The sequence below is a fragment of the Pseudoxanthomonas sp. genome (genome assembly GCF_035999195.1).
In the GTDB taxonomy this organism is placed as follows: domain Bacteria; phylum Pseudomonadota; class Gammaproteobacteria; order Xanthomonadales; family Xanthomonadaceae; genus Pseudoxanthomonas_A.
The window spans coordinates 222,614-279,664 of record NZ_DASYGY010000004.1; the positions used below are offsets into that span (position 1 = coordinate 222,614).

General features: G+C 69.0%; 50 protein-coding genes, 1 tRNA gene and 2 pseudogenes (1 of these 53 running past the window's edge). 28 read left to right on the top strand and 25 right to left on the bottom strand.

The window, feature by feature from the left end; genetic code table 11:
• Positions 1 to 126, top strand: partial view of an ABC transporter ATP-binding protein gene (locus VGN58_RS01700; protein WP_327481003.1) — the 3' end only. It extends 876 nt beyond the left edge of the window; only the last 126 of its 1,002 coding nucleotides appear in the window; the start codon falls outside the window, past its left edge; the stop codon is at positions 124 to 126.
• Positions 127 to 175: 49 nt separating this feature from the next.
• On the opposite strand, the gene wrbA is transcribed toward VGN58_RS01700, so the two are convergent.
• Both wrbA and VGN58_RS01710 read right to left on the bottom strand, forming a co-directional pair.
• Complete coding sequence (wrbA, locus tag VGN58_RS01705) at positions 176 to 775, bottom strand: NAD(P)H:quinone oxidoreductase (protein WP_327481004.1); 600 nt, start codon at positions 773 to 775, stop codon at positions 176 to 178.
• Between the two features lie 12 nt (positions 776 to 787).
• Positions 788 to 1,234, bottom strand: coding sequence for a helix-turn-helix transcriptional regulator (locus tag VGN58_RS01710; protein WP_327481005.1), 447 nt, complete (start codon positions 1,232 to 1,234; stop codon positions 788 to 790).
• A gap of 305 nt (positions 1,235 to 1,539) precedes the next feature.
• On the opposite strand from VGN58_RS01710, the gene VGN58_RS01715 reads away from it, so the two are divergent.
• From VGN58_RS01715 to VGN58_RS01735, 5 genes are all read left to right on the top strand, one after another.
• Positions 1,540 to 2,154: a response regulator transcription factor gene (locus VGN58_RS01715; protein ID WP_327482018.1), complete on the top strand. Its 615-nt coding sequence runs from the start codon at positions 1,540 to 1,542 to the stop codon at positions 2,152 to 2,154.
• Between the two features lie 95 nt (positions 2,155 to 2,249).
• Positions 2,250 to 3,224: an alpha/beta fold hydrolase gene (locus VGN58_RS01720; RefSeq protein ID WP_414710728.1), complete on the top strand. Its 975-nt coding sequence runs from the start codon at positions 2,250 to 2,252 to the stop codon at positions 3,222 to 3,224.
• Between the two features lie 197 nt (positions 3,225 to 3,421).
• The gene (locus VGN58_RS01725; protein ID WP_327481007.1) at positions 3,422 to 6,478 is read left to right on the top strand and encodes a sensor histidine kinase; all 3,057 of its coding nucleotides are present in this window, start codon (positions 3,422 to 3,424) and stop codon (positions 6,476 to 6,478) included.
• Between the two features lie 215 nt (positions 6,479 to 6,693).
• Positions 6,694 to 7,749, top strand: coding sequence for a bifunctional nicotinamide-nucleotide adenylyltransferase/Nudix hydroxylase (locus tag VGN58_RS01730; RefSeq protein ID WP_327482022.1), 1,056 nt, complete (start codon positions 6,694 to 6,696; stop codon positions 7,747 to 7,749).
• Positions 7,750 to 7,811: 62 nt separating this feature from the next.
• On the top strand, positions 7,812 to 9,236 hold the full coding sequence (locus tag VGN58_RS01735) for a nicotinate phosphoribosyltransferase (protein WP_327481009.1): 1,425 nt from the start codon (positions 7,812 to 7,814) through the stop codon (positions 9,234 to 9,236).
• 61 nt (positions 9,237 to 9,297) lie between these two features.
• Here VGN58_RS01735 and VGN58_RS01740 read toward each other — a convergent pair whose 3' ends face one another.
• The 3 genes from VGN58_RS01740 to VGN58_RS01750 all read right to left on the bottom strand — a co-directional run bounded on the left by VGN58_RS01740 (position 9,298) and on the right by VGN58_RS01750 (position 13,122).
• Positions 9,298 to 10,680: an aldehyde dehydrogenase family protein gene (locus VGN58_RS01740; protein ID WP_327481011.1), complete on the bottom strand. Its 1,383-nt coding sequence runs from the start codon at positions 10,678 to 10,680 to the stop codon at positions 9,298 to 9,300.
• Between the two features lie 47 nt (positions 10,681 to 10,727).
• The gene (locus tag VGN58_RS01745; RefSeq protein WP_327481013.1) at positions 10,728 to 12,383 is read right to left on the bottom strand and encodes an acetolactate synthase large subunit; all 1,656 of its coding nucleotides are present in this window, start codon (positions 12,381 to 12,383) and stop codon (positions 10,728 to 10,730) included.
• A gap of 662 nt (positions 12,384 to 13,045) precedes the next feature.
• Positions 13,046 to 13,122, bottom strand: a tRNA-Met gene (locus tag VGN58_RS01750).
• Positions 13,123 to 13,238: 116 nt separating this feature from the next.
• Here VGN58_RS01750 and VGN58_RS01755 point away from each other — a divergent pair.
• From VGN58_RS01755 to bfr, 3 genes and pseudogenes are all read left to right on the top strand, one after another.
• Positions 13,239 to 13,719: pseudogene (locus VGN58_RS01755) on the top strand (RNA pyrophosphohydrolase); the annotation flags it as partial.
• A 184-nt stretch (positions 13,720 to 13,903) separates the two neighbouring features.
• A complete protein-coding gene (locus VGN58_RS01760) occupies positions 13,904 to 14,116 on the top strand; it encodes a bacterioferritin-associated ferredoxin (RefSeq protein WP_327482024.1) in 213 nt (70 codons plus the stop codon).
• A gap of 119 nt (positions 14,117 to 14,235) precedes the next feature.
• Positions 14,236 to 14,712, top strand: a complete 477-nt coding sequence (gene bfr, locus VGN58_RS01765; RefSeq protein WP_327481017.1) for a bacterioferritin — start codon at positions 14,236 to 14,238, stop codon at positions 14,710 to 14,712.
• On the opposite strand, the gene VGN58_RS01770 is transcribed toward bfr, so the two are convergent.
• The 3 genes from VGN58_RS01770 to VGN58_RS01780 form a co-directional block, all read right to left on the bottom strand.
• Positions 14,679 to 17,147 (bottom strand): hybrid sensor histidine kinase/response regulator, encoded by a 2,469-nt coding sequence (locus VGN58_RS01770; protein WP_327482026.1) that lies wholly within the window; start codon positions 17,145 to 17,147, stop codon positions 14,679 to 14,681. The two genes, bfr and VGN58_RS01770, sit on opposite strands and share 34 nt — an antisense overlap.
• Before the next feature lie 38 nt (positions 17,148 to 17,185).
• The gene (locus tag VGN58_RS01775; protein ID WP_327481019.1) at positions 17,186 to 19,081 is read right to left on the bottom strand and encodes an EAL domain-containing protein; all 1,896 of its coding nucleotides are present in this window, start codon (positions 19,079 to 19,081) and stop codon (positions 17,186 to 17,188) included.
• A gap of 82 nt (positions 19,082 to 19,163) precedes the next feature.
• Complete coding sequence (locus VGN58_RS01780) at positions 19,164 to 19,784, bottom strand: DUF4126 domain-containing protein (protein WP_327481021.1); 621 nt, start codon at positions 19,782 to 19,784, stop codon at positions 19,164 to 19,166.
• Positions 19,785 to 19,882: 98 nt separating this feature from the next.
• Here VGN58_RS01780 and VGN58_RS01785 point away from each other — a divergent pair, with 98 nt between their 5' ends.
• The 6 genes and pseudogenes from VGN58_RS01785 (at position 19,883) to VGN58_RS01810 (ending at position 24,129) form a co-directional block, all read left to right on the top strand.
• Positions 19,883 to 20,617, top strand: coding sequence for a DUF6776 family protein (locus tag VGN58_RS01785; RefSeq protein ID WP_327481023.1), 735 nt, complete (start codon positions 19,883 to 19,885; stop codon positions 20,615 to 20,617).
• Between the two features lies 1 nt (position 20,618).
• Positions 20,619 to 20,990 (top strand): annotated as a pseudogene (locus VGN58_RS01790) (bactofilin family protein); the annotation flags it as partial.
• 105 nt (positions 20,991 to 21,095) lie between these two features.
• Positions 21,096 to 21,824, top strand: a complete 729-nt coding sequence (locus VGN58_RS01795) for a DUF6776 family protein (protein ID WP_327481025.1) — start codon at positions 21,096 to 21,098, stop codon at positions 21,822 to 21,824.
• 37 nt (positions 21,825 to 21,861) lie between these two features.
• Positions 21,862 to 22,248 carry an iron-sulfur cluster insertion protein ErpA gene (gene erpA / locus VGN58_RS01800; protein WP_213604616.1) on the top strand — a complete coding sequence of 129 codons (387 nt, stop codon included), beginning with the start codon at positions 21,862 to 21,864 and terminating at the stop codon, positions 22,246 to 22,248.
• A gap of 20 nt (positions 22,249 to 22,268) precedes the next feature.
• Entirely contained in the window at positions 22,269 to 23,213 is a 945-nt protein-coding gene (nudC, locus tag VGN58_RS01805; protein WP_327481031.1) for an NAD(+) diphosphatase, read from the top strand.
• Between the two features lie 37 nt (positions 23,214 to 23,250).
• Positions 23,251 to 24,129: a cobalamin biosynthesis protein gene (locus VGN58_RS01810; protein WP_327481033.1), complete on the top strand. Its 879-nt coding sequence runs from the start codon at positions 23,251 to 23,253 to the stop codon at positions 24,127 to 24,129.
• 108 nt (positions 24,130 to 24,237) lie between these two features.
• On the opposite strand, the gene VGN58_RS01815 is transcribed toward VGN58_RS01810, so the two are convergent.
• From VGN58_RS01815 to VGN58_RS01830, 4 genes are all read right to left on the bottom strand, one after another.
• Positions 24,238 to 24,648: a DUF2752 domain-containing protein gene (locus VGN58_RS01815; RefSeq protein ID WP_327482028.1), complete on the bottom strand. Its 411-nt coding sequence runs from the start codon at positions 24,646 to 24,648 to the stop codon at positions 24,238 to 24,240.
• The gene (locus VGN58_RS01820) at positions 24,648 to 24,986 is read right to left on the bottom strand and encodes a CD225/dispanin family protein (protein WP_327481035.1); all 339 of its coding nucleotides are present in this window, start codon (positions 24,984 to 24,986) and stop codon (positions 24,648 to 24,650) included. The genes VGN58_RS01815 and VGN58_RS01820 overlap by 1 nt, the downstream gene beginning before the upstream one ends.
• 43 nt (positions 24,987 to 25,029) lie before the next feature.
• Positions 25,030 to 25,317: a CD225/dispanin family protein gene (locus tag VGN58_RS01825; protein ID WP_327481037.1), complete on the bottom strand. Its 288-nt coding sequence runs from the start codon at positions 25,315 to 25,317 to the stop codon at positions 25,030 to 25,032.
• A gap of 111 nt (positions 25,318 to 25,428) precedes the next feature.
• Positions 25,429 to 27,324, bottom strand: coding sequence for an MFS transporter (locus VGN58_RS01830; RefSeq protein WP_327481039.1), 1,896 nt, complete (start codon positions 27,322 to 27,324; stop codon positions 25,429 to 25,431).
• A 144-nt stretch (positions 27,325 to 27,468) separates the two neighbouring features.
• Between VGN58_RS01830 and VGN58_RS01835 the strand changes: the two genes are divergently transcribed.
• Positions 27,469 to 28,575, top strand: a complete 1,107-nt coding sequence (locus VGN58_RS01835) for an NADH:flavin oxidoreductase/NADH oxidase (RefSeq protein ID WP_327481041.1) — start codon at positions 27,469 to 27,471, stop codon at positions 28,573 to 28,575.
• A gap of 4 nt (positions 28,576 to 28,579) precedes the next feature.
• Here the strand turns inward: VGN58_RS01835 and purD are convergent, their stop codons facing one another.
• The 6 genes from purD to prmA form a co-directional block, all read right to left on the bottom strand.
• Positions 28,580 to 29,872: a phosphoribosylamine--glycine ligase gene (gene purD, locus VGN58_RS01840; RefSeq protein ID WP_327481043.1), complete on the bottom strand. Its 1,293-nt coding sequence runs from the start codon at positions 29,870 to 29,872 to the stop codon at positions 28,580 to 28,582.
• A 10-nt stretch (positions 29,873 to 29,882) separates the two neighbouring features.
• The gene (locus VGN58_RS01845) at positions 29,883 to 30,320 is read right to left on the bottom strand and encodes a hypothetical protein (protein WP_327481045.1); all 438 of its coding nucleotides are present in this window, start codon (positions 30,318 to 30,320) and stop codon (positions 29,883 to 29,885) included.
• A gap of 47 nt (positions 30,321 to 30,367) precedes the next feature.
• Complete coding sequence (gene purH, locus VGN58_RS01850) at positions 30,368 to 31,954, bottom strand: bifunctional phosphoribosylaminoimidazolecarboxamide formyltransferase/IMP cyclohydrolase (protein ID WP_327481047.1); 1,587 nt, start codon at positions 31,952 to 31,954, stop codon at positions 30,368 to 30,370.
• A gap of 64 nt (positions 31,955 to 32,018) precedes the next feature.
• Entirely contained in the window at positions 32,019 to 32,291 is a 273-nt protein-coding gene (gene fis, locus VGN58_RS01855) for a DNA-binding transcriptional regulator Fis (RefSeq protein WP_327481049.1), read from the bottom strand.
• 120 nt (positions 32,292 to 32,411) lie between these two features.
• Positions 32,412 to 33,368 (bottom strand): DUF3426 domain-containing protein, encoded by a 957-nt coding sequence (locus VGN58_RS01860; RefSeq protein WP_327481051.1) that lies wholly within the window; start codon positions 33,366 to 33,368, stop codon positions 32,412 to 32,414.
• Positions 33,369 to 33,416: 48 nt separating this feature from the next.
• Positions 33,417 to 34,331, bottom strand: a complete 915-nt coding sequence (gene prmA / locus VGN58_RS01865) for a 50S ribosomal protein L11 methyltransferase (RefSeq protein WP_327481053.1) — start codon at positions 34,329 to 34,331, stop codon at positions 33,417 to 33,419.
• A 155-nt stretch (positions 34,332 to 34,486) separates the two neighbouring features.
• On the opposite strand from prmA, the gene VGN58_RS01870 reads away from it, so the two are divergent.
• Positions 34,487 to 35,404, top strand: coding sequence for a hypothetical protein (locus VGN58_RS01870; protein WP_414710741.1), 918 nt, complete (start codon positions 34,487 to 34,489; stop codon positions 35,402 to 35,404).
• A complete protein-coding gene (locus tag VGN58_RS01875) occupies positions 35,401 to 35,760 on the top strand; it encodes a hypothetical protein (RefSeq protein ID WP_327481057.1) in 360 nt (119 codons plus the stop codon). The genes VGN58_RS01870 and VGN58_RS01875 overlap by 4 nt, the downstream gene beginning before the upstream one ends.
• Before the next feature lie 88 nt (positions 35,761 to 35,848).
• On the opposite strand, the gene accC is transcribed toward VGN58_RS01875, so the two are convergent.
• The 7 genes from accC to cutA form a co-directional block, all read right to left on the bottom strand.
• Positions 35,849 to 37,216 (bottom strand): acetyl-CoA carboxylase biotin carboxylase subunit, encoded by a 1,368-nt coding sequence (accC, locus tag VGN58_RS01880; protein WP_327481059.1) that lies wholly within the window; start codon positions 37,214 to 37,216, stop codon positions 35,849 to 35,851.
• Entirely contained in the window at positions 37,206 to 37,646 is a 441-nt protein-coding gene (locus VGN58_RS01885) for a four helix bundle protein (protein ID WP_327481061.1), read from the bottom strand. The genes accC and VGN58_RS01885 overlap by 11 nt, the downstream gene beginning before the upstream one ends.
• 27 nt (positions 37,647 to 37,673) lie before the next feature.
• Positions 37,674 to 38,153 carry an acetyl-CoA carboxylase biotin carboxyl carrier protein gene (accB, locus tag VGN58_RS01890; RefSeq protein ID WP_327481063.1) on the bottom strand — a complete coding sequence of 160 codons (480 nt, stop codon included), beginning with the start codon at positions 38,151 to 38,153 and terminating at the stop codon, positions 37,674 to 37,676.
• A gap of 47 nt (positions 38,154 to 38,200) precedes the next feature.
• Entirely contained in the window at positions 38,201 to 38,641 is a 441-nt protein-coding gene (gene aroQ, locus VGN58_RS01895) for a type II 3-dehydroquinate dehydratase (protein ID WP_327481065.1), read from the bottom strand.
• Positions 38,642 to 38,850: 209 nt separating this feature from the next.
• Positions 38,851 to 39,444, bottom strand: a complete 594-nt coding sequence (locus VGN58_RS01900; protein WP_327481067.1) for a TlpA disulfide reductase family protein — start codon at positions 39,442 to 39,444, stop codon at positions 38,851 to 38,853.
• Positions 39,441 to 41,747 carry a protein-disulfide reductase DsbD gene (locus tag VGN58_RS01905; RefSeq protein WP_327481069.1) on the bottom strand — a complete coding sequence of 769 codons (2,307 nt, stop codon included), beginning with the start codon at positions 41,745 to 41,747 and terminating at the stop codon, positions 39,441 to 39,443. Before VGN58_RS01905 ends, VGN58_RS01900 begins: the two co-directional genes overlap by 4 nt.
• A gap of 4 nt (positions 41,748 to 41,751) precedes the next feature.
• On the bottom strand, positions 41,752 to 42,087 hold the full coding sequence (gene cutA, locus VGN58_RS01910; protein ID WP_327481071.1) for a divalent-cation tolerance protein CutA: 336 nt from the start codon (positions 42,085 to 42,087) through the stop codon (positions 41,752 to 41,754).
• 207 nt (positions 42,088 to 42,294) lie between these two features.
• Here cutA and VGN58_RS01915 point away from each other — a divergent pair, with 207 nt between their 5' ends.
• The 10 genes from VGN58_RS01915 to VGN58_RS01960 all read left to right on the top strand — a co-directional run bounded on the left by VGN58_RS01915 (position 42,295) and on the right by VGN58_RS01960 (position 57,026).
• The gene (locus VGN58_RS01915) at positions 42,295 to 42,588 is read left to right on the top strand and encodes a co-chaperone GroES (protein WP_162337521.1); all 294 of its coding nucleotides are present in this window, start codon (positions 42,295 to 42,297) and stop codon (positions 42,586 to 42,588) included.
• Positions 42,589 to 42,726: 138 nt separating this feature from the next.
• Complete coding sequence (gene groL / locus VGN58_RS01920) at positions 42,727 to 44,367, top strand: chaperonin GroEL (protein ID WP_327481076.1); 1,641 nt, start codon at positions 42,727 to 42,729, stop codon at positions 44,365 to 44,367.
• 100 nt (positions 44,368 to 44,467) lie between these two features.
• Positions 44,468 to 45,076 (top strand): DUF6445 family protein, encoded by a 609-nt coding sequence (locus VGN58_RS01925; protein ID WP_327481078.1) that lies wholly within the window; start codon positions 44,468 to 44,470, stop codon positions 45,074 to 45,076.
• A gap of 218 nt (positions 45,077 to 45,294) precedes the next feature.
• Positions 45,295 to 46,359: a 3-deoxy-7-phosphoheptulonate synthase gene (locus VGN58_RS01930; RefSeq protein ID WP_327481080.1), complete on the top strand. Its 1,065-nt coding sequence runs from the start codon at positions 45,295 to 45,297 to the stop codon at positions 46,357 to 46,359.
• A gap of 124 nt (positions 46,360 to 46,483) precedes the next feature.
• Positions 46,484 to 48,859 (top strand): putative bifunctional diguanylate cyclase/phosphodiesterase, encoded by a 2,376-nt coding sequence (locus tag VGN58_RS01935; protein WP_327481082.1) that lies wholly within the window; start codon positions 46,484 to 46,486, stop codon positions 48,857 to 48,859.
• Positions 48,860 to 48,953: 94 nt separating this feature from the next.
• Positions 48,954 to 49,382 carry a DUF2141 domain-containing protein gene (locus VGN58_RS01940; protein ID WP_327481084.1) on the top strand — a complete coding sequence of 143 codons (429 nt, stop codon included), beginning with the start codon at positions 48,954 to 48,956 and terminating at the stop codon, positions 49,380 to 49,382.
• 10 nt (positions 49,383 to 49,392) lie between these two features.
• Positions 49,393 to 50,916: a carotenoid oxygenase family protein gene (locus VGN58_RS01945; RefSeq protein ID WP_327481086.1), complete on the top strand. Its 1,524-nt coding sequence runs from the start codon at positions 49,393 to 49,395 to the stop codon at positions 50,914 to 50,916.
• A 36-nt stretch (positions 50,917 to 50,952) separates the two neighbouring features.
• Entirely contained in the window at positions 50,953 to 53,130 is a 2,178-nt protein-coding gene (locus tag VGN58_RS01950) for a hypothetical protein (protein ID WP_327481088.1), read from the top strand.
• 503 nt (positions 53,131 to 53,633) lie between these two features.
• Positions 53,634 to 54,650 carry a lipoyl synthase gene (gene lipA / locus VGN58_RS01955; protein WP_327481090.1) on the top strand — a complete coding sequence of 339 codons (1,017 nt, stop codon included), beginning with the start codon at positions 53,634 to 53,636 and terminating at the stop codon, positions 54,648 to 54,650.
• A gap of 195 nt (positions 54,651 to 54,845) precedes the next feature.
• The gene (locus VGN58_RS01960) at positions 54,846 to 57,026 is read left to right on the top strand and encodes a carboxy terminal-processing peptidase (RefSeq protein ID WP_327481092.1); all 2,181 of its coding nucleotides are present in this window, start codon (positions 54,846 to 54,848) and stop codon (positions 57,024 to 57,026) included.
• Positions 57,027 to 57,051 lie beyond the last annotated feature (25 nt).

Below are 57,051 nucleotides of genomic sequence, written 5' to 3' on the forward strand. Positions count from 1 at the left end.
GGGCGGGTGACGCTGCCCGGTGGCGAGCGCGTGGACGTGGATTTGGGCGTGGCCGAGCCGCCGGCGGTCGGCACGACCATCACGATGGCGTGGACAGGCCACTCCTCGCCGATCCGGTTGCCATGATCTGCATCTGCCGCACGACGCGCGACGTCGCACGCCGTGCGCGACGCGATCAGCCGTGCAGCTTGATCGCGGTCTCCGCGACGACGCGGCCCTGGTAGCGCGCGCCCTTCAGTTCGTTCTCCGAAGGTTGGCGCGAGCCGTCGCCGCCGGCGATCGTGCTGGCGCCGTACGGCGAGCCGCCGGTGATCTCGTCCAGCGTCATCTGCCCGGCATGGCCGTAATCCAGGCCGACGATCACCATGCCGAAATGCAGCAGGTTGGTGATGATCGAGAACAGTGTGGTCTCCTGGCCGCCGTGCTGGGTGGCGGTGGAGGTGAACGCGGCGCCGACCTTGCCGTGCAGGGCGCCACGCGCCCACAGGCCGCCGGCCTGGTCCAGGAAATTGGCCATCTGCGAACTGATGCGGCCGAAGCGGGTGCCGGTGCCGACGATGATCGCATCGTAGTCGGCCAGTTCGGCGATGGTGGCGATCGGCGCCGGCTGGTCCAGCTTGTAGCGCGAGGCGCGCGCCACGTCCTCGGGCACCAGTTCGGGCACGCGCTTGATGTCGACCTGCGCGCCGGCGTCGCTCGCACCTTCGGCGATCGCCTGCGCCATGGTTTCGATGTGCCCGTAGGCGGAGTAGTACAGCACCAGGATCCTGGCCATCGTGATTGCTCCTCAGGGATGCGCGTGCGCGTAAGAGGGTTGCGGCGGGGCCAGTGTGCGCACCGCCCCCGTGGTGCCGGCGTGATGGTGCTGGCGCGAGAACGCGCGCGGCGACACGCCGGTGGCGCGCCGGAAGGTGCGGGTGAAGTGGCTCTGGTCGTAGAAGCCCAGCGCGGCGGCCGTGTCGGCGATGCGCTGGTCGCCGCGCGCGAGCATTTCCTTCGCGCGTTCCAGGCGCAGCCGCATGACGTAGGCCATCGGGCTGCAGCCGGTCCGCTGGCGGAACTGGCGGGCGAAGTGGAAGCGGCTGACGCATGCGGCCGAGGCGATGTCGGCGAGCGTGAAGGTGCGGCCGAGGTTGTGCAGGATGAAGGCATCCGCACGTCGGAAGGCACGATCGTTCAGGCCGGCGGCAGGGCGTGGATCGGGCGCGTGGAGATCCTGGCGTACGGGCATCATGGTATGTGGTCGCTGTGTGGCGTGCGCGGTGCGCAGCGCGTGGTCCCCTTCGTCCAAGGTGCGCGGATGGGCGCGGCGGCGGAACCCCAATCGGCGTGACCGACGGCTCCCCCGATCGGGGGAGCCCGTGACGCCGCCGATTTCCGCAGCCGGCGGGCAGGCGCAGGCAGGGCGCCTGGCGATGCGGCTCCCCCGTATAGGGGCTTCGCGCCGCACCGGGTGGCGCGCTATGGTGGCGCGCACTCCGGCCTGAGCCCGCACCCGTGGCCTCTCCTTCCTCCGCCAGTCCTTCCGCCTCCGAGGGCATGATCCGGGTGCTGGTCGTGGACGACCATCCGCTGCTGCGCGAGGGCATCGCCGCCGTGCTCGCCACCCAGCCCGACATGCGCGTGCAGGCGGAGGCCACCGAAGGCGCCGAGGCGGTCGCGCTGTATGCGAGGCTGCGGCCGGACGTGGTGCTGATGGACCTGCAGATGCCCGGCATGGACGGGATCAGCGCGATCCGTGCGATCCGCGAACAGGATCCCGCGGCGCGCATCGTGGTGCTGACCACCTACCAGGGTGACGTGCAGGCGCTGCGTGCGCTGCGTGCCGGGGCGCACGGCTATCTGCTCAAGAGCATGCTGCGTCGCGAACTGGTGGACACCATCCGCACCGTGCATGCCGGCGGCCGGCGCGTGCCGGCGGAGATCGCGGACAGCCTGGCGGCGCACGTGGGCGACGACGGTCTGAGCGGACGCGAGATCGACGTGCTGCGGCAGGTCGCCGAAGGCAACGCCAACAAACGCGTGGCGCGCAACCTGGGCATCTCGGAAGAGACGGTCAAGGCGCACATGAAGAGCATCCTGTCCAAGCTGGGCGCCAACGACCGCACCCACGCCGTCACCATCGCGATCAAGCGCGGCATCATGCCGCTGTGACCGGCGCGCGCGTTCGCGCACGGATGTGCAATCGCGTCGTCATGGCGCGCGTGCACCCTGACGGGGTCTCCACACCCGCAAGGCGCACCCTGATCATGCGCGATCACGACTCCACGCCTGCCGACCCGCAACGACGCCGCCTGATGGTCGCCGGTGCGGCGGCCACCACGCTCGCCGCGCTTCCCGCCCTGCCGCTGATGGCAGCGGGCCTACGCTCTCCCACCATCCCCCACGAGGAACGACGCATGGCTACCTTCACCACCAAAGACGGCACGACGATCTGGTACAAGGACTGGGGCAAGGGTCCCGTGGTGTCCTTCAGCCACGGCTGGCCGTTGAGCGCCGACGCCTGGGATCCGCAGATCTTCCACCTGGCCAGCAACGGGTTCCGCTGCATCGCCCACGACCGCCGCGGCCATGGCCGCTCCAGCCAGCCGTGGCAGGGCAACGAGATGGATACCTATGCCGATGACCTGGAGCAGCTGTTCGAGCACCTGGGCGTCAAGGACGTGGTGATGATCGGCCACTCGACCGGCGGTGGCGAAGTCGCGCGCTACATCGGTCGGCATGGCACGAAGCGGGTGAAGAAGGCGGTGCTGATGGGTGCCGTGCCGCCGATCATGCTGAAGACCGATGCCAATCCCGGCGGCCTGCCGATGTCGGTGTTCGACGGCTTCCGCCAGGCGTATCTCGCCGATCGCGCGCAGTTCTTCCTCGATGTCGCCAGCGGTCCGTTCTTCGGCTACAACCGGCCCGGCGCGAAGGTGTCGGAGGGCAACATCCGCGCCTGGTGGACGCAGGGCATGCAGTCGGGCTTCCAGAATGCGTACGACTGCATCAAGGCGTTCTCGGAAACCGACTTCACCGAGGACCTGAAGAAGTTCGACGTGCCCACGCTGATCATCCACGGCGACGACGACCAGATCGTACCGATCGATGCGTCCGCCAAGCTGTCGGCCAAGCTGGTGCCGGGCGCCGAGCTGAAGATCTACAAGGGCGGCTCGCATTCGCTGGGCGACACCAGCCGCGAACAGCTCAACGCCGACCTGCTGGCGTTCGCGGCAGGCTGAGGCCGGCGCGGCCAGGGAGGGCCGCCTGCGGTCGCATGCCGCCGACAGATCGGGTTCCGCCACGGCCCTTCGCGTGGCGGCCACGCGCCGGCACTCCGACGGATCGTTCGCGCTCGGTTAAAGTGAGCTGACACGAGGCGCGCGGTCGGGGCGCGCAACGCGGACACACAACGTCGGCGGTTTACCAAGGGGGCAGGTTGGCCAGCGCTTGCAGCAGGCATGACGGGCGTGCCGGGAGCGGGCGCGGGTCACGCGCGTGGCTGGCCGGGCTATGCCTGCTGCTGTGCGCGCAGCTCGCGCATGCGCTGGATCCGCAGCGCCAGATCGCCCAATTCCACCACACGGCCTGGACCGTCAAGCAGGGTGCGCCGGGGCAGGTGACTGCGCTGGCGCAGACCGCCGACGGTTATCTGTGGCTGGCCACGCAGGTGGGCCTGTTCCGTTTCGATGGCGTGCGCTTCGAGCGCTACGAACCTCAGGGCCAGCAGGCATTCCCCGCCACCAGCATCTCCACGTTGCATGCCACCGCCGATGGCGGCTTGTGGATCGGTTTCCGTTATGGCGCGGTGTCGTTCCTCCGCGACGATCGCCTGATCCACTACGGCGAAGCGCAGGGCTTGCCCACCAGCACCGTGTTCCGCTTCGCGCAAGGGCACGACGGCCGCCTGTGGGCGGCGACCTTCAGCGGGCTGGTGTACCTGCACGAGGGGCGCTGGTATCGCGCCGAGCGCGAATGGCGTGTGCCGGGTACGCAGGCGCGCACGGTGTTCACCGATCGCGACGGCACGCTGTGGGTCGCGACCGACGCCGGCATCGCGCGCCTGCGCAAGGGCATGCAGACGTTCGAGACGCTCGATATCCACGTTGGCCGGATCAGCCAGATCGCGCAGGCGCCCGACGGCGGCCTGTGGATCGCCGAGAACGAAGGCGGCGTCCGTCAACTGCCGCTCGACGGTGCCGTGGCCACGCGCTCGCTGTCGGCGCCATCGGCCGGCCTGCTGTTCGATCGCGATGGCACGCTCTGGGCCACCACGATGGGCGAGGGCGTCCATCGGCTGGCGCAGCCGCTGCGGCGGGTCGTGGCGAACGACGAGGTCGGATTCGAGCGCTTCCGCCAGGACGACGGCCTGAGCGCCGACTACCTGCTGCCGGTGCTGGAAGATCGCGAAGGCACCCTGTGGGTGGGCAGCAGTCGCGGCCTGGACCGCTTCCGGCATACCAACGTCATCCCCGCGATGCTGCCGGACGGCGCGCAGGATTTCGCCCTCGTCGCCGATCCCGACGGCACGTTGCTCGTCGGCAGCCGCAATCGTCCGCTGTTGAGGCTCGAGGGAGCGCACTGGCGCGACGTCGATCTGCCGCCGCCACTGACCGCCGCGCATCGCGACCGCGATGGCACCGTGTGGCTGGGAGGTCCGGGCGGACTCTGGCGCTGGCGCGAAGGACGCGCCACTGCGGTGACGCCGTTGCCGGTATCCGGCTACTCGGGCGTGCAGGCGATCGCCCGCGATGCCGACGGTGTGCTGTGGGTGTCGTTGAACACGCCCGGCATCCACCGTCTGGCGGAGGGACGCTGGCAGCAGGTACGCGGTCGCACGGGGTTGCCGCCGGGCTCCTCGCCCTTGGCGCTGCTGTCGGCCGCCGACGGTGCGCTGTGGATGGGGTATGCCCGTAATCAGATCGCGGTGATGCGGGGCGAGACGGTGCAGGCGATCGGGACTGCGCACGGGTTGCGCGTGGGCAACGTCACCGCGCTGGTGGAAGGGCGCGACGGTATCTGGATCGGCGGCGAGCGCGGCCTGGCCCGCTATGCGACCGGCAGGCTGCATTCCCTGCGTCCGCTGGCCGACAGTCCGTTCCGCGGCATCAGCGGGATCATCGAGACGCGCGCGGGCGACCTGTGGTTGAACGGCGCGCAGGGGGTGCTGCACGTCAGGGCGAGCGACGTTCCGCGGCTGTTCGACGCCGGCGCCGACGCGCCAGCCTACGAGCGCTTCGACTTCCTCGATGGCCTGCCGGGCGTGCCCGCGCAGTTCCGCCCGATCCCGACCGCCGCCGAGGGGCGCGACGGAACACTGTGGTTCGCCACCACCAGCGGCGTGGTCGCGATCGACCCGGCCGCCCTCCGTCGCAATCGCCTTCCTCCACCGGTCGCCGTGCTGTCGCTCACGGCCGACGACCGCGTGCACCGCGCGCAGGGCGAAGCGGTGCAGCTGCCGCCGGGGACGCGCAACCTGCAGGTCGCCTACACCGCGCTCAGCCTGTCCATCCCGGAGCGGGTGCGCTTCCGTTACCGGCTGAAGGGACATGACGATGGCTGGCAGGACGCCGGCACGCGGCGTACCGCGTTCTACAACGATCCGGGCCCCGGGCGTTACGTGTTCCAGGTGATCGCCGCCAACGACGACGGCGTGTGGAACAGCGTCGGTGCGTCGCTCCCCATCGTCATCGCGCCGCGCTACTACCAGACCCCGTGGTTCGTGGTGCTGTGCGTGGCGGGCGGCGTCTCCCTGCTCTGGATCGCCTACCTGTTGCGCCTGCGCCACGTGTCGGTACAGATCCGCGACCGCCTGCAGGAGCGCCATCGCGAACGCGAACGGATCGCGCGCGAACTGCACGATACGCTGCTGCAAAGCGTGCAGGGACTGATCCTGCGCTTCCATGCGGTGGCCGAATCGCTGGGGCGCGACGCACCGACGCACGCGGCGATGGAGCGCGTCCTGCAGCGCGCGGACGATGTGATGGGAGAAGCGCGCGGCCGCGTGCTGGACCTGCGGGCGCACCCGCCCGGAGACCTGCCGGACATGCTGGCCGACCTGGGTGGGGAACTGGCGCCCGACTACGCCGTCGACGTCCGCATGGTCGTCGACGGCAGCGCGCGCACGCTGGATCCACTCGTGTGCGACGAGGTATACCGCATCGCGCGCGAGGCCGTGCTCAATGCCCTGCAGCACGCGCACGCCGGTCATGTCGTTCTGGAGCTTGTCTACGAACCCGGCAGACTGACCGTGCGGATCCGCGACGATGGCGTGGGCCTGCCGCAGGAAGTGCTGCGGTCCGGTGGACGCAGCGGACACTGGGGCCTGTCCGGTATGCGCGAACGCGCCGAGCGCATCGGCGCCACCCTGGATCTGAAGGCCGACCGCGGCAAGGGCACCGACGTCATCCTGCACGTTCCCGCCGACGTCGCGTATCGCGCCGGACCGCCGGTCGCACGCTGGTGGCAGCGATGGGGCTGGAGGCGGCCCTTGTAGTCCGGTGATGATCCGTGGAGCGTGGTCACGCAGGAGGCCGGACGGCGAAGCACGGCGGTGCGATATCGACCGGCCACCGCGCTGAGGGAGTAGATCCGGGCGTGGGAGCCGTCCGTCGAATCCTCGTGCCTGTGGCCGCTTGACTCTCCGGGTCGCAGGCGTAGCATTCCCGTCAGCCGAGGGACAGACCCGAGGCACGCACAACGACATGAGGGATTCTCATGGAATACGACTATCTGGTCTTTATCGGGCGTTTCGAGCCCTTCCACAACGGCCATGCCGCCGTTGCCCGCCTCGCACTGAGCCGGGCCAGCAAGCTGATCTTCCTGGTCGGCTCCGCCGATACCCCCCGCAGCCTCCGCAATCCCTGGACCGTGGCCGAGCGCGCCGTGATGATCCAGGCGGCCCTCGATGGATCGACCGACCGCCTGCTGATCAGGCCGCTGCGCGATCATCTCTACAACGAGGCCCAGTGGATCGCCGGCGTCCAGCGCACCGTGGCCGAGGCGATCCGCACCGACGGCGGCGATGCCGGCGCCAGGGTGGGCCTGGTGGGCATGGACAAGGATGCCTCCAGCTACTACCTGCGCGAGTTTCCGCAGTGGCCGCTGGTGGATGTGCAGCACACGGAAACCCTGTCGGCCACCGAGCTGCGTCGTTACCTGTTCGAGGCGGGCACCATCGATTTCCACGGTGCATTGCTGATGCTGCGGGGGAACGTTCCCGCACCGGTGTACGACATGCTGGAAGCCTTCCGGAAGAGTTCGCCGTCCTACGGCCAGCTGGTGGCCGAGTACCAGTTCATCGAGCAGTACAAGGCGGCATGGAAGGACGCTCCCTACGCGCCCACGTTCGTCACCACCGACGCAGTGGTGGTGCATTCGGGCCACGTGCTGCTCGTGCGTCGTCGCGCCGCGCCCGGCAAGGGCCTGTGGGCGCTGCCGGGTGGCTTCGTGGGCCAGAACGAGGGCCTGCTGGACGCCTGCCTGCGCGAACTGCGCGAGGAGACGCGCCTCAGGATTCCGGTCCCCGTACTCAAAGGATCGTTGAAGGGCCAGCACGTGTTCGACCACCCGGAGCGCAGCCAGCGCGGCCGCACCATCACCCACGCCTTCCACTTCGATTTTCCCGCCGGAGAACTGCCGGAGGTGCGGGGGGGCGACGATGCCGACAGGGCCCGCTGGATCCCGGTCAGCGAAGCGCTGGAGATGGGGCCCAAGCTGTTCGAGGACCATCTGCACATCCTCGAGTTCTTCCTGGGCCGGGGCTGATCCCGACCCTGCCTGCCGGCGGACAGACCGCCGGCTTCACCCGACGCGAAGGAGCTTCCGTCATGCAATGCCTCAACAATCTTCTCCTCAATACCGACAGCTACAAGGCCAGCCACTGGCTGCAGTATCCGCCCGGCACCGACGCCACGTTCTTCTACGTGGAATCGCGCGGCGGCACCTACGACCGCACCGTGTTCTTCGGTTTGCAGGCCATCCTGAAGGAGTATCTGGCCAAACCGATCACCCACGCGGACGTGGATGAAGCGCGCGACCTGTTCGCCGCCCACGGTGAGCCGTTCAACGAGACCGGCTGGCGATACATCGTCGATCGCCACGACGGCCTGATGCCGATCCGCATCCGCGCCGTTCCCGAGGGGACCGTGGTGCCGACGCACAACGCGCTGATGACCATCGAATCCACCGACCCCCGGGCCTACTGGGTGCCGTCCTATCTGGAGACCATGCTGCTGCGCATCTGGTATCCGGTGACCGTGGCGACCATCAGCTGGCATGCCAAGCAGACCCTCCGCCAGTTCCTGGAACGCACCAGCGACGACCCCGAGGGCCAGTTGCCGTTCAAGCTGCACGATTTCGGCAGCCGCGGCGTCTCCAGCGTGGAGTCGGCGGCCATCGGCGGCGCGGCGCATCTGGTCAACTTCCTGGGCACCGATACGGTGTCCGGCCTGCAGCTGGCCAAGGCCCATTACCACGAGCCCATGGCGGGTTATTCCATCCCGGCGGCCGAACACAGCACGATCACCAGCTGGGGCCGGGAGCACGAAGTGCAGGCCTATCGCAACATGCTGACGCAGTTCGCCAAACCCGGCGCCATCGTGGCGGTCGTATCCGACAGCTACGACATCTACCACGCCATCAGGGAGCACTGGGGAAAGACGCTGCGGCAGGACGTGATCGACTCCGGCGCCACCGTGGTGATCCGGCCCGATTCCGGCGATCCGGTGGCCGTGGTCCATCAGTGCCTCGAACTGCTGGACGAGGCGTTCGGCCATACGGTCAACGGCAAGGGTTACAAGGTGCTCAATCACGTCCGGGTGATCCAGAGCGACGGCATCAACCCGACCAGCATCCGCGCCATCCTCGAGCGCATCACCAGTGCCGGCTATGCCACCGACAACGTCGCCTTCGGCATGGGGGGTGCCCTGTTGCAGCGACTGGATCGCGATACCCAGAAGTTCGCGCTGAAATGCTCGGCGGCCCGCGTCGATGGCCGCTGGATCGATGTCTACAAGGACCCGGTGACGGACAAGGGCAAGCAGAGCAAGCGTGGACGCATGACCCTGCTCCGGCATCGCGAGTACGGCACCTTCCGCACGGTGCCGGTAGCGGTCGATGCCGCATCGCTGGCCGAGGTCGAGAAGCCGCAGGGTTTCGATGATGCGATGGTCACGATCTGGGAGGACGGCAGGTTCCTCCACGACGACAGGTTCGCCGACATCCGCGCCCGAGCCGACGCCGCCCGGCTTTGACGCGCGGCGTCGGGAGGCTGGCGGAGGGCATGCGCGTTGACACCGTTCCGGTGCCGCGCGATCAGCTCCGGCGCATCAGGATCATCTTCTCCTGCGTCATGTCGCGCATGGTGTAGGGGATACCGCCGGTGCCGTAGCCGGATTCGCGGCGACCGGCGAACGGCATCCAGTCGGTGCGGAAGGCGGTGGGATCGTTGATCATCACCGCCGATGCGTCCAGGCGGTTGGCCGCGCGCATGGCGATATCGATGTCCTGGGCGAAGATGCTGGCCTGGAACGCGGTCGGCAAGGCGTTGGCGCGGGCGATCGCGTTGTCTAGATCGGCGTAGCGGTACACCACGACCACGGGACCGAACACCTCCAGCCGCGACACGCGCGCATCGGCGGCGGGGTCCAGCAGCACCGTCGGCTGCAGTGTGGTCTCCGACAGGCGGGTGCCGCCGGTGGCGAGCGTGGCGCCGCCGTCGACGGCATCCTCGATCCATTCCGCCACCCGGTCGGCCTCGCGCGGCAGGATCAGTGGGCCGACCTCGGTGTCCTCCCGCGTGGGATCGCCGGTACGCAGGCGTTCGACGCGTTCGATCACCCGCTGGCTGAAGTCGTCGGCGATGTCGCGGTGCACGTAGATGCGCTGCGTCGACACGCAGACCTGGCCGGCATGGTAGTAACCGCCCTTCACGATCGGCTCGATGATCCTGTCGAGATCGGCGCTGCGGTCGACGATGGCCGGCGCCGCGCCGCCATGCTCCAGCGCAGAACGCGCGCCATGCGCGAGCTTGGCATGCAACGACCAGCCGACCCGCGCCGAGCCGATGAAGCTCAGGAAGGCGACGCGCCGGTCGGTGGCCAGCTGTTCGGCCAGTTCGTTGCCTTCCGGCACGAAGCTCTGGCACCAGGGCTCGGGCAGGCCGGCCTCGCGCACCATCGCGACGAACTCGAGGCAGGACAGCGGCGTGGTGCCCGCGGGCTTGACGATGACCGGGCAGCCGACCGCGATGGCGGGCGCGACCTGGTGCACGATGAGGTTCAGCGGATGATTGAACGCCGAGATCGCCGCCACGATGCCGATCGGCTCCTTGGTGGTGAACGCCCAGCGGTTCTCCGCGGCGGCGGACAGGCCCATCGGGATTTCCCGGCCCGCGAAGGTGCGCAGCTCGTCGGCCGCATTGTGCACGCCGTCGATGGCGCGCGTGGTCTCGACGATGGCGTCGGCCAGCGGCTTGCCGCCCTCGCGCGCGATCTGCAGCGCCAGGTGGTCGCGCCTGCCTTCCATCAGCGCGGCCAGCCTGCGGAGGATGGCCACGCGTTGATGCGGCTTGAGCCAGCCGTCGCGATCCCGGAAGACGCGCTCGGCGGCCTGCAACTTGCGCTCGAGCGCGGCGGCATCGTCGACGCCGATCTCGGCGATGGGGGTGCGGTCGAACGCCTGTACGACGGTCAGCATCATCGGTTCCCTGTAGGTGCGGGAAGAACGCGCTTGGCCCGGGCCACTTACGAACATTCCACGTCGGGCGTCCGGTTGCGCAGTTCGTCGACCAGCACGCGGGTGTTCTCGGAGTAGTCGATCGGTACGTCGACCAGATGGACACCGCCGCCGGTGAAGGCGGCTTCGAGTATCGGCACGAGATCTTCGACGGCCGTCACCCGCGATCCCTTCGCACCATAGGCCTGCGCATAGCGCACGAAATCCGGATTGCCGAAGCGCATGCCGAAATCCTCGAAGCCATCCACCGCCTGTTTCCAGCGGATCATGCCGTAGGCGCTGTCGTTGAGGATGACCACCACCAGGTTCAGGCCCAGACGCACGGCGGTTTCCATCTCCTGCGAATTCATCATGAAGCCGCCATCGCCACAGACCGCCATCACGCGGCGTTGCGGATGCAGCATCGCCGCCATCATGGCCGAGGGCAGGCCGGCACCCATCGTGGCCAGCGCGTTGTCCAGCAGCAGTGTGTTGGCCACATGCGTACGGTAGTTGCGGGCGAACCAGATCTTGTACATGCCATTGTCGAGGCAGACGATGCCGTCGTCCGGCATGACCTTGCGCACGTCGTGGACCAGGCGCTGCGGCGTGACCGGGAAGCGGTCTTCCTCCGCGCGGTCGTTGAGGCGGGCGAGGATCTTCTGCCGCAGTTCGATCATGCCCTCGTCGACGATCAGCCGGCCGTCGAGCCGTTCGGCGAGCCCCTCGACGGAGGTGCCGATATCGCCGATGACTTCGATGTCGGGGTGGTAGACCTGTTCGACCGTGGCGGACTGGTAGCCCACATGGATGACCTGCGGTCCGCCGCTGTGCTTCATCAGGAACGGCGGCTTCTCGACCGTGTCGTGGCCGATGGCGATGATCAGGTCGGCGCGCGCGACGGCTTCGTGGACGTAGTCGCCTTCGGAGAGCGCCGCCGTGCCCAGGTAGAGGTTGGAGCCGCCGGTGACCGCGCCCTTGCCCATCTGGGTGTTGAAGAACGGAAGCCGCGTGCGCGCCACGAAGGTCGACAGCGCCCCGGTCAGCCACGGCCGGCTGCCGGCGGCGCCGATCATCACCAGCGGCCGCTTCGCGGCAAGGATCGCCTGCGCCGCGCGGTCGAGTGCGGCAGGCGCGGCGAGCGGGCGCTCGATCGGGTGGACGGGAATCAGCGCCGCGTTGTCGACCTCCTCGGCGGCGATGTCCTCCGGCAGTTCCAGATGCACCGGACCCGGGCGCTCCTCCATGGCCACGCGGAACGCGTCGCGCACGAGGGAAGGGATGGCGGCCGCACTGACGATCTGGCGCGTCATCTTCGTCAGTGGCTTCATCGACGCGACGATGTCGACGATCTGGAAGCGCGCCTGCTTGGCGCTCATCACCGCCTTCTGCCCGGTGATGAGGATCATCGGCATGGCGCCCAGGTGCGCGTACGCGGCGCCGGTCGAGAAATTCAGCGCGCCCGGACCCAGGGTCGCCAGGCAGACGCCGGGCCGGCCGGTGAGCCGCCCATGCGTCGCCGCCATGAAAGCGGCGGCCTGCTCGTGCCGCGTCAGCACCAGTTCGATACGCGAGGTCCGCAGCGCTTCCAGGAAATCGAGGTTCTCCTCGCCCGGCACGCCGAAGATGCGGTCCACGCCCTCGTTCTCCAGCGCGTCGACCAATAATGTGGCGCCATTGCGCATCGTGCGGATCCTCAAGGCGGTGGAAGGGATGGAGCGGCATGTATGCGATGCGTCGAGGAGTCTAGCTAGCGAGACGTTAAAGGCATGGGTGTAGTGTCCCCGGTCGCTGTGAGCAACGATGGTCGCACTGTTCGTCTGGTGTCCAAGTCGCCGCTCGCGAAGAACTCGCGCGGCGTGCATACGTGCCGCCGTCGCCATTCGACGCGTTTCTGGGGTACGCCACGCAAGCGTGCGACGAGCATCGCCGGGCGTGTTGCGCGCGGGACGGTCCGGTCCCGTGTCCCGGGCGATGATCTTGGAGCCGATCTCGCAGGCCTCATGGAGCATCAGGTGCCCAGCAGCTCCAGCGTACGACGCCTTCCGTGTCTCCGATGGCACACCCGGGTCAGGACACTGCGCAGCCGCGTGTTGCTTGGGATCGTCGACGCGATCCTGATGCTGGCTGTCGCGACCACCAGCCTGGCTCTAACCTGCGTGGCAGAGGCAGGGTTCACAGAAGCGGGAAGACGGCCGGAAAGAACGTGGCCATCGTCCGACGCATTGCCTCGCCCCCGAAGTGTCGAGTGAGCCAACGCGCGCTGCTCCAACAGCCCGAATCGCAGCCAACAAAAAACCCGCCTCGCGGCGGGTCTCTTTCAACGCGTTGATTCCGCTCGGGAATCTGGTGGCTATGGGTGGACTCGAACCACCGACCCCAGCATTATGAGTGCTGTGCTCTAACCGGCTGAGCTACATAGCCGCGTGAACCGCGTATTCTTCATTTCGACCCCCTGCCTGTCAAGCCATGGCCCCGCGCTTGTCGCATCCGGCGGGGCGTGGCAGAGTCCGGGACAGTAGATTTATGGAGTCCGCATCGTGATCGATCCGGACGGCTACCGACCCAATGTCGGTATCGTGTTGATGCGGCCGGATGGCCGGGTGTTCTGGGCGCGACGGGTGCGCCGGGACGGCTGGCAGTTTCCGCAGGGCGGCATGAACACGGACGAGACCCCGGTCGAGGCCATGTACCGCGAGTTGCGCGAAGAAACCGGCCTGTTGCCCGAACATGTCGAAGTGTTGGGCGTCACGCCCGGTTGGCTGCGCTACCGCCTGCCGCCGCGTGCGATCCGGCGCAACGAGCGCCAGGTGTGCATCGGCCAGAAGCAGGTGTGGTTCCTGCTGCGCTTGGTGGGCGACGAAGCCCACCTGCGCCTCGACATGACCGAGAGTCCCGAGTTCGACCACTGGCGCTGGGTCGACTTCTGGTACCCGCTCGACCATGTCGTGATCTTCAAGCGCCGCGTGTACGCCAGCGCGCTGGCGCACCTTGCCACCTTCGCGCGTACCGCCGCCGGTCCCCAGGCGGTCCCCCCGCAGATGCCGGCGTCGCGACCGAGCGACGTGGCGCGCCGTCGTGGCCGCGATCAACCGCCGCGTAAACGGGGCGGGGCCGGCGAATCCGCCAAGAATTGACAATCATTCTCATTCCGGGTGAAATGTCCCCCGGGCCGTTCCGCGCCCGCCGCATCTCCCTCGCTTCCGTGTACGTCTGCATCTGCAACGGTATCACCGACCACCAGATCCGCGAAGCGGCCGCCGCCGGCTGCTCGAGCATGGCCGAGCTGACGATGCGCACCGGTGCCGGCGCGAATTGCGGCAGCTGCCTGGAGATGGCGATGGACGTGCTGCAGGCGGCGCAACCCGCGCCCCGCGAGTCACTGTTTCCGATCGTCACGCTGTCGCACGCGGCCTGACCTCGCACTCGCCGCCTGTCCACGGCGGCCCCTCCCGCAGAATGATCACGATTCGCGTTCCGGCACGGTGCGTGCGCGCCGGCTAACCTTTGCCATCCTTCCGCCCACGGAGCATGGCCATGAAAGGCGACGCCAAGGTCATCGAGTACCTCAACAAGGCGCTCTACAACGAGCTCACCGCGATCAACCAGTACTTCCTGCACGCCAAGATGCTGAAGAACTGGGGGTTCAAGGAACTGGCCGAGCACGAGTACAAGGAGTCCATCGACGAGATGAAGCATGCCGACACGCTGTCGGAGCGCATCCTGTTCCTCGATGGCCTGCCCAACTTCCAGGCACTGGGCAAGCTGCGCATCGGCGAAACGCCGCGCGAGATCCTCGAATGCGACCTGGCGCTGGAACAGGAGGCGCTGCCCCTGCTGCGCGAGGCGATCGCCCACTGCGAATCGGTGGCCGACTACGTCAGCCGCCAGCTGTTCGCCAACATCCTGGATTCCGAAGAAGAACACATCGACTGGCTGGAAACGCAGCTGTCGGTGATCGACCGCATCGGCGAGCCGAACTACCTGCTGACCAAACTCGACGGCGACGACTGAGTCGTCGTCGCGGCCGAGGGCTGCGCCAGCAGGGGGCGGCCCAGCTGTTGCGCCGCGTAGCCCTGCAGCGCCATGCGTGCCCGCGCGTACTCGGCGATGACCAGCGCGACGGCGACCGCCGGACGTTCCAGCTTGCGCGCGCGTGCGCCCAGTTCCACCCGCTTGGCGGCGGCCGACAAGGCCATGGCGCCGACGTTGGCGCTGGACGACTTGAGCGTGTGCGCGGCGTCGCGCATCGCGTCGAGTTCCGGCACGGCGGCCGCCTTTTCCAGCGTGCCGATCAGGCGCGGGGCGTCTTCCAGGAAGATGCTGATGATGCGCGTGGTTTCGTCGCCGGCGATTTCCCGCAGTTCCTCCAGCATGGTCTGGTCCAGTACCGGGAAACTGGGCGCGGGCGCGCGGGCGGTCGCCACGGGAGGCGGGGGCGGTGCCGGCTCCGCCGGTGCGACGAGGGCGGCGTTGCGCAGCACGAAGTTCATGCGATCCGGCAGCCAACGGTGCAGGCAGCTCTCCAGCTGCTCGCGCGACACCGGCTTGGCCAGGTAATCGTCCATGCCCGCATCGAGGCAGCGCTGGCGGTCGCCGGCCATGGCGTTGGCGGTCATCGCTACGATCGGCAGGCGGCCGGCATCGGCGCGCTGCGCTTCCCGCTCGCGCCAGCGCCGGGTCGCCGCGTAGCCGTCCAGCACCGGCATCTGGCAGTCCATCAGGATCAGGTCGAAGTGCTCCGTCTGCATGCGCTTGAGCGCGATGTCGCCGTTGGCGGCGGTCTCGCAGGTGAAGCCGAGCGCCGACAGCAGCTTCTGCGCCACCAGCAGGTTGACCGGATTGTCTTCCACCAGCAGCAGGCGAGGCTCGGTGCGCATGGCGCTGACCACGGCCGGTTCCGGTGCTGTCGGGGCAGGCTCCTCGCTCGCGACCGGCGGCGTCACGATGGGCAGGTCCTGGAGGTCGCCCGTTGCAGCGGAAACGCCGTCGGCGGCGGCCGGCATCGCGGTTGCCTCGGGAAAGATCTCTTCCAGGACGGCCGTGGCGTCGGCGGCATCCGGTTCGGGTACCGCGCCGGTCAGTGCGGCGCGCAGGTCCGCATCCGGCGATTGCCGCGACAGCAGCGTGCTGCGCGGATGCAGCTCGGTAGGCACGGTCTCGTCGCCGTACAGCCACACCAGGCGCAGGGCATCGGGATTCGGCCGTCGCGTGATCGCACGATGCAGCGCCAGGGCGGTGCTGCGGATGCTGCCGATGTCGGCCAGCACGGCCAGGTAGTCCTGATGTCCCTGCTCGCCGACCAGGCGCAGGCGATCGAGCGCTTCCTGCGTGGTCTCGACGGCGGTCGGCTGCATGCCCCAGTTGGTGGCCAGCAGGGTGAGGCGCTGGCGCAGGCGTCCGTCGGGCGACACGATCAGCACGCGCCCGTGGTCCAGGGCGCCGTTGTCGCGCTGGCGCAGGTCGCCGATGACCTTCATCAGCGGCACCTCGAACCAGAAGGTCGAGCCGCGCCCGACCTCCGACACCACGTCGATCCGGCCGCCCATCAAATCGACGATACGCCGGCAGATCGCCAGGCCCAGGCCGGTGCCGCCGTACAGGCGCGTGGTGGAGGCGTCGGCCTGGCTGAAGGAATGGAACAGGCGGTGGCGCGCGTCCTCCTCGATGCCGATGCCGGTATCGCGCACCTCGAACCGCAGCAGGTGCTGTGCGGCGGTTTCGCCCAGCCGGCGCACCACCAGCGTGACCGAGCCGCGTTCGGTGAACTTGATCGCGTTGCCGACCAGGTTGGTGAGCACCTGCCGCAGCCGGACCGGATCGCCGCGCACGGGCAGGCGGACGGCGGGGTCGAGCTGCAGGCTCAGGCGCAGTCCCTTGTTCTCGGCCGGGCGGTACATCAGCTGCAGCACGCCATCGAGCAGCTCGCGCAGGTTGAAGCCGGTGATCTCCAGGTCCAGCTTGTTGGCCTCGAGCTTGGAGTAGTCGAGGATGTCGTCGACGATCCGCAGCAGCTGGTGCGACGACGCGGTCGCGGTGGTCAGCATCTCGCGCTGGTCCGGCGCCAGCGGCGCGCGCGACAGCATCTCCAGCATCGGCACGATGCCGTTCAGCGGCGTGCGGATCTCGTGGCTCATGGTGGCCAGGAACTCGCCCTTGGCCATCGCGGCCGATTCGGCGGCCTGCTTGGCGCGCACCAGTTCCTGTTCGAGGCGGTCATGGCGCTGCAGGTCGCGCTGCAGGCTGTCGCGCTCGGACTCGGCCATGGCGGCGCGCGCCTGGATGCCCGCGTGACGATGGACGGCGGCGCGGATCTGCAGGGCGGAGGCGATGGCCGCGACCAGGGCCGCGCCGCCGCTGCCCGCGCACACCGGCAGCCAGGGGCCCGGCACCCCCGCCCAGTGCAGGCCCAGCGACGCCGCCGACGCGGCGGCGCACGCCACCGTCACCCAGGGCGTCACCGGCATGCGACCGGCCGTGGGCATCGTTACAGCACCGCGTTGTGGAAGTCGAAGCCGAGTTCGCTGCCGACGGCCTGCACCAGGTTGCCCTGGATGAAGTCGACGCCCCCCATCCACATGGCGGCGGCGGCCTGCGGGTCCTCGATCTGCTGTCCGATCACCTGCAGTCCCTGGCGATGGGCGTTGTCGATGATGCCGCGCAGCTGGTCGCGCAGCACCGGGTCGGCATGCGCGCTGGCGTACTTGCTGGACACGCGAACGAAACCCAGCGGCAACTGGGTGAGCAGCGCGTCGGCCTCGGCACCCGGCTCGAACTGGCTCAGGCAGAACTGCACGCCGGCCGGCATCAGCTGCTGGCAGAACTGCCGCAGCGTGACGGTGTGGATCAGCGCGTCGGCCAGGCGCAGGTCGATGACCAGCGACGTGCCTTCGATGCCGCGCGCGCGCAGCGCATCGAGCAGCCACTGCGCATGCGACTCGCGCGCCAGCGAGCGCGGCGACTGCGACACGAACAGGCGCAGCGACGGCCCCGCCGCCTGGCGTTCGGCCAGCACGAACAGCGCGTGCTCCAGCACCCAGTGGTCGATCTGCGCGATGCCGCCGGCCAACTCGGCCGCCGGGATCACCTGCGAGGCGGGCAGCAACGAGCCGTCGGGCTGGCGCATGCGCAGCAGCACCTGGTACTGCGCCTGGTCGCTGCCGGCGACGGCGACGATCGGCTGGTAGGCCAGCTCGAACTGGCCATCCTCCAGCGAGATGCGCGGCGCATCGTCGTCGATCTCGGCGGGGACGTATTCGGCCAGGCTGTCGGGCTTCAGGCGGGCCTGCAGCACCGCACGTTCGATCGCTTCCAGCGCGCTGCCGGCATCGGCGAAGCCCTGCGACATGGCGGTATAGCCGACCGAGCCGCGCAGCTTCAGCACCTCGTTCGGTCGCGTCTGGAAATCGTGGCCCGCCAGCCCGTCGCGCAACTGCTGCGCAAGCGCGGCCAGGGTGGCTTCGTCGACGCTGTCGGCCAGCATCAGGAAGCTGTTGTCGTTCAGCCGCGCCACCGGGTGTGGCGAGGCCGCCGCGGCCAGTTGCCGGCCGGCCTGGCTCATCAGGTGCTCGAACACCGCATAGCCATAGCGTTCGCGCAGGCTCAGCGCACTGTTGACCTCGACGAAGAACACGCCGCCGCGCGATTGCCGCTGCAGCGAATCGGCCAGCTGCTGCAGCACGAAGGTGCGCGTCGGCAGGCCGGTGTCGGTATTCATAGAGGGGCGCGGCGACTGCAGCGCCTGGTTGCGCTGGCGCGCACGCTGGATGCGGTTGGACACCGCCGCGATCAGGTGGCGGGGCCGGATGGGTTTGTTGAGGAAGTCGTCGGCGCCGCTTTCCAGTACCTCGAACTGACGCTCCGGGTCCGGGTCGCCGGTCAGGAACACGATCGGCAGGTGTAGGTATTCGGGTTGCTGCCGCAGCAGCATGGTCAGCGACATGCCGTCCTTGCCGGGCATGTGCAGGTCCATCAGCACCAGGTCGGGACGGAAGCGGCGCATGGTGTCGAGCAGGCCGTCGGACTGCATCTGCACCTCGGCCTGCATGCCGGCACCGTGCAGCACGCTCTGCGCGAACAGCGCCTGGCCGCGGTCGTCCTCGACGATCAGCACGCGGTAAGGGGATTCCGGATCGACCGGCTCCGGCGGCGCGGCCGGTGTCGCGGCGACTGGTGCGGGCGGCGGCGGATCTGCCGGCGGCGCGGGGGACGGGGGCGGTGGGGTCATGTCGGTGGACTCTCCGGCGCCGGGCGCATCCGCCGCATCCTCGGGGGCGGCATCGCCCACCCAGCGGCGCCAGTAATGCGCCGGCGGTGTTTCGGCACGCAGGCGCGAGCGTGAAGGCTCATCCTGCGGGCGGGATGTGGGATCGAGCGTGGACATCAGGCTTCCCCAAGCTGAGCCCCATTATGCGATGAAGTTCACGGCCGAGGCAGACCCATGATCCCCGATGCGTCGGCGCCTGTCACGGTCCGGATGCCGGGGGCGTGACAGGTGCGGGTGCCGTCGCCTGCAGCAGGCGTTTCAGGCCGCGCGTCACCTTGCGCCAGACCCACCACACCGCCACGGCGATCAGCAAAGACGCACCGACCACCAGGAACAACGCAATCCAGGGGTGCGCAAAGGCCAACGCCAGGCCGCCGACCACCACCGCGTCCTCGGTGACCGAGGCGGCCCAGTTGCTGACCGGCTCCGGCGAGGTGTTCATCAGTGCGCGCGAGCCGCTCTTCAGCACGTGGCTGGTCAATGCCACGCCCGCGCCGGCGGCCAGCACGCCACCGCTGAGCTGGCCATCCGGCGAGAGGGTAGCCGCGGCGAGGAAGGCGCCCGCCGGCACGCGTGCCAGCGTCTGCAGCAGGTCCCAGCCGGAGTCCACGCCGGGAATCTTGTCGGCGAAGAACTCGGTCAGCGCCAGCGCGCCGGAGGTACCCAGCACCCACCAGGATTCAGTGGCCTGCAGCGCGGGCGGCAGGTCCAGCCAGCCCAGTGCGCCGGCCAGGCCCACGCCGAAGACGGTGAGGTAGACGCGTATCCCCGCCATCCATGCCAACAGGATCCCAATTACGAAAAGATGCGCTTCGGACATCCCCGCCACTCCCGTTAGACTCCAGGGCTCGCGCCACTGCGGCGAGTATAGGGGTCCCGTCTGGCTGTCGGCTGAGCGCCGCCCGCCGCTTGTCCGTCATGGCTGCGCCTGTTCCTTCTCGCTTCCGGATCGTGCCGCGCGATGCGGCGGTCCGCCGTCGCGGCACCTCGTGGTTGCTGGCGCTGGCCTGGATCCTCAGCGTGGCGGGCACCTGGTGGGCCGCCAGCCACACGGCGGCGCCGCGACTGGCGCACGCCGAGGCGGCGCGGGCGAAGGCCGAGCGCGAGGCCTCGGCCGCGCAGTCCGAACTGGTCGCGCTGCGCCAGCGCGAGTCGACCCTGGCGCGCTCGGACCAGATCAGTCGCGCCGCCAATGCCGAAGTGCAGGACGCCCTGGCCGACCGCGACGAGGAGATCGCCGCGTTGCGCGCCGACATCGCGTTCTACGAGCGGCTGGTCGGTTCGACCGGCCAGCGCAAGGGCCTGACCGTGCACGTGGCCGAGTTCGTGCCCGAGGCCGGCGGCACCTGGCGTTACCAGATCATGCTGACGCAGACGGTGAACCGGGGCGCGATCAGCCAGGGCCAGATGCGTTTCACCGTGGAAGGCGTGCGCGCCGGCAAGCTGGCCGCCGTGCAGTGGGACGAACTGCACCAGCAGCGCGGCGCGCCGGCCCAGCCCTATTCCTTCCGGTATTTCCAGCAGCTGGATGGCAACGTGATGCTGCCGCCCGACTTCACGCCGCAGCGGGTCAAGGTATCGCTGCATGGCGAGGATGCCGCCGTGGAGCAGGCCCTCGACTGGAAGACCGCCACAGCCGCAGGAGGCAAGTGACATGTTCAAGACCAAGCCCATCCGCCCCGACGTGGGCGCCATCGACACCCTGATCGGCCCGCAGGTCACCATCCGCGGCGACGTGGTGTTCAGTGGCGGCCTGTACGTGGAAGGCCATATCCAGGGCAAGGTGATTGCCGACGCCGGCGAGCGCGCCGTGCTGACCCTGGCCGAGCAGGGCAGCATCGAGGGCGAGGTGCAGGCGCCCGTGGTGGTGATCAACGGCCGCATGACCGGCGATGTGCATGCGCTGGAGCGGATCGAACTGGCCCCGAAGGCCCGCGTGCAGGGCAACCTGCACTACAAGGTCGTCGAGATGAGCGCCGGTGCGCAGCTGACCGGCCGCCTGGTGCATGCGGAAGCGGCGTCGGCAGCGCAGGGTGAACATCAGGCTGCGGCGACGGACGCCTGGGCCACCGCCGACGCCTGAGGGCGTCATTCAGAGCCGGCTGGGAAGCGCCGCGCTATCCTGCGGCCCATGAACGCCAGGCCGCTTCCGCCGACCGTGCCGCCGCCCCGCTTCAAGCGTGGGCCGGTCATCGCCATCGTGGCGCTGGTCGTGGTGCTCGTGGCCGGTGGCTGGGGCCTGTGGCGCGCCTTGGCGGGAAGCGCGGGCGAGGGTCCCACGCCGGCGCAGGTGCGTCGCCAACAGCAACGCATCGAATCGCTGGAACAGCAGGTCGCCACGCTGTCGCGGTCGGACCAGATCAGTCGCGATGCCAACCGCGACCTGCAGGCGGCGCTGTCGGAGCGCGATGAGGAAATCGCCGGTCTGCGTGCGGACGTCGCCTTCTACGAGCGCTTCGTCGGCGCCACCGCGCAGCGTCGCGGCCTGTCGGTGCATGAGCTCACCCTGCAGCCGCAGGACGAGCAGGCCTGGCACTTCACCGCCACCCTGACGCAAAACCTCAATCGCGGCGCGGTCAATGCCGGTCGCCTGCTGGTGTCCGTGGAAGGCACCGAGGCCGGCAAGCTGCGTCGCCTTGCCTGGGCCGACCTGCGCCAGCAACCGAACGCCCCCGGCGTGCCGTACTCGTTCAAGTATTTCCAGCAGGTCGAAGGCGACCTGCTGCTGCCGCCGGGTTTCAAGCCGGTCCGCGTCATCGCCCGCGTGGTGCCGCAGAACGGCGCCGCCGTGGAACAGTCGTTCCCCTGGGCCCAGGCCGCGGCCAAGGAAGGGGCCGGCGAGGGCGCGGCGACGCGTTGAGCTTGAACTGCCCTGCGCCAGCCCCCATCCTTGCCGCATGACCACCGTCGTTTCCCTGCCCACTGCGGCGGCCGCACCCGACTACCAGTCCATCGACCGCCCGCTGAACTTCACGCCGGCCGCGGCGGCGAAGGTGCGCGAGCTGATCCAGGAAGAAGGCAGCGACAGCCTTGCGCTGCGGGTCTATATCCAGGGCGGTGGCTGTTCCGGCTTCCAGTACGGCTTCGAGTTCGACGAGAACCGCGCCGAAGACGATGTCGCGGTCGACACCGATGGCGTGTCGCTGCTGGTCGACCCTTTGAGCCTGCAGTACCTGATGGGGGCGGAAGTCGACTACAGCGAAAGCCTGCAGGGCGCCCAGTTCGTCATCCGCAATCCGAACGCCAAGACCACCTGCGGCTGCGGCAGCAGTTTCAGCATGTAATGCCCGGCCTGCCGCGTTCCGTGACAGGTCCCGATTCCCTCTCCGCGCCATTGTCCGGCTTCGCCTTCGCGGGCGATACGCTGGATCGCGCCGATGCGCTGCGCGACGACGCCAGGCGACTGGCGGATCTGTGGCCGTCCGCGCGGGTGATGGTGCTGGACGACGAAGGGCGTGCGATGACGCATGCGGACGGTTCACCGCTGGCGGTCGAAGGCGACTCGCTGGGCGGCGGTCCGGGCGCCAGCCTGTTCCTGGGCATGCGGGACGGTGTGGCGTGGTTCGCCGCGCATGCCCGTCACCATGCGGTGGACGCGCCCGCATGGCGCGATCTGCGCCGCGCCGCCGCCAGCTGGCCCGCATTCGAGTCGGGTGTGTTCGCGATGGCGCGCGCGCTGCTGCACTGGCAGTCGTCCACGCGCTTCTGCAGCGCCTGCGGCGGCGACATCACCTTCCGGCGCGCCGGCTATACCGCGCATTGCACGCAATGCGGCAAGGACCACTATCCCCGCGTCGATCCCGCCGTGATCGTCGCTGTCAGCGATGGCGACCGCCTGCTGCTGGGCCGGCAGGCCTCCTGGCCCGCGCGCCGGTATTCGGTGGTCGCCGGTTTCGTGGAGCCGGGCGAGGCGCTGGAGCAGACGGTCGTGCGCGAAGTGCTCGAGGAGACGCAGGTACGCGTGCGCGCGTGCCGCTACCTCGGCTCGCAGCCGTGGCCGTTCCCCGGTGCGTTGATGCTGGGGTTCTCTGCGGAGGCCGAACCGGACGCGCCGCAGGTCGATGGCGAACTGGAGGACGCACGCTGGTTCACGTTCGAGGACATCGATGCCGCACTCGCACGCGAAGGCGACGATGACGGCGAAGGGTTGCTGCTGTCGCCGTCCATCTCGATCGCGCGCGCCCTGATCGAACACTGGCATGCCGGTATGCGCATGCGGCGCGACGTGGCGGCCGGGACCGGGCGTTAACGGGCGCCGGCGCTAGAATCCGGACCGGAGGAGCCGCATGTCGATCACGCTCGTTGCCGTCGTGCTTGCCCTGGTGCTGGGCCATGTCGCGCCCACGCTGGTCGCCGCGTGGCGCCGCTACCCGTGGTACACCGCGTGGCTGCACTGGCTGGGCGAGGGCGCGGGCGAGGTCTGGCGGGGACGCTACGGCATCCTGCTGGCCCTCGTGCCGGTGCTACTGGTGGTCGCGCTGCTGCAATGGCTGCTCGACGGCCCGGTGTACGGGCTGCTCGGCCTGTTGTTCGATATCGCGGTCCTCGTCTACGCCTGGGGGCCGCGCGATCTCGATGTCGATGTCGAAGCCGTCATCGATGCGCACGACGCGCCCGGCCGCCGGGCCGCGATCGCGCGGCTCGGGCTGACGGGGGAGACCGCGGCACTGGACGGCCCCGCGCTGGTGGAAGCCGTGTTCGCCAACGCCCTGCAGCGCTGGTTCGGCGTGCTGTTCTGGTTCCTGCTGCTCGGCCCGGTCGGCGCGATCCTCTACCGGCTCGTCGCACACAGCGCCGCCACGCCGGACCTGCCCGAGCAGAACCTCAGCGGCGCGCGCCTCCTGAAGACCGCGCTGGACTGGCCGGTCGCGCAGCTGATGACGCTGGCGATGGCGCTGGTCGGCAACTTCGACACCGTGTTCTCCACCTGGCGCGAGGCCGGCGGCACGCGCTTCCGGCTGGAGACCGGGTTCCTCGGCCAGGTTGCCCGCGCCAGCGTGCGCGGCGAGCTGGCGGAAGAAGCCGAGGAGTACGCGGAAGAGGGCATGGTGCAGGCCATGCGCGACCTGCCCGAACTGCGCGATGCGATGAGCCTGGTCTGGCGCATCCTGCTGCTATGGCTGGCGGTACTGGCGGTGTTCGTGATCGGAGGCTGGGTGAGCTGACGTGCCCGCGCGTCAGCGTCGGCCGCGCGCCGGAGCGATGCAACGGCGCAGGCTCCGTCCTCGTGGACGTGCGCACATCGCAGGGCGGAGTTTGCCCGGCGGCACCTGTCAGCCCGGGGCGAGCAACGTAAACGGGAACCACGGCAGGTTGCGCGCGATCCAGTACGCCGGCAGCAGCACCAGCCAGAACGTCGGCGCGAGCAATACGCGCATCAGCGGCGCCAGTGCGCGGGGGCGCCACCCCTGTCCGTGCGCGATCATCATCGGCATGACCGGCAGAAGCAGGACGGCGAGCGGGTTCATCGCGAACGCGCGCAGCAGGTCGCCATGGACCAGTGCATGCAGGGCACGCGTCAGTCCGCAGCCGACGCAGAAGTAACCGGTCAACGCGCGGAACATGCAGCCCGGAAAGGGACTGTCGGCGGCGTTGGGATCGAAGTTCAGCAGCAACCAGACGCCGACGGCGGCCACCAGGGCCGCCGCCGTCAATGCCACGTAGTGCAGGGGACGCAGTGCGATCACTGCATCTGCTGCATCTGCTGCATCATCTCCATGTACTGCTCCATGCCGCCGGTGGCGAACATCACGATGTTGAGCAGCAGGCCGATGATGGCGAACGCGGTGGCGACCCAGCACCAGGTCTTGGCGTTGGCCGACGCACGGCGCGCGCCTTCCAGGTCGCCCTGGTTGAGCTTGCCGTTGACCTGCGAGGAGAACACGATGGCGACGATGCCGATCAGGCCGAGCGGGCAGCACAGGCAGGTGGCCAGCACCGTGGAGATGATGGCCCACGCAAGATGGTTGGGGACGCTGCCCGGTGCGGCGGACGACGGGGGCATGGGAGGTACGGCGCTCATGCAGGCTTTCCTTGTAAGGGGATGGAGAGTGGTGCGAGTCGGCCTACATGCCGCTCAGGCCGCCCAATAGTGCCAGACCGCCGAACAAAAAGAACCACAGCGCGACCAGGATCGGCCCGATCAGCGCGGACACGATCGCCCAGTTCAACGCCTTGCGCGACGCTTCCTGCGCGCCGGCCAGATCGCCTGCCGCGCGCTTGCCGTCCACCTGCGCGGCGAACACGATGGAGACGATGCCCAGCGGCAGGCAACAGAACAGCGTGCTGAGGATCGCCCACACCAGGTGATTGGGAACGTAGGGTCCGTGCGTCGACGGCGGGAGGCTGCTCATGGGGTTCTCACGGGAAGACAGAGGGCAAGGCAGGGCCGCCGACGTGCGCGGTGATGCGTGGAGTAGGGCCCCTGCCGTCAGCCTAGCCGGTAACGCGGCATCGCGGAAGCGTCAGGCGGCATCGCCCCGCAACGCACGCACCTTCGCTTCCAGCACGTCCGCATCCACGGCCGCGCCGTCCATCGGTTCGCCCGCCATCACCTCCACGTGCGCGCGGAACCGGCGCGGTACGCGCATGCGGCCCAGGCGGGTGTCGCGCCGGCTCCACATGCTGGTCCACATGCCCTTCAGCGCCATCGGCACCACCCGCACCGGCCGCCGCTCCAGGATCTTCTCCACGCCGGACTTGAACGCGGCGATCTCGCCATCCTTCGTCAGCGCGCCCTCCGGGAAGATGCCGACGATCTCGCCCGCGGCCAGCGCCGCGTCGATCTCCTCGAACGCGCGCTGCATCAGTTCCGGATTCTCCCTCGCGCCGGCGATCGGAATCGCCTTGGCGGTGCGGAAGATCCAGCTCATCACCGGGATGTTGAAGATCCTGTAGTACATGACGAAGCGGACCGGACGCGGAATGGTCGCGGCCAGGATCAGCGCGTCCATGTAGCTGACATGGTTGCAGACGATCAGCGCCGGGCCTTCGTCCGGCACGTGCTTCTCGATGCCATGCAGGCGCAGCCGGTACAGCGTCCGCACCAGCAGCCAGCTGAGGAAGCGCATCAGGAACTCGGGCACGATCGTGAAGATCCAGACCGCGACCAGTGCGTTGGCGATGGCCAGCGCCAGGAAGATCTGCGGCCCGCTCCAGCCCAGTGCATGCAGGCCCAGGCCGACCAGCGCCGCCAGGACGATGAAGCCGGAGTTCTGGATGTTGAGCGCCGCAAAGACGCGCGCCATCCGCGAGTTCGCCGTGCGGCTCTGGATCAGCGCGAACAGCGGTACGACGAAAATGCCGGCGAACATGCCGATGCCGACCAGGTCGATCATGATCCGCACGCTGCCGGCCTGGCGCACGAACTCGGCCACGCCCAGTCCGGTGGCCGGTGCCGCGCCCGGCCTGGCGAAATACAGGTCGAGCAGGAACGCCGTCATGCCGAATGCGCCCACCGGCACCAGGCCGATCTCGACGGTGCGGCCGGAGAGCTTCTCGCACAGCAGCGAACCGACCCCGGTGCCGATCGAGAACAGCGCCAGTGCGAACACGTACAGCGTGGACGAGCCTTCCGCCGCACCGAGGTGCAGCTTGGCGTAGGCGGGCAGTTGCGAGGTCAGCAGCGTGCCGAAGAACCAGAACCACGACACGCCGAGGATCGCGTTGCGCACGGCCAGCTGCTGCTTGGCCATGCGCAGCACGGCCAGCGACTCGGGAATCGGATTCCAGCGGATCTTCAGGTCGGGCGCGCCGGCATCCATGCGCGGGATCATCCGCGACACCACGTTGCCCAGCACCGCGAGCAGCACGATGGCGATGGCCGCCGCCTGCGGGCCATGCGCGCCGGCGATCTGGAAGATCATGCCGCCGGCGATCATGCCGCACAGGATCGAGATCGACGTGCCCATCTCGACCAGGCCGTTGCCGCCGGTCAGTTCCTCGGGCTTGAGGATGGACGGCAGCACCGAATACTTCACCGGGCCGAACAGCGTGGACTGCACGCCGGTGCAGAACAGCGCGACCAGGAGGATCGGCATGTTCTGCAGCAGGAAGCCGACCGCCGCCAGCGACATGATGACGATCTCCATCGTCGTGGTGATCACGATCAGCCGGTGCTTCTCCAGCTTCTCGGCGAACTGCCCCGCGATGGCCGAGAACAGGAAATACGGCAGGATGAAGATCGCCGGCGCCAGCGTGGCGTACAGCGAGAGCTGGCCGTCGCTGGCGCCGAGGAAGAACAGCAGGGCGATGATGGCCTGGCGGTAGACGTTGTCGTTGAAGGCGCCCAGCGCCTGGACGGTGAAGTACGGCAGGAATCGCCGTTGTGTCAGCAGCGAGAACTGGCTGTGGCTGGACATGCGCCCTCCGTGGGTTGCGCGCAGCCTAGCAAATCGCGATGTCGCTGCCACCGGCGTGCCCGACTGTGTTCTGCCGATGGCATTGATGGGGCGTGGAGGCAGGCGGATAGTGGCGCTCCCCACGTTGTCCGGTCTTGCCTCCCCATGAGTCGCCTGTTCTCGCCCCTCGCGCTGGGGCCGTTGTCGCTGTCCAACCGCATCGTCATCGCACCGATGTGCCAGTACTCCTCCGAAGAAGGCCGCGCCACCGACTGGCACGCCTTCCATTGGCCGAACCTCGCCCAATCGGGCGCGGGCCTGGCCATCATCGAAGCGACGGCCGTGGTGCCGGAGGGTCGGATCAGCTGGGCCGACCTCGGCCTGTGGGACGACACGACCGAAGCCGCCTTCGCCCGGGCGCTGGCCGCGACGCGCCGCCATTCGACGATGCCGATCGGCGTACAGCTCGCGCATGCGGGTCGCAAGGCCTCCACGCAGCGACCGTGGGAGCAGCATGGCGCGCAGATCGCGCCCGATGCGCCGCACGGGTGGCAGACGGTGTCGGCATCGCCGCTCGCCTACAGCGACGGCCAGCATCCACCGCAGGCGCTCGACCAGGCCGGCGTCGACGCCGTCGTCGCCGCCTTCGCCGACAGCGCGCGCCGTGCGGTGCGCCTGGGCCTGGACCTGATCGAGATCCATGCCGCGCACGGTTATCTGCTGCACCAGTTCCTGTCACCGTTGAGCAACCATCGGGACGATGCCTACGGCGGTCCGCTGGAGAACCGCATGCGGCTGGTGCTGCAGGTATTCGATGCGATCAAGGCGGTGGTGCCCGTGTCGATGGCGGTCGGCGTCCGGATTTCCGCGACCGACTGGGTCGAGGGTGGTTGGGACCTGGCGCAGAGCCTCGTGTTGGCGAAGGCGCTGGACGCGCGCGGCTGCCATTTCATCCACGTGTCCAGCGGCGGTCTGCATCCGGCACAGAAGATCACGCTGGGACCGGGCTACCAGGTGCCATTCGCCGAGGCCATCAAGCGCGAGGTGGCGATGCCGGTGATCGCGGTGGGCCTGATCACCGAACCGCAGCAGGCGGACGCCATCCTGCAACAGGCGCAGGCCGACGCCATCGCCATCGCGCGCGGGATCCTCTACGACCCGCGCTGGCCCTGGCATGCCGCCGTGGCGCTGGGCGAACGCATCGCCATCGCGCCGCAGTACCTGCGCAGTGCGCCGCGCGAGCACGCGGCGAACTTCGTGCAGGCGACGTAGCCGATCAGTCGTTCGCGCGCTCGCGCGCGATGGCGCGCCAGCCGATGTCGGTGCGGTGGAACTCGTTCGTCCAGCGCACCTTGTCCACGCCGGCATAGGCGTTGCGCTGCGCGTCGGACACCGACTCGCCCAGCGCCGCCACGCACAGCACGCGGCCGCCGGCACTGATGACGCGACCATCGGCGTCGAGCGCCGTGCCGGCATGGAAGACCTTGGCCGTCGCGGGGACGTCATCCAGCCCGGCGATCACGTCGCCGGTCACCGGCGTGTCCGGATACGGCGCCGCCGCCATCACCACCCCTATCGAGGGGCGCGGGTCCCACTGCGCCTCGATGGCATCGAGGCGGCCGTCGATGGCGGCTTCGACCAGATCCACCAGGTCGGACTGCAGGCGCAACATCACCGGCTGCGTTTCCGGATCGCCGAAGCGCACGTTGAATTCGATGACCTTCGGTGCGCCCTCGGCGTCGATCATCAGCCCGGCGTAGAGGAAGCCGGTGAACGGCACGCCGTCGGCGATCATGCCCTGCACGGTGGGATTCACCACCTCGCGCATCACGCGTGCGTGCACCTCAGGCGTGACCACCGGCGCGGGCGAATATGCGCCCATGCCGCCGGTGTTCGGACCCGTATCGCCGTCGCCGACGCGCTTGTGGTCCTGGCTGGTCGCCATCGGCAGCGCGGTCGTGCCGTCGACCATGGAGATGAAGCTGGCCTCCTCGCCTTCCAGGAATTCCTCGATCACGACCCGCGCACCGGCATCGCCGAAGGCGTTGCCCGACAGCATGTCGCGTACGGCATCCTCCGCTTCCTGCAGCGTCATCGCCACGATCACGCCCTTGCCGGCCGCCAGACCATCGGCCTTGATGACGATCGGTGCGCCCTTGTCGCGCACGTAGGCCAGCGCGGCATCGACCTCGGTATGCACCGCATAGAACGCCGTCGGGATGCCATGGCGCGCGAGGAAATCCTTCGCGAACGCCTTGCTGCCTTCCAGCTGTGCGGCAGCAGCGGTCGGGCCGAAGATGCGCAGGTCGGCCAGGCGGAAACGGTCCACCACGCCGGCCACCAGCGGCACCTCGGGGCCGACCACGGTCAGCCCGACGCCTTCGGATTGCGCCAGCGCCAGCAGGCCCTCGATATCGGTGACCTTGATGGCGACGTTGCGGCATTTGGCTTCCGTGGCGGTGCCGGCGTTGCCGGGCGCCACGATCACTTCGTCCACGCGCGGCGATTGCGCCAGTTTCCACGACAGCGCGTGTTCGCGCCCGCCGGCACCGATGACCAGGACTTTCAAGGGGCTTTCCTCATGGCTGTGCCGGCGCGTCGGCCGGCGGGGTCGAGCAGGCGCGCGCCGGCAGCTCGACGTCGAAGAACGGCGCGTCCTTCGGGTCGACGAAGCGCCGCACCAGGATGGCATCGGTGTCCAGCAGTGGTGCGATCTCCGGCAGCGCGCACAGCTCGTACATCGCGCGCTGCTCGCTCTGCTTCAGCAGGTCGAAACCGGCAGCCTCGCGGGTCCTGGCGGCATCGCCGGCCGGGCTGCGGATGCGCATGACCAGGCGGTTGTCCTCGACGTCCACCGCTTCGGTGACCAGATCCTCGTAATACGGCGCGGGCAGCGTGGCCGCGATCTTCGCCTGCGCCTGCTTCAGGCGGGCGTCCGTATCCGTGCAGCCGGCGAACGTCAGCACGACGGCCGTCGCGACGAGCAGGGAGGAGGCGGTGCGGAGGGCGTTCATCATGCGGTCTTGCTCCGGGGAGGTGCAGGCAACGACGAGGACCGTGGCCCTCAGTGGCGGAAGTGGCGCACCCCGGTGAACACCATCGCGATGCCATGCTCGTCCGCGGCCGCGATCACTTCGCTGTCGCGCATCGAGCCGCCCGGCTGGATCACCGCCTTGATGCCGGCGGCCGCCGCGGCATCGATGCCGTCGCGGAACGGGAAGAAGGCGTCGCTGGCCATCACCGAGCCTTCGACCACCAGGTTCGCGTCGGCGGCCTTGATGCCGGCGATGCGCGCCGAGTACACGCGGCTCATCTGGCCGGCGCCCACGCCGATGGTGCGGTGGTCCTTCGCATAGACGATGGCGTTGGATTTCACGAACTTGGCCACCTTCCAGGCGAACAGCAGGTCAGTGAACTGTGCGTCGGTCGGCGCGAGTTTCGTCACCACCCTGAGTCCGTCGCGCGTCACCACGCGGTCGTCGGCCGTCTGCATCAGCAGTCCGGAGCCGACGCGCTTGGTGTCGATGAAGCCCGGCGACACCGGCGCCATCGGAATGCGCAGCACGCGCACGTTGGCCTTCTTCGTCGCATAGTCGAGCGCGGCTTGTTCGTAATCCGGTGCGATCAGCACCTCGACGAACTGGCGGTCCAGGATGACCTTCGCCGTCGCCGCATCCAGCGTGCGGTTGAAGGCGATGATGCCGCCGAACGCGCTGGTGGGATCGGTGGCGTAGGCCAGTTCGTAGGCATCGCCGCAGGCCACGCCGACGGCCACGCCGCAGGGATTGGCATGCTTGACGATGACGCAGGCCGGCGCGTCGAACTGGCGGACGCATTCCCACGCCGCGTCGCTGTCGGCGATGTTGTTGTAGCTCAGTTCCTTGCCCTGCAGCTGCTCGAACGTTGCCAGCGAGCCGGGCGCCGGATGCAGGTCGCGGTAGAACGCGGCCTGCTGGTGCGGGTTCTCGCCGTAGCGCAGGTCCATGACCTTGACGAAGCTGCCGTTGGCCTGCGCGGAGAACGCGCTGCGCACGGGCACGTCCGACGAGGTGTCGGTGACGGCGGAGAGGTAGTTGCTGATCGCCGCGTCGTATTGCGCCACGCGGTTGAACGCGGCGACCGACAGCGCGAAGCGCGTCTTCGCCGACAGCGCGCCGTCGTTCGCTTCGAGTTCGGCCACCAGGCTGCCGTACTGCGAGGGATCGGTCGCGACCGCGACGCGGGCGAAGTTCTTGGCCGCCGAGCGCAGCATGGCCGGGCCGCCGATATCGATGTTCTCCACCGCATCGGCCAGCGTGCAGTCGGCCTTGGCGGTGACGGACTCGAACGGATACAGGTTCAGCACCAGCAGGTCGATGGCGCCGATGCCCTGCTCGGCCATCACCGCGTCGTCGGTGCCGGCACGTCCCAGCAGGCCGCCATGCACCTTCGGGTGCAGCGTCTTGACGCGACCGTCCATCATTTCCGGGAAGCCGGTGACCTCGGCGATATCGCGAACGGTCAGGCCGGCGTCACGCAATGTCTTCGCGGTGCCGCCGGTGGACAGCAGTTCGACATCGCGGGCGGCCAGTGCGCGGGCCAGGTCGAGCAGGCCGGTCTTGTCGGAAACGGACAGCAGCGCCCGACGCACGGGCTGGAGATCGAGGGTCATGGAGGACGGCGGAGCGGAGCGGGGCGCGGATTATAACGCGCTGCACCACGGCGTCCGGGACGGCTCAGGCCAGCCCGTAGTCCTTGAGCTTCTTGCGCAGCGTGGCGCGATGGATGCCCAGCATGGCGGCGGCGCGGCTCTGGTTGCCTTCGCAGTGGTTCAGCACTTCCACGAACAGCGGGATTTCCATCTCGCGCAGCACGATCTCGTAGACATCGTCCGCATCGCAGCCGTCGAGGTCGCGCAGATAACGTCGCACCGACTGTGCGACGTGTTCGCGCAGCGGCGGCCGCGACGCGGCGCGTGGCGTGTCCTGACGGGTGGCGGCAGCGTTCAATCGGATCCCCTGGGCGCTACGGATGCAGATGCCCGCCCTGTGCTTGTGGGTATTCGGCGGGGGGACGAGTCTAGCGCCTGATCGCGCGGCGCGCATCCGCTTTTTCGATGAACCGGGGACTTAACGGAAGTCGAAGGAAAACGCGACGACGCTGGCGCTCGGTTCGCGTATCCGCACGGCCATCTGTGCGCTCTGGCCCGGTCCGATGGTGGTGGTCGTCTCGCCTTCCGGCAGGTAGTCGCCCGGTTGCAGTGCGCGTGCGCCGAGCGTGCGGCCGTCGGCATCCTTCAGCGTCAGCACGATCTCCGGCCACCCCTGTGCCCAGCGCGCTTCGTTGCGGAACGTGGCCTGCGCCTGCAGCGTGCCCGGTGCATCGGGCAGGGGGCGGACGTCGCGGCTGAGCATGGTGAAGGCGGTGGGTTCGCGCCAGGTCGGGACCTCGCAACGGAACACGCCGCACAGCGCGATCACCACGGGCCGCCATCCGGCCTGCATCGCCAGCCGTTCGCGATCCGCGATCACGACCTGCAGGCAGAGCAGCAGCGACAGTGCGACCACGATCGCCCACAGCGCGTGCGTACGCCGCGCATGCACCGGCGTGGTGCGCGTGCGGTGCAGGAAGCGCGGGGTCGCCGTCTTGCGTGTGGCGACCGGCGCCGTGATGCGGGCTTCGGGCGCGGGGGGCGGTGTGGTGGCGGACGGCGGAAGGGCGTCGGGAGCGGGGGCGTCGCGCCGTTGGGATGCATCGTCGTGCGGCACGGCATCGGATGCCGCATCCGCCGGTGGCGAAGGGGCATCCACAGGGGGCGCGGACGCGGGCGCTCCGCGCGCGGCGGACGGGACCTCAGCGGTCGCGTGGTCGACGGCGTCTGCCTCCGTGGCGTGCTCCACATCCGGTGCCTGCACGGTGGGGTCGCCCGGTGCCGCATGCAGCAGCGTGGCCAGGCTGGGCGCCGGCGATGCCGCTTCGCTTGCGGCCAGCAGCGGTTTGCCGCAGCGCGGACACGCGGCGGGTGTCGCGCCGGTGTGCGGGTCGCGGGCGACCAGGAACTGGCAGTGCGGACAGGCGGTGAACATGGCGCTATTCAACCACGCTCGTTCGCACGCGTGTTGTGACCGGAAGCGTCAGCGGCGCACACCATCGATGCGCATCCAGTCGCCGTCCTGCGCGGCGGACAGTCGATCGAACCACGGTGCGTAGCGCACCAGCAGCTCGTCTTCCTGTCCGGCGAGGATTCCCGACAGTGCGATGCGGCCGCCAGGCGCCACGCGCGCGGCGAGTACCTCGGCCAGTGCATCCAGCGCGGACGCGAGGATGTTCGCCACGACGACCGGATACGTGGTCACCGGTTCGTCGTCCGGCAGGTAGACGCTGAAGTGCGCATCGACGTCGTTGCGCAGCGCATTGTCCGCGCTCGCCAGCAGCGCCTGCGGATCGTTGTCGACGCCGACCGCCTGGGCCGCGCCAAGTTTCAGCGCGGCCAGCGCGAGGATGCCGGAGCCGCAGCCGAAATCCAGCACGCGCTGACCCTGCAGCAGGCCGTCGCCGGCCAGGGCATCGAGCCAGCGCAGGCACAGCGCGGTGGTGGGGTGCGTGCCGGAGCCGAACGCCAGGCCGGGATCGAGGCGCACGATGGCGGCGTCGTCGCCTGCGTCGTCGGGCACCGCGTGATTCCACGGCACGATGAAGGTGCGTGCGCCGAAGCGCATCGGCTGGAACTGGTCCAGCCAGGCGCGCTCCCAGTCTTCGTCCTCGACCTTGCGGAAGCCGACCTGCGTCCAGTCCAGGCCGGGATCGAAGGCCTCCAGCGCCGCCAGCAGCGTCAGCGCATCGGCGTCCGCATCGAACAGCGCGGTCAGCACCAGCGCCTTCCACAGCGGGGTTTCGCCGACGCCCGGCTCCAGGATGGCGCGTTCGTTGCCGGTATCGGCATCGGCATCCAGCAGGGTGACCGACAGCGCGCCCACGTCGTCCAGCGCGTTCTCGTAGCGCGGCTGCTCGGCCTCGGTGCAGCGCAGGGAGAGTTCCAGATAAGGCATGGGCGGGCGTGGTGGAGGGGACGGGCCGCGATTGTCTCACGCGCGTCCCGGCGGAGAGGCGACGAAAGGGGCGGGCGGCGGCGTGAACGCGCGCGCATCGCATTGAAAGCCCGGGAATGCGCCGGGATAATGGCCGCGTGCCCCGGAAGCTGCTGATGCCGATGATGCTGGTGGGCCTGCTGGGGGCGCTGGCGTGGATGCCGCTGCGCCAGGCGGGTTGGCTGCCGCATGCGGTGCCGGCGGCGAGCGATGCCGGCACCGCACCTGCCGGCGCATCTTTCGCCCCGTCTTCCGCACCCCCGGTGATGCGTGCGATGTCGACGCGTGCGGTGCCCGCGTTGTCGCCGTTGCGGCGCGGATTCGAGGACAGCACCGACCTGTTCGCCTATTCGCGCCAGCTGGTGGCGCTCGCGGCCGCGGGCGATGCCGATGCCATGTGGCTGCTGAGCCTGGTGCAGGACCACTGCGCCGGCTACGCGGCTGATCCGGTCGGCTATGCGCAGGACACCCGCGTCATCGCCGGCCTGGGATTGTCCGGCGGCAGCGCGATGGTCGCCGCCCGCCAGCGCGTGCAGCAGCGCTGCGGCCGCTTCGTGCCGCAGGACGGGTTCTCGTTGCCGACCCTCATCACCCAGCGCAGGCAGGCCGCGCGTGCCGGCAGCCTGGCGGCGGAAGCCGCGCTGTTGGCGATGGACCAGCCGTTGCAGCGCGACGAGGACTACCTTCGCGACCTAGTGCGGCGCGTGCTGGAGTCGGGCGATCCTTTCGCCTATCTCGCCATCGCGCCGGCGATGGGCACCACCGGCAGTGGCCAGCGCGACACGCTGGGCGACGTGTCCGGCAGTGAGCTCAGCGAGATCGCCTGGCGCATCGCGTCGTGCCGGTTGGGCATGGACTGCAGCCCGGACGGCTCGATGATGACCAGTTACTGCGTCAACGGCGGCATCTGCTCGCAGGACGCTTCGCAGGATTTCACCACCTTCGCGCGGGACGCCGGTGTCCCGCGGCAGGGTGCGGACAATGTGGACGAGATGGTGGGCACCTTGCTGGCCCCCACGGGAGTGGACGGATGAAATACAAGCGCACGCGGCCGGGTATCAATCTCCTGGTCTGGGGCCTGGTGGTGGTGGCGTACGCCGCTGCGGCCGCCACGATCGTGATCGAAACACGCGACCCCGGTTTCAGGGATCTCTCGCGTGTCGGTCACATGACCATCCATGCGCCCGACGACGCACGCCGCCTGGGCGCGGCGCAGGTCGCGGCGCTCTACCGCGCGCGCAGCGGTACGCCGTTCTCGACGCTGTCGCCGGGCAGCACCATCAGGGTGGTATGGGCCGACGGTTCGTCCGAGGTGGTGCGGATCACCGATCCTTCCTCGCCGCTGGGCGCGACGCCGGTGCCGGGCACGCAGCAGGGACCTGAGCGGTAGCGCGACGCGCGCTGCGACATCCGACAGACGCGAAGGGCCGGGATGGTGACATCCCGGCCCTTCGCGTTTTACGGCGGATTCGCGCGTATCAGACCAGCGAGATCGCCTTGTTCTTGCGTTCGGCCAGGCGCTTTTCCAGGTAGTGGATGTTCTGGCCACCGGCCTGGAAACCCTGGTCGCGCATGATGCGCTGCTGCAGGGGGATATTCGTCTTGATGCCGTCGATGACCATCTCGCTGAGCGCCACGCGCATGCGCGCGATCGCGGTATCGCGGTCCGGGCCGTGCACGATGAGCTTGGCGATCATCGAATCGTAGTTCGGCGGCACGCGGTAGCCTTCGTAGATGTGCGTGTCCACGCGCACGCCCGGGCCGCCCGGCGGATGGAAATGCTGGATCAGGCCGGGGTGCGGCATGAACGTGTCCGGGTCTTCCGCATTGATGCGGCATTCGATGGCGTGGCCGCGCAGCACGATGTCGCTCTGCTTGATGGACAGCGGATGGCCCGCCGCGATGCGCAACTGTTCGCAGACCAGGTCGATGCCGGTGATGCGTTCGGTCACCGGATGCTCCACCTGGATGCGGGTGTTCATCTCGATGAAGTAGAAGCGGCCGTCCTCGAACAGGAATTCGAACGTACCCGCGCCGCGGTAGCCGATGCGCAGGCAGGCCTCCACGCAGACCTTGCCGATCTCGTTGCGCAGTTCCTCGGTGATGCCCGGCGCCGGCGCTTCCTCGACCACCTTCTGATGGCGGCGCTGCATCGAACAGTCGCGCTCGCCAAGATGGATCGCGTGGCCCTGGCCGTCGGCCAGCACCTGGATCTCCACGTGGCGCGGATTCTCCAAGAACTTCTCCATGTAGACCTCGCCGTTGCCGAAGGCCGCCTTGGCTTCCGACTTCGTGGTCTCGATGGCCGCCTTCAGCGCGCCCTCGACATGCACCACGCGCATGCCGCGGCCGCCGCCGCCGCCCGCGGCCTTGATGATGACGGGATAGCCGATCTCGCGGGCGATCTTGGTGTTCGCCACGATGTCGTCGCCCAGCGGGCCGCCGCTGCCGGGCACGCACGGCACGCCGGCGGCCTGCATGGCGCGGATCGCTTCCACCTTGTCGCCCATCATGCGGATGGTGTCGGCCTTGGGACCGATGAAGATGAAGCCGGACTGCTCGACGCGCTCGGCGAAGTCGGCGTTCTCCGACAGGAAGCCGTAGCCAGGATGGATGGCCTGCGCGTCGGTCACTTCCGCCGCGGCGATGATCGCCGGGATGTTGAGGTAGCTGTCCTTCGAGGCGGCGGGACCGATGCAGACCGACTCGTCGGCCATGGCCACGTGCTTGAGGTTGCGGTCGACGGTGGAATGCACCGCGACCGTGCGGATGCCGAGGGTGTGGCAGGCGCGCAGGATGCGCAGCGCGATCTCACCCCGGTTGGCGATGACGACTTTATCGAGCATGGGATTCGGGATTCGGGATTGGGGATTCGTAAAGGGCGGGCGTCTCGCGGACGCTGCGCGGCGAGGAGTCGAGCGAACGGATCAGTGCATTCAGGCGGGCGAACGTGCGGTCGATCAGGTCATCTATCGCGTCGCTTGCGTCTACATACGCAAGGCGTCGCGCTATCTCGACCTGGGTGCTCATCTCGGCCAGAGAGCCCCGCGCCATCGAAAGGAAGCGCAGATACTCGGCTGTCGAGCGGCGCGCAGCCCCCTCCGCGATGTTCGACGGGACGCTGACCGAGGCGCGGCGCAATTGCATGGCAAGGCCGAGCCGTTCCGATTCGGGAAACGAAGCCGTGAGACGGTAAGTCGATTCGACAAGCGTCGTCGCGTTGCGCCAGACATCCAGGCGCTCATGGGGCCGCTGCTTTGTCGAATCACGAATCACGAATGACGAATCCCGTCGTTGTCGGCGTCAGCCGATAACGAACAACGGCTGATCGAACTCGATCGGCTGGCCGCTCTCGGCCAGGATCGACAGTACGGTGCCGGACACGTCGGCCTCGATGGGGTTGAACATCTTCATGGCTTCGATGATCGCCAGCGTCTCGCCGGCCTTCACCGACTGGCCGACCGCGACGAACGCGGGTTTGTCCGGCGACGGCGAGGCGTAGAACGTGCCGACCATCGGGGCGCGCACCACGTGGCCGTCGGGCAGGGCGTTGCCTGGCTTGGCGGTGCCGCCGGTGGAGGCTTCGGTCGGCGAGCTCATCGGCATCGGTGCCGCCGGGCGCGGTTCGGCGTAGGCCACGGGAGCCGGGGCGGCGGGTGCGGCGTAACCGCCCTTGGGCGTGCGCGCCAGGCGCACGGACTCTTCGCCTTCCTTGATCTCGATTTCGGCCAGGTTCGACTCTTCCAGCAGGTCGATGAGTTTCTTGATTTTGCGGAGATCCATGGGAGCCTCGTGGTTGGACGCTGTTCCCGCAGGGAACAAAGAGGAAGTCAGGCCGTCAGCCGCTGCAGGGCGGCGTCCAGCGCGTAGCGGTAACTGTCGGCGCCGAACCCGCAGACCACGCCCACCGCCTTGTCGCTGAAGTAGCTGGTGTGGCGGAAGGGTTCGCGGGTGTGCGGGTTGGACAGGTGGATTTCGATGAAGGGCAGGGCCACCGCCGCCAGCGCGTCGCGGATCGCGACCGAGGTGTGGGTGAAGGCGGCCGGGTTGATCAGGATGAAGGCGGTGCCATCGCTGCGGGCGCCCTGGATGCGGTCGACCAGCGCATGTTCGGCATTGGACTGGAAGCTTTCCAGCGCGTGGCCGGCGGCCTGCGCCTGCGCGCCCAGCGCCAGGTCGATGTCCGCCAGCGTCGCGTGGCCATAGACCTCCGGCTCGCGGGTGCCGAGCAGATTGAGGTTGGGACCATGCAGGACCAGCAGCTTCGCCATTCGGCTCTCCAGCGGAAGGGCGGCAGTCTGCGCGAACCCGGCGATGCTGTCCAGTTCGCCGAAGTTTGCCCTGTTTTAAGCGATTGTTTGATTTCTGGCGCTGTGGTGACAGCTCGGGCAGCGCGGAGGGGCGCGGCGGAAGGCTGGATCGATGGATGCCACCGTGGTGCGCGAGATCGCCGCAGGTTGCGCGACTTCGACAGCTGGGCCTATTCGACCCATCCGCTGATCTCGCCATGCCGGAACGGCCCGATCTTCTGCCGCTCGATCCGGCCGTCGGCGCCCACCAGCACGGTGTAGGGCAGCACGCCCTTGGCGTTGCCCAGCCAGACGCTGGCGTCGGTCGGACCCGGGGTGTCCAGCACGATCGGGTAGCTCACCGGCACCCGGCCGAGGAAATCGGTCACGCCCTCGTGGGTGTCCAGCGCCAGTCCCACCACCTGGACGCCGTCCGCACCCTGCGAGGTGGCGAAGCGATCCAGTTCCGGCATCTCCTCGATGCACGGCCCGCACCAGCTGGCCCAGACGTTGATCAGCAGGCGCTTGCCGCGGTAGTTGGCGGCGAGATCGACGATGTTGCCCTCCAGGTCCGGCAATGCGATGGACGGCATGGGATCGCCGATGCCGGCCGGCGTGACGCCCGCCGGCGGCGCGGGGGCGGTCGCGTTGACGGCGGCGTGCAGTGCGCGTTCGCCGGGTCCGGTCCGCCATAACGGATTGCCGTCCAGCCACAGGCTGGCCAGCAGGCCGAGGCCGCCGGCCACGACGGCGACCGCCAGGATGCGCGGCGTGGTGACCTTCATCGCGCCGCCCGGTCGAAGGCCTGCCGGACCGTCTCGTGCGTCAGCACGGTCGGCAGCACCTCGCCTTCCCCACCGCCGCGCGGATACATCACGTACAGCGGCACGCCGACGGCTTTGTGTTCTTCGAGGAAGGCGGTAATGGCGGGATCCACGTTGGTCCAGTCGCCGGTCAGCATCACCGCGTCGTGCTCGGCGAGCAGGGCACGGAATGCATCGGTGTCCAGCACGGCCTTCTCGTTGGCCTTGCAGGTCACGCACCAGTCGGCCGTCATGTCGACGAAGACGATGCGGCCTTCGTTGCGCAATGCCGCCAGCCGTTCCGCCGACCAGGCCAGGTGGCCGTCCGCCGCCGGTGCAGCCGTCGCCGCCACCGGCAGGCGGTGCACCATCGCCAGCGGCACCAGGGCGGCAGCGGCCAGTGCCAACGCGAGGGCGCGCTGCAGGACGCCCGCGCGCCAGCGCGCGCGCTGGAACCACCACAGCCCCAGCGCCAGCAGCACCAGGCCGACCAGCGCCAAGCCCACCGCGTCGATGCCGCGCTGCTTGCCCAGCACCCACAGCAGCCACACGGCGGTCAGGTACATCGGGAAGGCCAGCACCTGCTTCAGCGTGTCCATCCACGCGCCGGGACGCGGCAGGCGGCTCGCCAGCGCCGGCACGAACCCGATCAGCAGGAACGGCAGCGCCAGGCCCAGGCCGAGTACCGCGAACACCAGCAGCGCCAGCGGCGTGGGCGCGGTGAAGGCGTACGCGAGCGCCACGCCCATGAAGGGCGCCGTGCACGGACTGGCCACCACCACCGCCAGCACGCCGGTGAAGAAATCGCCGACCGGGCCGCGACGCGACGCAAGTCCATGGCCGGCGCCGGCGAGCCGATGGCCGATCGCGAACACGCCCGACAGGCTCAGGCCGACGGCGAACACCACATAGGCCAGCAGCCCCACCACCCAGGGCTGCTGCAGCTGGAAGCCCCAGCCCAGCGCCTGGCCGGCAGCGCGCAGTGCGATGGCCAGCGCGCCGACGGCGACGAAGCTGACCAGCACGCCCGCCGTGTACCAGAGCGCGCGCCGTCGCGCGTCGCCGCCGTCGCGCCCGCTCTCGGCCAGCGACAGCGCCTTCAGCGACAGGATCGGCAGTACGCAGGGCATCAGGTTGAGGATCAGGCCGCCGAGCAGCGCGAGCGCCAGTGCGGCGAGCAGCGAGGTGGCGCCGCCTTGCGGATTGCGCGCCAGCACGTCTTCCGGCGGGCGCGTGCGTTCGACATCGCCTGCGGCGGGCGTAGTGGCCGGGGCTGCATCGCCGGTGCCGGCGTCCACACCTGCCGGCGTGGTCGTCGCCGTCGTTGCCGTCGGTAGCGGCGCGACAGCCGAGGGCGCGGGGACGTCGGGCGTGCCGGCCGGCGTGACCGTGCCGGCCGGGATCGACAGCGCCACCCGTCGCGTCATGGGCGGATAGCAGATGCCATCTCTCTGGCACCCCTGGAAGGTGACCCGCAGCGTCGCGGACATCGCCCCGGCGCGATCGCGCTTGAGCGGCACCGGCACCTCGGCCTGGTCGAAGTAGACGATGACGTCACCGAAGTGCTCGTCGCGGTGGGCGACGCCCTTCGGCCAGCGCGGCGCCTGCAAGGCAACACCCGGCGCGCCTTCCAGCGCCATCGAGGTGCGGTCGCGATACACGTAGTAGCCGCGTGCCGGGGTGAAGCGCAGCAGTAGCTCGTTGCCGTTGAAGGCGATCGCCTCGAACGCGAACGCCTGTTCCGCCGGCAGCGGCAGCGCGTCCGTGCCGGCCTGCGGCTTCTGCCCCAGCAGGCCGCCGGTGATCGCATTGGCGCCCAGCGGGACAAAGCCCTCGCCTGCACCCGCCGGCAACGTCACCTTCAGCGTGCGCGTCTGCGGCGGGTAGCAGATGCCGGCGTCGGCGCAGCCCTGATACTTGATCTTCAGCGTGACGCTGTCGGCGCCCGCCGTCGGCCGGCCAGGGAGGGTGGCCACCAGTTCGCCGCGGTAAGTCTCGACGTCGCCGAAGAACTCGTCGCGGTAGGCCTTGCCCTTGGGCAGCTGCAGCGGCTGCGCGGCGAAGCCCGGATCGGCCTCCACACCGGTGCGGTGCCGGTAAAGATAGTAGCCGTCGGTGATCTGCCAGCGGATCTCGATGCGGTCGCGGGTCGGCGCGGCGGCCGTCAGCACGAAGGCCTCGTCCACCGGCAGCAGGTCGTCCTGGGTGATCGCGGCGGAGGCCGCCGGCGCGATCAGGGAGGCGAGGGAGAGCAGGCAGGCGAACGAAATGCGGATCAGCGTCATCGGGTCACTCGGGGGCGGGGGCGTCGGCCCGGGTTTCGGCAGCGACCCAGTCCCCATACGCAGGAAGGCCGGCGGCGGTTTCGACCGCCAGGATCTCCGGCAGTTCATACGGGTGCAGCGCCGCCAGCCTCGCCATCAGGGCGTCGCGGCGGTCGGCCGAGGTCTTGGCCAGCGGCTGGACTTCGGTGGCCTGTTCCACGTCGCCCTGCCAGCGATAGGTCGAGACCACGCCGGGCAGCAGGCTGACGCAGGCCGCCAGGCGTTCTTCCACCAGCGTCCGCGCCAGCCGCTGGGCGGTGTCGGCGTCCGGGCAGGTGGACAGGATCAGGAAGACGGGCATGGGCCGGCGATTATCGCAGACCGCCCGGCGTGGCCCGGCGGCAAAAAAATTTGCCGGCCGGCCCTTGAAAGGCCGGCGGACCCGCCCAACATCGGTCGGCATCCGGCGTTGCCGGGTTTTTGCGTCCGCGACGTTGGCAGTCCCTCGAGGCGAGTGCTAACATCGCCGCCCCTTTCCTAGTCCAATCAATCACTTAAGAGGATTGACATGAGCAACATCAAGCCGCTGTACGACCGTCTGGTGGTCAAGCCGATCGAAGCCGAAGAAACCTCCCTCGGCGGCATCATCATTCCCGATGCTGCCAAGGAAAAGCCCACCAAGGGTGAAGTCGTCGCCGTCGGCGAAGGCAAGTTCGTCGAGGCCACCGGCAACGTCCGCGCCCCCAAGGTCAAGGTCGGCGACAAGGTGATCTACGGCCAGTACTCGGGTTCGGCCTACAAGCAGGACGGCGTCGAGTACAAGATCATCAAGGAAGACGACGTTCTCGCGATCCTCGGCTGATGCCGAGGCGGGATTGGTGATTGGGGATTGGTGATTCGCAGCAGCGCAACGCGTTGACGATCCCGCCCCATCCGGCTTCCCGCCGCCCGACGTTCATCGAATCACTTATCACACATCACGAATCACGGAGTTTTTCCAATGGCAGCCAAAGATATCCGTTTCGGTGAAGACGCCCGTACGCGCATGGTGCGCGGCGTGAACATCCTCGCCAATGCCGTCAAGGCCACCCTCGGCCCGAAGGGCCGCAACGTCGTGCTCGAGAAGAGCTTCGGCGCCCCGACCATCACCAAGGACGGCGTTTCCGTCGCCAAGGAAATCGAACTGGCCGACAAGTTCGAGAACATGGGCGCGCAGATGGTCAAGGAAGTCGCGTCCAAGACCTCCGATAACGCCGGCGACGGCACCACCACCGCCACCGTGCTGGCGCAGGCGTTCATCCGCGAAGGCTCCAAGGCCGTCGCCGCCGGCATGAACCCGATGGACCTCAAGCGCGGCATCGACCACGCCGTGAAGGCCGCCGTCGAAGAGCTGAAGAAGCTCTCCAAGCCCACCGCCGACGACAAGGCGATCGCCCAGGTCGGCACCATTTCGGCCAACTCCGACAGCAACATCGGCGACATCATCGCCGAGGCCATGAAGAAGGTCGGCAAGGAAGGCGTGATCACGGTTGAAGAAGGCTCGGGCCTGGAGAACGAACTCGACGTCGTCGAGGGCATGCAGTTCGACCGCGGCTACCTGTCGCCGTACTTCATCAACAACCAGCAGTCGCAGCAGGTCGAATTCGACGACCCCTTCATCCTGATCCACGACAAGAAGGTCTCCAACGTCCGCGAACTGCTGCCGGTGCTGGAAGGCGTCGCCAAGGCCGGCAAGCCGCTGCTGATCGTGGCCGAGGAAGTGGAAGGCGAAGCCCTCGCCACGCTGGTGGTCAACACCATCCGCGGCATCGTCAAGGTCGCCGCCGTCAAGGCGCCGGGCTTCGGTGACCGCCGCAAGGCCATCCTGGAAGACATCGCCACGCTGACCAACGGCACGGTGATCTCCGAGGAAGTCGGCCTGCAGCTGGAGAAGGCCACCATCAACGACCTGGGCCGTGCGAAGAAAGTCGTGGTCTCGAAGGAGAACACCACCATCATCGACGGCGCCGGCGATGCCGAGCGCATCCAGTCGCGCATCAAGCAGATCAAGGCGCAGATCGAGGAGACCTCCTCCGACTACGACCGCGAGAAGCTGCAGGAACGCGTGGCCAAGCTGGCCGGCGGCGTGGCCGTGATCAAGGTCGGTGCCTCGACCGAAATCGAGATGAAGGAAAAGAAGGCCCGCGTTGAAGACGCCCTGCACGCCACGCGTGCGGCGGTGGAAGAAGGCGTGGTGCCGGGCGGCGGCGTGGCGCTGATCCGCGCGCTGCAGAGCATCGGCACCCTGAAGGGCGCCAACGAAGACCAGAACCACGGCATCCAGATCGCCCTGCGCGCGATGGAAGCCCCGCTGCGCGAGATCGTCACCAACGCCGGCGAAGAGCCGTCGGTGATCGTCAACCGCGTCAAGGAAGGCTCGGGCAACTTCGGCTACAACGCCGCCAACGGCGAGTTCGGCGACATGATCGAGTTCGGCATCCTGGACCCGACCAAGGTCACGCGCTCGGCGCTGCAGAACGCCGCTTCGATCGCCGGCCTGATGATCACCACCGAAGCGATGGTGGCCGAGGCCCCGAAGAAGGACGAGCCGGCGATGCCGGCCGGCGGCGGCATGGGCGGCATGGGCGGCATGGACTTCTAAGCAGCCCGCGTCCGCGCTGTACCGCAGTACCGGAACCCCGCCACAAGGCGGGGTTTCTTTTTGCCTTGTCCGCACGCGGGCAGGCGGCTAGCCTGCACGCATGCACACCTCCCTCATCGTCGTCGACGATTTCCTCGGCCCGCAGGACGCGTGGTCGCTGCGCGAGGCCGCGCTCAGGCTGACCTATCCGGATCTGCGCGGTCCGTTCCCGGGGCGCAATTCGCTGGAGCGCATCGAGATCGAAGGCCTGTCCGAGATCGCCTCGCACCTCACCGGCGAGCGGCTCAAGCCGATCGATCCGCTGCACTCGCACGGCAAGTTCCGCATCACCCTGGCGTCGGATGTCGGCACGGCGAAAGTCCACATCGACCAGGCGTACTGGTCGGGCATCCTCTATCTCAGCAAGCCGGAGGACTGCCGTGGCGGTACGGAGTTCTTCCGCCATCGTCCGTCGAACCGCGACCGCGCGCCGCTCACCGATGCGGAACTGGCGGAGATGGGATTCGCCTCGCATGCGCAGATGCACCAGGAGATCATCGAGAAGCACAGCAACGACGACAGCGTGTGGGAGCCCACCATGCAAGTGCCGATGCGCTTCAACCGGTTGGTGCTGCTGCGTCCGTGGCTGTGGCATACCGCCGGGCCCGCATTCGGCAGCACGATGGAAAACGGCCGGCTGGTCTACCTGATGTTCTTCACCGCCGCGTGAGCGGTTTTCCGTTGCCGATGAAACAGTCGACAAGCGCCGGAAGGCGTGGCCCAATGCCTCGCATGAACCCGCTCCGCGCCCGCTATTGGTTTTGGTACGAAGGCTTTCCGATGCCGACGGCGGGAGCGAGGACGCGTTCATTCTAGGTAAGACACCAGAAGAATCCCCTTGAAGCCGCCAGCGAACCTGGCGGCTTTTTTGTTGACCGGAGAGACCCCATGGCCCCCCATACCGACGACCTGCGCATCCGCAAACTCGATGAGCTGGTCACACCCGCTGCCGTGATCGGCGAGCTGCCTTGCAATGATGCGGTGTCGCAGACCGTGTCCGATGCGCGCGCCGCGCTGCACGACATCCTGCATGGCCGCGACGACCGCCTCATCGTGGTGATCGGACCCTGTTCGATCCACGACCCCGCCTCGGCGATCGACTACGCCCGGCGCCTGAAGCCGCTGCGCGATGCGCTCGCCGGCGAACTGGAGATCGTCATGCGCGTGTACTTCGAGAAGCCGCGCACCACGGTGGGCTGGAAGGGGCTGATCAACGATCCCGCACTGGACGGCAGCTTCGACATCAACCGCGGCCTGCGCCTGGCGCGCGCCCTGCTGCGCGACATCAACGCGCTCGGCCTGCCCGCCGGCTGCGAATACCTGGACACCATCTCGCCGCAGTACATCAGCGACCTGGTGGCGTGGGGCGCGATCGGCGCGCGGACCACCGAGAGCCAGGTGCACCGCGAGATGGCCAGCGGGCTGTCGTGCCCGGTCGGCTTCAAGAACGGCACCGACGGCAACGTGAAGATCGCGGTGGACGCGGTGGGCGCGGCATCGCATCCGCATCATTTCCTCGCGGTGACGAAGGAAGGCCGGTCGGCCATCGCGGCGACCGCGGGCAATCCGGATTGCCACGTGATCCTGCGCGGCGGCAAGGCGCCGAACTACGATGCCGCCAGCATCGAGGCCGCCAGCCAGGTGCTGGTGAAGTCGGGGCTTCCGGCGCGCCTGATGGTCGATGCCAGCCACGCCAACAGCGGCAAGAATCCCGACCACCAGCCCGCGGTGATCGACGACATCGCCTCTCAAATCGAGGGCGGCGAGCGGCGCATCGTCGGCGTGATGGTGGAGAGCCATCTGGTCGGCGGACGCCAGGATCTGGTGGACGGGCAGCCGCTGGCGTACGGGCAGAGCATCACCGACGGCTGCCTGGGCTGGGAGGGCTCGGTGCAGGTGCTGCACCGGCTGGCGGACGCGGTCCGGACCCGACGCCTGGCCCGCGCGGCGTAAACGGACGGCGGCGATGTCCGCTCCTGCACGGATGTTCCGAAGGGGAGGATGTCGATCAGGCGCGCCGTCCTGATGCCGGCGCCACGGCATCCATCGGCGCGGATCGCCGGCCGAGGGAACGCCGATGCCGTGGAAGGCGCTACGCCAATGCTGGGCCCTGCCGCATGCCGACGCGGCGACGCGCGCGGTCCTGCTGGACCGGCAGCTGCGCAACCTGTTCCGGGTCATCCCCTGGTACGTGGCCGCGAACCTGGTCAGCGCGTTGGGCGTCTTCCAGGTCATGGCGCCCTTCCTTCAGGGCCGTCGCTGGCAGCCCTGGGCCGTGGTGTTCGTCGTCGTCCACGTGGGCTGGGCCGTGCACGCGATCGGCCGGTGGCGGGTTGCCCGGGGGCCGCATCCGCGGGAGTTGCGCCTGGTCGACCTGTGGGTGTCGGCCGGCTGGTGCGGCCTGGCCGCGATGGCCTGCGGCGTCGGCCTGTATCTCGGTGCCCCGCTGGCCGCGAGCGATGGCAGCCGACTGCTGCTGGCCGCCTACACCCCGGGACTGATCGCCACCGGCGTGCTGGTGGGCATCACCGCCCCGCTGGTGTCGTTCCTGTGGCTGGTGATCCTGACCGTGGCCGCATGCCTGATGGTGGCGCGGCTGGACTTCCTGGCGCAGGGCATGACGATCGCGCAGCTGTGCTGCTACGCGGTGATGCTGACGATCGCCCTGCTGTTCGTGTCGCGCATGCTGGTCAAGCGGATCGAAGCCGAGACATCGGTGGCGCGACAGAAGCAGATCGTGGGGCTGCTGCTGCGCGAGTTCGAGAGCAATGCCAACGACTGGCTGTGGGAAAGCGACTGCAGGGGCAGCCTGAGCCGGGTGGGGCCTTCCCTGGCGCGGATGCTCGGGCGCGACGATGCGTCCCTGCTCGGCAAACGCCTGGACACGCTGTTCTCGCGGCAGCGCCTGATCGAGGTGGCCAGCGACCGCGAGGTCGGCGTCGACGCGCTGCAGCGGCGCCTGTCGACGCCCGTGCCGTTCACCGGCCTGGTGGTGGAAGCGGCGACGCCCGAGACCTGCAGCTGGAAGATCAGCGCCCGTCCCCTGCATGCGCCGTCCGGCGCGTGGATCGGCTGGCGCGGGGTAGGGTGCGATGTGTCCGACGCGCGGCTGCGCGAAGCCGAAAGCCTGCGCCGCGAGCGCCACCTGCATGCACTGGCCCATCACGACGCGCTGACCGGTCTGCCCAACCGGCGCAGCTTCATGGACGCGTCCCCTGCGGAGGCATGCGCGCGCGGTCGCGTGGCGGTGGCGCTGATCGACCTGGACAACTTCAAGGCGATCAACGATGGGCTGGGACATGCGACCGGCGACCAGATCCTGTGCCGGGTGGCCGAGCGGTTGCGGCGGGCAGTCGCACCGGGCGATGTGCTGGCGCGGCTGGGCGGCGACGAGTTCGCGCTGATGGTCTGCGGACTGCCCGAGCAGGAGACCGAGGCGGATCTCCGGCAGCGGCTCGTCCGCATCCAGGAGGGGCTGCGCGAGCCGGAGATGCTGAACGGCTACCGGATCGATGTACGCGCCAGCATCGGCACCACGCTGGTAGATGCAGCGCCGGCGGAGATCGGTGAACTGCTGCGCCAGGCGGATATCGCGCTGTACGCGGCCAAGGCGGATGGCCGCGACACGCTGGCGTTCTATGAACCCGGCATGGGCGAGCGCATCCAGGCCAGGCTCGCGCAGGTCAGCGACCTGTACGACGCCGTGGGGCAGGGACACCTGGAACTGCACTACATGGCCCAGCACGGCGTGCACGACCTGCAGGTGCAGGCCTACGAAGCGCTGGTGCGCTGGCATCACCCGGTCTACGGACAGATCTCGCCGGCCGACTTCATTCCGATGGCCGAAACGTCCGGCGTCATCGTGCCGCTCGGGCTGTGGGTGCTGGAGCGCGCCTGCCGGGATGCGCTGGCCTGGCCGCAACCGGTGACCGTGGCGGTCAACGTGTCGCCGGCGCAGCTGGAAGCGCCCGGGCTGGTGGCCTCGTTCCTCGAGGTATTGCATCGCACCGGCCTGCCGCCGCAGCGGCTGGAGCTGGAAATCACCGAGTCGGTGCTGGCGCGCGACCCGAAGCTGGCGCGCGGGGTGCTGCAGCAACTGCGCGAGGCCGGCATACGCATTGCGATGGACGACTTCGGCGTGGGGTATTCCTCGATGGCCCAGCTCAGCGAACTGCCGTTCGACCGCATCAAGCTGGACCAGTCGTTCGCGGCCGCCCTGCGCCAGCCGGGCGCCCGCGACATGACGGTGTCGATCATCCGTTCCATCGTGCAGATCGCGCGCGGCTCGCAGATCCAGGTGACGGCCGAGGGCGTGGAAACCCAGGAGCAGTTGCAGGACCTGCGCGAGCTGGGCTGCGATGCCGTGCAGGGCTTCCTGCTGGGGCGGCCGGTGCCGGCGGCGTGGGTGGGACGGCCGGGCGCGGAGCGGGCGCTGCGCCGCCGTCGCAGGTGACTTCCGGCAGGTCGAAGGAGTGACCGTTGGCAACTGACGCGGTGCGGCGTGGCGACCAGACTGGCCGCACATCCCGCCCTTCCGGAGTCCGCCCATGCGTCGCCATCTCGTTCGCCCCGCCTGCCTCGCCCTACTGTCGATCGCCGCGCTCGCGCCGGCGCAGGCGGCCGACCTGACCGTCACCCTGCACGACGTGCGCGCGAAGACCGGCGTCGTGAAGGTGGCCGTGGTGGATTCCGCCGCCGGCTGGAACGGACAGGCCGGCCCCGTGCGCGCGGATGGCGCGCCTCCGACCGGCGACACCGCGACCTTCGTGTTCAAGGACCTGGCGCCGGGCGCGTACGCCGTGCTGGTCACCCACGACGAGAACGGCAACGGCAAGCTCGACAGCAACATGATCGGGATGCCGGTCGAAGCCTACGGCTTCAGCAACAATCCCAACGTGATGCGCAAGCCCACCTGGGACGAAGCCCGCTTCGAGGTCGGTGCGCAGGATGCCGCCATCGCCATCACCCTGCGCTGAGGCCGCCGCCATGGACCGTCGCCGCTTCCTGCGCAACCTCCTTTCCGGCGCCACCGCGCTGGCCGTCGCGCCGGCCCTGCTGCGCAGCGAGGCCGCGCTCGCAGGCGATCCGGCGCGGTTCGCCGCGGGCCTGCGCGAGCGGCCGTGGCTGGCCGGCTGGAAGTCGGTGCAGTCGGACACCCTGGGCCCGGCGACGGTGGCGCTGGAGGGGCGGCTGCCGGCCGGCTTCGCCGGCACGCTGTACCGCAACGGACCCGCCTGGACCGAGCGCGCCGGCTTCCGCTACGAGCACTGGTTCGACGGCGACGGCATGGTGCATGGCTGGCGCTTCAACGGCGACGGCACGCTGAGCCACCACGCCCGCATGGTGGCCACGCCCAAGTTCACCCGCGAGCAGCAGGCCGGCCGCTTCCTGTATCCGACGGCGGGCACGTCCATCCCGGACATGCAGCCCATCCGCAACAATGACGACGCCAACACCGCCAACACGTCGGTCGCGATGATCGATGGCCGCCTGTTCGCGTTGTCCGAAGCTGGCTCGGCGTTCGAACTGGATCCGGATGCGCTGACCACGCTGGGTCCGGTGACCTGGCGCCCGGACCTGGCCGCGATTCCGTTCTCCGCGCATCCGCTGATGGACCGCGACGGATCCATGTGGAATTTCGGCTCCATCTCGATGATGGGCGGCAACGGCCTGGTGGTCTGGCATATCGGCCGCGACGGCACGTTGGCGTCCGCCGACGTGCTGGAGACGCCGGTGCCCGGCTATCTGCACAGCTTCGCCATGACCGACCGGCATCTGGTGTTCGCGCTGATCCCGTTCCGCTACCTCGAAGGCAAGGGCGCGTTCTTCGAGCGCCTGCGCTTCCGGCAGGAGCAGCCGCTGCGCATCGCCGTGGTCGACAAGGCCGCGCCGGCGGAGGCGCGCTGGTTCGAGGCGGATTTCGCCGCGATCTACCATTTCGGCGATGCGTCCGAGCGCGATGGCCGCATCAGGGTGCGTGCCGTCCAGCACCTGGACGTGGAGGAAGCGCGTTCGCCGATGAAGGCGGCCATGAACGGCGACGGCCACGGCGATGCGCATGGCGGCAAGGGCCTGCTGCGGGAGCTGGTACTCGACCTGCGCAGCGGCAAGGCGCACTGGGACGATACCGGCATCGACGGCATCGAGTTCCCCGTGTTCGATCCCCGCACCCCGTCGCGCGATGCGGCGCGCCTGTACGCACCCATCCACGCCGACGGTTCGACCGCGCCGTACTTCAGCCGGGTCGGCGCGTTCGATCCCGCCCGCGGTCGCCGGCAGGTGCACGACTACGGGCGCGACGTGCTGGTGGAGGAGCACCTGTTCGTCCCCCGTCCCGGCAGCACGCGTCCCGACGATGGCTGGCTGGTCGGCACGCTGCTCGATGCGGCGAAGGGCCGCAGCGGCATCGCCGTGCTGGACGCCCGGCGCGTGGACGACGGGCCGCTGGCGCAGGCGTGGCTGCCCTACTCGGTGCCGCTCGGGTTCCACGGACACTTCGCCGCCCGCTGAGTGTCTGCATGATGCCGGATGCGGCATGCTGAGCGGATGGAACGGACCTCCTTTCGCAAGAACGCGCTGCGCTGGCTGGGGCGGGGCACGATCGCCCTGGTGGCCACGTATGCGCTCTACCTGGTCGCCGGCAACGTGTTCCTCAACACGGCGCTGGGCGAGCAGGCATTGAACCGCCAGCCGGACCGCTTCCGGATGCACTGGGCGTCCGGACAGACCTGGTGGCCGGGGCGCGTCAGCCTGCGCGAGGTGACGCTGCAGGGGCAGTCGCGACGCATCGCATGGGAGGCGACCGCAGGGCAGGTGCAGGCACGCATCGCGCTGTGGCCGCTGCTGTCGCGGCGTCTGCACGTGCCGGACATGCGTGCCGATGACGTCCGGGGTGGCATCCGTCGCGTCGCGGAAGAGCGCGTGCCGCCGCCGCCGCGCGAGGGCGGCTGGGAGCTGCAGTTCGACCGCATCGCCAGCGGTTCGATCCGGCGCGGTTACGTCGACGGGATGGAGCTGGTCGGCGCGGGACGCGGCGAGGTCGGGTTCTACAAGCAGCTGCGTGGTGGCCCGATGGAACTGATGCCGTCGCAGGTGGCGTTCGCCGACGCGAGGCTCGCGCGCGATGGCGCGGAGCTGTTGCGCGAGGCCACGCTGGACGTGCGCTTCGCGATGGACCGGCACCGGCGCGAAGACGCGGCCGGCATCGACAAGCTGCTGAAGACGCAGCTGGACCTGACGCTGGCCGGACGCACCGCCGGCCTGGACGTGGCGGTCGGTCCGCGCGGCGACGTCACGGTGAAAGCGGTGCCCGGCGAAGGCCGTGCCAACATCGCGCTGGGCTTCGAGCGGGGCGCGCTCAAGCCGGGCGGGCGCGCGCGGTTGACCATGGCGGTGGCGGGCAACGACATCGCCGGCGCTGTACGTAACGACATGCTCGGCATCGACGTGGCGGTGGACGAGGACATCGCCATCGAGGTCACGGTGCCGCCACAGGCCGACGGCCGCCTGGCCATCGACGCCGACCTGCGCCTGCGCGGCCGGCAGGTGCCGCTGCGCGAGGTCGCCAGCGTGTTGCCGCGCGCGTCCGGCCATCTCGTCGGTACCTGGCACTTCGACTCGCTGCGCTGGCTGTCAGGCCTGTTCCCGCAGGCGCCCTGGCTGACGCTCGACGGCGCCGGCGCGGTCAGCGCCGACGTGCGGGTGGTCGACGGCCGGCTGGCGGCGGGCAGCCGCATCACCGTGCCCGGGGTCGACGCGGTGGCCGAGGTGATGGACAACCGCATCCGCGGTCGTGCCCGCGCCGACATCCGGCTGGACGCCGGCAAGGACGGCGCGCTGGTGCCACGGCTGCAGGCCACGCTGGACCGCTTCGACATGGCGCCGTTGGCGACGCCCGATACGCCGTATGTGCAGGGGCGACACCTCGAGCTGACGATCAATGCGGAGGGTCCGCTGGCGCAGTTGCGCGACGCGATGCAGGCGCGCGTCGTGTTCACGGACGCGCGCGTGCCGGACCTGCGCGTCTACAACGCCTTCCTGCCGCGCCGGCAGATGCGCTTCGACGGGGGCGCCGGCGTGCTCGGTGGCGACCTGTCGCTGGACGCGGCGGGTGACGTCGGGCAGGGCACGCTGCGCATCGCCGGTCGTGGCACCCGCATGCACCTGGCCGGTATCCAGCTGCGCGGCGACCTCGATCTGGACCTCAAGCTGCGCCGTGCCGACCTGAAGCGGCGGCTGTTCGTCGCCGATGGCAGCACCGTGCGCCTGCGCAATGTCGGGTTCGCCGAACCCGGTGGCGAGTCGCGTCGCGGCTGGTGGGCACAGGTGACACTGGACCGCGCGCGGCTGGACGTCGACCGGCCGATCAGCGCGGGCGGCGGCGCCGACGTGACCATGAAGGATGTCGGCTTCCTGCTGGCGCTGTTCTCCCGGCAGAAGGAATACCCCGCGTGGGTGTACCGGCTGGTCGATGCCGGCCAGGCACGCGTGCAGGGCCGCGTGCAGTGGCGCGACGACGTGCTGGTCCTGGACCGGCTGCAGGCGCGCAACGACCGCTACGACCTGCAGGCGCGTCTGCGGCTGCAGGGCGACCAGCGGCAGGGCGACCTGTACGCCCGGTGGCGTGCGCTGAGCGTGGGCGTGGAAGTGCGGGGCCCGCAGCGCACGCTGCATCTGGTGCGCGCCAAGGCCTGGTACGACGGGCGGCCCCACTACCTCAAGTAGCCGCGCGGGCCCGGACGATTGCGCACGGGATCGGCGGCTCGCCTGTTCAGGTAAATGCGGTGAAGAACGTAACCGACGTTCTGACGAGCGGCCGGAAATTGGTCTGATATCGGTAACATCCAGCAATGGCGCGGGTTTGGCTGGTGTTCATATTCGTGACATCACAACGTCGACCAGTGAACCGTCCGGTTCTGTTTTGCAGTGCAGCGTGCAAGACCTGTAATCCACCCTTCACGATGGCCCCGCATCCCGACGTGGGGGAGGGAGCAAGCCCGCAGTGACCTGGTCATTGCGGGCTTTTTTATGCCTGTGGCGCGGTACCGGAAGCGAGGTGCCGGTGCCCACGCTCAGGGGTCAGCGGCGTGCGAGGCGATCGCCTCCCGGCCGTCGGTACCGGTGCCGTCGCTTCGGCATGCCTCCGCCCACCCCGGATGTCCCGCCGAATCACGAGGGTGCGCCGCGTGCCGGGCCCAGGAGCAGGCGAAGCGGCTAGAATTGCCGCCATGGCCGATACCCCCGCACGCGTCATCCCCCTCCAGGTCGTCAGTTCCGCGCCCGCGCCGCTGGAAACGGGCGCCAAGCAACTGGGGGGCGACAAGATCGCGCGTTCGCCGGTGCAGTTCGCCGATGCCCCGGTCCTGCGCAAGCCGTCGTGGATCCGCGTGCGCATCCCGTCCGACGGGTCGGTCGCCAGGCTCAAGGCCAAGCTGCGCGAGAACCGCCTGGTCACCGTGTGCGAGGAAGCCAGCTGCCCGAACATCCACGAGTGCTTCGGCCACGGCACCGCCACCTTCATGATCCTCGGCGAGGTCTGCACGCGCCGCTGTTCGTTCTGTGATGTCGCCCACGGCCGGCCCAAGCCGCCCGATCCGTCCGAACCGCTCAGTCTGGCGAACACGGTCGCCGACATGGGCCTGAAATACGTCGTGGTGACCAGCGTCGACCGCGACGACCTGCGCGACGGCGGTGCCCAGCATTTCGTCGACTGCATTACCGCCATCCGCACGCATTCGCCGGCCACGCGCATCGAGATCCTCACTCCGGACTTCCGCGGCAAGGGCCGCATGGACCGCGCGCTGGAGATCCTGGCGGTCAACCCGCCGGATGTGTTCAACCACAACATCGAGACCGTGCCGGACCTGTATCCCAACGTCCGCCCCGGCGCCGACTACCAGTGGTCGCTGACCCTGCTGCAGCGCTTCAAGCAGCAGCATCCGCACCTGCCCACCAAGTCCGGCATCATGCTGGGCCTGGGCGAGACCATGGAGCAGGTGCAGGGCACGTTGCGCGACCTGCGTGCGCACGATGTCGACATGGTCACCATCGGCCAGTACCTGCAGCCCACCCCGCACCACCATCCGGTGCTGCGCTACTGGACGCCGGACGAGTTCAAGGCGCTGGAGGAGTACGGCATGGCGCTGGGCTTCAGCCATGTGGCCTCCGGTCCGCTGGTACGCTCGTCCTACCATGCCGACCAGCAGGCGGCGCAGGCCGCCTACACCGCACAGCACGCGGGCTGAATCCGCACGCCGGCGGCCAGGCCGCGCGTCGCTGCAGCGGGTGGGTCCGCGCCTCGGGTGCGGTTCACCTTTTCCTACGCTCAGGCCCTTAGGCTGCCCAAAGGCAGATGACAAGGCGTGCAACTTTGTGCACTGTCGTCGTGTCGCATCCGCTGTCCGTTCCAGCCTGCCGGCCCCCTGGGCCATGAGTACGCAATGACCTTGAAGAAAGCCCCCCTCCTGCTGCTGGCCCTGGCCCTGTCGACCCCGCTGGCGCTGCTCGCGCGCGGCGACGGCGATGCGGTCACGGTGGCGCCCACTGCCGACCAGGCCAATACCTCCAAGCTGGTCTACGGCCTGCTGTCGGACAGCCGCTACGCGTACCGGCCGCGCCCGCTGGACGACACGCTCTCGCAGGACGTGTTCAAGCGCTATTTCGAGGCGCTCGACGGCGGCAAGCAGTTCTTCACCGAAGCGGACGTGGCGCGGTTCGCGCCGTACCGCACCAAGATGGACGACGCCATCCGCAACGGCGACCTGGCGCCGGCCTACGAGATCTTCACCGTCTACAAGCAGCGCGTGGGCCAGCGTGTGGCCTATGCCCGCGCGCTGTTGAAGCAGGATTTCGATTTCACCGGCAACGAGCGCTGGGAATACGACCGCGAGGACGCCCCCTGGGCGGCCGACGGCGCGGCGCTGGACGCGATCTGGAAGAAGTCGGTGATGAACGACTGGCTGCGCCTGAAGCTGGCCGGCAAGAAGCCCGACGACATCCGCAAGACGCTGGACAAGCGCTACGCCAACCTGCAGCGCAGCATCAACGAGCTGAAGACCGAGGATGTCTTCCAGACCTTCCTCAACGCCTATACCAGCGCGATCGATCCGCACACCGATTACTTCACGCCGCGCACCGCCGAGAACTTCAACCAGTCGATGTCGCTGTCGCTGGAAGGCATCGGCGCGGTGCTGCAGCGGCAGGACGACCTGGTGGCGATCCGCGAGATCGTGCCGGGCGGCCCGGCCGACCTCAGCGGCAAGCTGAAGATCGGCGACCGCATCGTCGCCGTCGGCCAGGGCAAATCCGGCCCGATGACCGACGTGATCGGCTGGCGCATCGACGATGTCGTCGCGCAGATCCGCGGCAAGAAGGACACGCAGGTCCGCATCGAATACATCCCGGTCGAGGCCGGCATCGACGGCAAGCATGCGCAGGTCACCATCACCCGGCAGAAGGTCAAGCTGGAAGAGCAGGCCGCCAAGTCCGAGATCATTTCGCTGCCGGCCAACGGGGGCGAGCCCGCGCGCCGCATCGGCGTGATCAAGCTGCCGGCGTTCTACCAGGACTTCGAGGGCCGTCGGCGCAATCCGAACGACTTCAACTCCGCCACGCGCGACATCGCCAAACTGCTGGCCCAGTTCAAGACCCAGGGCGTGGACGGCGTGGTGATGGACCTGCGCAACAACGGCGGCGGCTCGCTGGACGAGGCGGTCGAGCTGACCGGTCTGTTCGTCGACAAGGGGCCGGTGGTGCAGGTGCGCGAATCCGGCGGCCGGGTGACCGTCAACAGCGACCGCAAGCCCGGGGTGGCGTGGGACGGTCCGCTGGCGGTGCTGATCAACCGCGCGTCCGCGTCGGCGTCCGAAATCTTCGCTGGCGCCATCCAGGACTACGGTCGTGGCCTGGTGATCGGCGAGACCAGCTTCGGCAAGGGCACGGTGCAGAACATGGTCGACCTGGACCGCTGGCCGGCCAACGAGGCGCCGCGCTTCGGTTCGGTGAAGCTGACGATCGCGCAGTTCTTCCGCGTGGCCGGCGGCAGCACGCAGCACAAGGGCGTGGTGCCGGACATCGCGTTCCCGGTGAGCGTCGATGCCAGCGAATACGGCGAGAGTACGTACGACAACGCGCTGCCGTGGACGCGCATCGCCGCGGTGCCGCACACGCAGTACGGCAACTTCGCCCCGCTGCTGCCGCGCCTGGAGGCGCTGCACGCGGCGCGCTCGGCCAAGGACAAGGAATTCCAGTGGTGGTCCGAGGACGTGGCGCAGTTCCGCGCCGAGGCCGCGAAGAAGTACGTGTCGCTCAACGAGGCTGAACGTCGCGCCGAACGCGACCGCCAGGACCAGCAGCGCAAGCAGCGGCAGGCCGAGCGCAAGGCGCTGGGACTGGCGCTGGATCCGTTGGCGGAAGACTTGGCCGACGACGGTCTGGGTGCGTCCGAACGCGACATCGTGAAGGATGCGCAGCGCGAAAAGCTGGCCGACAAGCGTCCCGATCCGCTGCTGCGTGAGTCCGCCGCCATCCTGTCCGACGCCATCGGCATCCTGGGCCAGGACCGCAAGCTGTCGGCGCAGGTGCTGCCCGATTCGCCGGGTCCGGGCCGCTGGGCGGAATGAGGCAGGGGTGAGTGATGAGGAGTGA

Coding starts and splice junctions, on each gene's coding strand:
- accB (WP_327481063.1), bottom strand. CDS start 38,153: ATGGATCTCCGCAAAATCAAGAAACTCATCGACCTGCTGGAAGAGTCG.
- purH (WP_327481047.1), bottom strand. CDS start 31,954: ATGACCCTCGATCTCCAGCCCGTGCGTCGGGCGCTGCTGTCCGTTTCC.
- erpA (WP_213604616.1), top strand. CDS start 21,862: ATGACCACCGTCGTTTCCCTGCCCACTGCGGCGGCCGCACCCGACTAC.
- VGN58_RS01875 (WP_327481057.1), top strand. CDS start 35,401: ATGAAATACAAGCGCACGCGGCCGGGTATCAATCTCCTGGTCTGGGGC.
- VGN58_RS01845 (WP_327481045.1), bottom strand. CDS start 30,320: ATGATGAACGCCCTCCGCACCGCCTCCTCCCTGCTCGTCGCGACGGCC.
- cutA (WP_327481071.1), bottom strand. CDS start 42,087: ATGCCCGTCTTCCTGATCCTGTCCACCTGCCCGGACGCCGACACCGCC.
- aroQ (WP_327481065.1), bottom strand. CDS start 38,641: ATGGCGAAGCTGCTGGTCCTGCATGGTCCCAACCTCAATCTGCTCGGC.
- VGN58_RS01900 (WP_327481067.1), bottom strand. CDS start 39,444: ATGAAGGTCACCACGCCGCGCATCCTGGCGGTCGCCGTCGTGGCCGGC.
- VGN58_RS01870 (WP_414710741.1), top strand. CDS start 34,487: ATGCCGATGATGCTGGTGGGCCTGCTGGGGGCGCTGGCGTGGATGCCG.
- VGN58_RS01715 (WP_327482018.1), top strand. CDS start 1,540: ATGATCCGGGTGCTGGTCGTGGACGACCATCCGCTGCTGCGCGAGGGC.
- VGN58_RS01820 (WP_327481035.1), bottom strand. CDS start 24,986: ATGAGCGCCGTACCTCCCATGCCCCCGTCGTCCGCCGCACCGGGCAGC.
- VGN58_RS01795 (WP_327481025.1), top strand. CDS start 21,096: ATGAACGCCAGGCCGCTTCCGCCGACCGTGCCGCCGCCCCGCTTCAAG.
- VGN58_RS01735 (WP_327481009.1), top strand. CDS start 7,812: ATGCAATGCCTCAACAATCTTCTCCTCAATACCGACAGCTACAAGGCC.
- accC (WP_327481059.1), bottom strand. CDS start 37,216: ATGCTCGATAAAGTCGTCATCGCCAACCGGGGTGAGATCGCGCTGCGC.
- VGN58_RS01960 (WP_327481092.1), top strand. CDS start 54,846: ATGACCTTGAAGAAAGCCCCCCTCCTGCTGCTGGCCCTGGCCCTGTCG.
- VGN58_RS01745 (WP_327481013.1), bottom strand. CDS start 12,383: ATGCGCAATGGCGCCACATTATTGGTCGACGCGCTGGAGAACGAGGGC.
- VGN58_RS01780 (WP_327481021.1), bottom strand. CDS start 19,784: ATGTCCGAAGCGCATCTTTTCGTAATTGGGATCCTGTTGGCATGGATG.
- VGN58_RS01905 (WP_327481069.1), bottom strand. CDS start 41,747: ATGACGCTGATCCGCATTTCGTTCGCCTGCCTGCTCTCCCTCGCCTCC.
- lipA (WP_327481090.1), top strand. CDS start 53,634: ATGGCCGATACCCCCGCACGCGTCATCCCCCTCCAGGTCGTCAGTTCC.
- bfr (WP_327481017.1), top strand. CDS start 14,236: ATGAAAGGCGACGCCAAGGTCATCGAGTACCTCAACAAGGCGCTCTAC.
- VGN58_RS01740 (WP_327481011.1), bottom strand. CDS start 10,680: ATGCTGACCGTCGTACAGGCGTTCGACCGCACCCCCATCGCCGAGATC.
- VGN58_RS01860 (WP_327481051.1), bottom strand. CDS start 33,368: ATGTTCACCGCCTGTCCGCACTGCCAGTTCCTGGTCGCCCGCGACCCG.
- VGN58_RS01830 (WP_327481039.1), bottom strand. CDS start 27,324: ATGTCCAGCCACAGCCAGTTCTCGCTGCTGACACAACGGCGATTCCTG.
- VGN58_RS01775 (WP_327481019.1), bottom strand. CDS start 19,081: ATGTCCACGCTCGATCCCACATCCCGCCCGCAGGATGAGCCTTCACGC.
- VGN58_RS01940 (WP_327481084.1), top strand. CDS start 48,954: ATGCGTCGCCATCTCGTTCGCCCCGCCTGCCTCGCCCTACTGTCGATC.
- prmA (WP_327481053.1), bottom strand. CDS start 34,331: ATGCCTTATCTGGAACTCTCCCTGCGCTGCACCGAGGCCGAGCAGCCG.
- VGN58_RS01925 (WP_327481078.1), top strand. CDS start 44,468: ATGCACACCTCCCTCATCGTCGTCGACGATTTCCTCGGCCCGCAGGAC.
- VGN58_RS01950 (WP_327481088.1), top strand. CDS start 50,953: ATGGAACGGACCTCCTTTCGCAAGAACGCGCTGCGCTGGCTGGGGCGG.
- VGN58_RS01720 (WP_414710728.1), top strand. CDS start 2,250: ATGCGCGATCACGACTCCACGCCTGCCGACCCGCAACGACGCCGCCTG.
- VGN58_RS01810 (WP_327481033.1), top strand. CDS start 23,251: ATGTCGATCACGCTCGTTGCCGTCGTGCTTGCCCTGGTGCTGGGCCAT.
- VGN58_RS01930 (WP_327481080.1), top strand. CDS start 45,295: ATGGCCCCCCATACCGACGACCTGCGCATCCGCAAACTCGATGAGCTG.
- VGN58_RS01710 (WP_327481005.1), bottom strand. CDS start 1,234: ATGATGCCCGTACGCCAGGATCTCCACGCGCCCGATCCACGCCCTGCC.
- VGN58_RS01835 (WP_327481041.1), top strand. CDS start 27,469: ATGAGTCGCCTGTTCTCGCCCCTCGCGCTGGGGCCGTTGTCGCTGTCC.
- wrbA (WP_327481004.1), bottom strand. CDS start 775: ATGGCCAGGATCCTGGTGCTGTACTACTCCGCCTACGGGCACATCGAA.
- VGN58_RS01945 (WP_327481086.1), top strand. CDS start 49,393: ATGGACCGTCGCCGCTTCCTGCGCAACCTCCTTTCCGGCGCCACCGCG.
- VGN58_RS01785 (WP_327481023.1), top strand. CDS start 19,883: ATGGCTGCGCCTGTTCCTTCTCGCTTCCGGATCGTGCCGCGCGATGCG.
- VGN58_RS01935 (WP_327481082.1), top strand. CDS start 46,484: ATGCCGTGGAAGGCGCTACGCCAATGCTGGGCCCTGCCGCATGCCGAC.
- VGN58_RS01915 (WP_162337521.1), top strand. CDS start 42,295: ATGAGCAACATCAAGCCGCTGTACGACCGTCTGGTGGTCAAGCCGATC.
- groL (WP_327481076.1), top strand. CDS start 42,727: ATGGCAGCCAAAGATATCCGTTTCGGTGAAGACGCCCGTACGCGCATG.
- VGN58_RS01825 (WP_327481037.1), bottom strand. CDS start 25,317: ATGAGCAGCCTCCCGCCGTCGACGCACGGACCCTACGTTCCCAATCAC.